Here is a 53167-nt window from a genome sequence, read left to right on the forward strand (position 1 = left end):
AAACACATTCTTCGCCAAATCGAGTCCGACCGTGATAATCTCCGACATGACCGCTCTCCTTTGTGGATCATTGCAGACCCACCTTGGCACACAGATGCCGTCGGGGGGCGGTCACAGCATCAGAGAAAAACAGGCTTGCCGAGAGACGAGGCGGCGCTTTCTCTGTTGCCTAAATACCCTCGGGGGTCGCCGGCTGGTGCGCCACCGGTTCAAGAGCCAGCCGGCGGCCCGGCCACCGCCCTCAGGCCCGATGATAGGGAGAGCCCGCCAGGATCGTCGCCGCCCGGTAAAGCTGCTCGGCCAACATCACGCGGACCAGCATATGCGGCCAGACCATGCGCCCGAAGCTGATCTGCCAGTCCGCCCGCGCCCGCAGCGCCGGGTCCAGCCCGTCCGCGCCGCCGATCACGAAGCAGACGTCGCGCGCGCCGTCGCGCCAGGCGCCCAGCCGCGCGGCCAGGTCCGGCGATCCCGGCTGCTCGCCGCGCTCGTCCAGCATCACCAGGACGGCGCCCGGCGGGATCGCGCGCGACAGAAGCTCGGCCTCGGCCGCCATGCCGCCGCCGCGCCGGTCCTCGACCTCGGTCACGCCCACGGCCGGAAAACCCAGGCCCCGGCCGGTCCGGGCAAAGCGGTCCAGGTAATCGGAAACCAGCGCCGCCTCGGGGCCCTTCCTCAGCCGCCCCACCGCGGCAATGTCGATCCGCATCGCCTCAGTTCGTGCCGTGCGGTGCCTCGCGGATGCGGCCAAGCGTGTCGGAGGGCATCCACATCTTTTCCAGCTGATAGAATTCGCGCACTTCGGGGCGGAAGACATGGACGATCACGTCGTCGGTGTCGATCAGCACCCAGTCGCCGGCATCCTTGCCCTCGATCCGGGGGCTGTGGCCGGTCAGCTGCTTGTAGCGCTCGGCCAGTTTCTCGGCGATCGAGGCCACCTGGCGCGAGCTTCGACCCGAGGCGATCACCATGTGATCCGCCATGGCCGACCGGCCGCGCAGGTCGATCGTCACGACATCCTCGGCCTTGTCGTCATCCAGCGATGACAGGATGCGGCTGAGAAGCTGGTCGCTGGTCAGTTCTTGCGCCGCGGCGGTCGCGGCCGGCCGGGCAGCCGGCGAGACGTCTTTTGACAGGGTTGTATCCTCCGGTCAGCGCGCCGATCACCCCCGGCGCAGGGGCAATACCAATGTAGCATCGCACGCCGTTTTCTCAATGCCCAGATCGTTCACCGCTGCGCAATCGCCCGGCAGGCAGGCGGTCGCCCGGCTTGTGCTGGCCAGCGATCCGGCAATCCGCGCGCAACCGGCGCCGTTCAGCCCGCGACCGACAGCATCACCCCGACCAACCACCACGAATGACATATCGACCGGCCCATGCGATCCTCTTGCGATTCCCGATGGGTTCAGCTTGCCGGACAAAAGCTACCATCCGGTAAATCCGGCCACAATTCGCGCCAATATCCTTGTTTCGCGCCGCAAGCCGTCGTAAATGGGTTCCATGCATGGATTTGTCTATTTCGACATTCACGACCGCGCGCGCCTGCCGCAGCGCTTCTATGGCGAGACGCTCTGCGTAACGGCGCGGGGCTGAGGCTGCGCGGGTGATTGCCCGCGCCCCCACCCGCACGCATATCCATTCGCATCACAGCCGAAAGTTCCAGCCATGACGAATACCACCGCCGGTGCCCCGCGCACGCTCTATGACAAGATATGGGATGCCCATGTCGTCGAACGGCAAGAGGACGGCACCTGCCTGCTGTATATCGACCGCCACCTGGTCCACGAGGTGACCAGCCCGCAGGCCTTCGAGGGGCTGCGCATGACCGGCCGCAAGGTCCGCGCGCCGGAACGCACCATCGCCGTGCCCGACCACAACGTGCCCACCACCTGGGACCGCGAAAAGGGCATCGACAACGAGGAATCGCGCATCCAGGTCGAAGCGCTGGACCGCAATGCCCGCGAATTCGGCGTGAACTACTATCCGGTCAACGACATCCGCCAGGGCATCGTGCATATCGTCGGCCCCGAACAGGGCTGGACCCTGCCCGGCATGACCGTGGTCTGCGGCGACAGCCACACCGCCACGCATGGCGCCTTCGGCGCGCTGGCCCATGGCATCGGCACCAGCGAGGTCGAGCATGTGCTGGCCACCCAGACGCTGATCCAGAAGAAGTCGAAGAACATGAAGGTCGAGGTGACCGGCCGCCTCGCCCCCGGCGTCACCGCCAAGGACGTGGTGCTGGCGATCATCGGCGAGACCGGCACCGCCGGCGGCACCGGCCATGTCATCGAATATTGCGGCGAAGCGATCCGCAACCTGTCGATGGAAGGCCGCATGACCATCTGCAACATGGCCATCGAAGGGGGCGCCCGCGCCGGGCTGATCGCCCCGGACGAGACCACCTTCGCCTATGTCAACGGCCGCCCCCATGCCCCGAAGGGCGCGCAATGGGAGGCCGCGGTCAGCTGGTGGAGGACGCTCTACAGCGACCCGGACGCGCATTGGGACAAGGTCGTGACCCTGCGCGGCGAGGACATCGCCCCCACCGTCACCTGGGGCACCAGCCCCGAGGACGCGCTGCCGATCACCGCGACCGTCCCCGCCCCCGAGGATTTCACCGGCGGCAAGGTCGAGGCCGCGCGGCGCAGCCTTGAATACATGGGCCTGGCGGCGGGCACGAAGCTGACCGACATCGCCATCGACGCGGTCTTCATCGGCTCTTGCACCAACGGCCGGATCGAGGACCTGCGCGCCGCGGCCGAGGTGCTGCGCGGCCGCAGGCTGGCCGAGGGCGTGCGCGGCATGGTCGTGCCCGGATCCGGCCTGGTGCGCGCGCAGGCCGAAGAAGAGGGGCTGGACACCATCTTCAAGGAGGCCGGCTTCGAATGGCGGCTGGCCGGTTGCTCGATGTGCCTGGGCATGAACCCCGACCAGCTGGCGCCGGGCGAGCGCTGCGCGGCGACCTCGAACCGCAATTTCGAGGGGCGGCAGGGCTACAAGGGCCGCACCCACCTGATGTCGCCCGCCATGGCGGCGGCGGCGGGCGTGGCCGGCCACCTGGTCGATATCCGCGAATTCGCGGCCGTGACGGCGTAAGGAGACAGGATCATGGACAAATTCACCACCCTGACCGGCATCGCCGCGCCCATGCCGCTGGTCAATATCGACACCGACATGATCATCCCCAAGCAGTTCCTGAAGACGATCAAGCGCTCGGGCCTGGGCGTGAACCTGTTCGACGAGCTGCGCTATGACCGCGAGGGCAACGAGATCCCCGATTTCGTCCTGAACCAGCCCGCCTGGCGCGACGCGCAGATCCTCGTCGCGGGCGACAATTTCGGCTGCGGATCGTCGCGCGAACATGCCCCCTGGGCGCTCTTGGATTTCGGCATCCGCTGCGTGATCTCGACCAGCTTCGCCGACATCTTCTTCAACAACTGCTTCAAGAACGGGATCCTGCCGATCACCCTGCCGCAAGAGGCCGTGGACGCGCTGATGGAGGATGCCCGCAAGGGCGCCAATGCCCGCATGACCGTCGACCTGGAAAACCAGACGGTCAGCAGCTCGGACGGCCAGGAGTTCCATTTCGACATCGACCCGTTCCGCAAGCATTGCCTGCTGAACGGGCTGGACGATATCGGCCTGACCATGGAAAAGGCGCCCGCCATCGACAGGTTCGAGACGCAAATGGCGCAGGCCCGGCCCTGGATCTGAGGGTCCTCGGCTGCGCCCTGGCGCTGGCCCTGCCGGCATCCGGCGCGGCAGGCGATTCGGCAGGCGATTCGGGGGGCGATCCGCTGCGCATCGCGACATGGGACCCCGGCCTGACGCGCGACGGGCCGGGGCTTCTGCTGCGCGACATCCGGGCGGGCGACGAGCAGGTGCTGGCCGCCGCGCAGGTGATCGCCACGGCCGCACCGGACGTGATCCTGCTGACCGGGATCGACTGGGACCATGACGCGCTGGCCCTGGCCGCCTTCTCCGGGCTGCTGGGCGATGCCGGCCATCCGATGCCGCACCACTTCACCGCGCGGCCCAACAGCGGCATGGCCACCGGGCTCGACCTGGACGGGGACGGGCGCCGTGGCGGGGCCGGCGACGCGCAGGGTTTCGGCCGGTTCAGCGGCCAGAACGGCATGGCGATCCTGTCGCGCCTGCCGCTGGGTCCGGCGGTCGATCACTCGGACGTCCTGTGGCGCGACCTGCCCGGCAACCTGATGCCCGACGGGACGTCCCCGGAAGTCGCCGCGATCCAGCGCCTGTCCTCGACCGCGCATTGGGACGTGGCGGTCCAGACCCCGGACGGGCCGCTGCATCTGCTGGCCTGGGCCGCGACGCCGCCGGTCTTCGACGGCCCCGAGGATCGCAACGGCCGCCGCAACCATGACGAGGCCGCCTTCTGGCTGCACCACCTGCCCGAGGCGCCCTTCGTGCTGATCGGCAACATCAACCTGGACCTGGTCGATGGCGAGGGCCGCCCCGAGGCTTTGCACGCGCTGCTGGACCATGCCGCCGATCCGGCCCCCCGCGGCGCGTGGCAGCCGCCGCAGGACGGCGCGAATGCCGGCCATCGGGGCGATCCGGCACTGGATACGGCCGAATTCGCCAGCGACGGGCCGGGCAATCTGCGCGTCGACTATATCCTTCCCGCCAGGACGCTGGCGGTTGCCGGCAGCGGCGTGCTGTGGCCCGCACCAGAAGATCCGCTGGCCGAAGCCGTGGCGATGGCCTCGAACCACCGGCTGGTCTGGGTCGACCTGGCGCCCGGCGCGCAGATGGCTGTCCGCACCGACGACTGACGCCTCGCCCGATGCCGGCTGACGCGAATGTCCCGCTGCGGCCAACCATGCAGGCATCACCTGCCTCACATCCGATGCGGCTTTTTGCCCGCCGATCGCGCCAGCTCCAGCAGCACCTCGGCGCGTCCGAACTCCTTCGCGGCCTCGGCGCGGGCCTTTTCGAAACGCGGGGTCATCCGCTCCAGATCGCCGACCGCCCGGCTCAGTTCGCGCGCCGAACGCGCGGCCTGGGCGCTGGCGATGCGCGCCTCGGCCACCGACAGCGGCGCGCCGCTCTCATAGCATTGCCGCAACGCCGCCTGCAGCGAATCGACCTTCTGCCGGGCCAGGGTCATGTGGCCGCTGAAGGCCGCGAATTTCTTCAGCTCCCGCTCGGCCTTGATCCGGGCGATCCGTTCCAGCAGCGCAAGCTTCCCCGCCTCGGTCACCATCCGGCCCGCGCCCTTTCGCGCATCTTCTCGGCAAAGCGGATCGCGGCGGCGACGGCGGCGAAATGCTCGCGCCGGATCTCCTTGCCGATATCGACCGTGGCGTGCAGGGCGCGGGCGCAGGGCGGGTCGGACCAGATCGGGACCTTGTGGTCCTTCGCCCGTTCCCGGATGCGCGCGGCGACCTCGTCGGTGCCCTTGGCCAGGCAGACCGGCGCCCGCCCGCTGCCGCGCTTCCATTCCAGCGCCACCGCGTAATGCGTCGGGTTTACGATGACCACATCCGCCCGCGCCACATCCGCCAGCATCTGCTTCGAGGCCATATCGACGGCCCGCTGCCGCCGCGCGGCCTTCATGTGCGGATCGCCCTCGACCTCCTTGTATTCGTCCTCCATCTCCTTGCGGGTCATGCGGTTCTTCTGCAGATGTTCGTGCCGCTTCCACAGGAAATCCAGCACCGCGAACCCGGCCGAGATCGCCAGCGCCATCATCAGGACCTGCCCCAGCAGGCTGCCGAGCCCCAGCGCCCAGGTGGTCCCAGACCCCAGCGCGCTGCCCGCCAGCCGCTGCCACAGCAGGCCGAACAGGTACCAGCCGCCCAGGCAGACGAAACCGGCCTTCCCGACCGAGATCGCGAAAGTGACCAGGCCGGACTTGCCGAACTTCTGGCCGGCATTCTTCACCGGGTTGATCCGCTTGAAGTCGAAGGCCAGCTTCTTGGGCGAAAAGATCAGCGCGCGCGGCGTGATCAGCCCCAGGAAGATCGCGACCAGCGGCACCATGGCCAGCGCGACCAGCGCCAGGCCCGCAAATCGCCACAGCGACCCGGCCAGGCCGAAGACCGAATCCAGCGGCCAGCCGTCCGATCCCATCGAGCGCGCGGCCATGGACAGCCAGTGCTTCACCGCATAGCCGGCGCCGATGGCGAAGCCCAGCCAGGCGCCCAGATACATCATCGCCACGTTGATCTCGGTCGAGCGCGGGATGTCGCCCTGCTCGCGCGCCTTGCGCAGCTTCTGCTCGGTCGCCTCATATTGCTTGTCGCTGCTGTCCTCGCTCATCGCGGCCCCGGCATGGTGAAATCGAGGATTGCCTCGGCCCAGATCGAGACGATCATCGGCGCAAGGATCGCCAGCGCGGCCAGCGCCAGCATGATCGCCGCCGGAGAGCCGATGAAGACCACCGGCAGCGCCGGCATGACGCGGTTGATGACCCCGGAGAGCGCCTGGAACAGGAACCCGCCGAGGCTGAACGGCGCCGCCAGCAGCATCGCCAGCCCGAAGCTGTAGGCGAGGATCCTGATCGCCTCGGGCGCGAAGACCGCGACATCGGGCCATCCGCCCGGCGGCCACAGCACGAGGCTGTCGGCGATCAGCTGCACCAGCATCACCGGCAGGCCAAGCGCCATCAGGATCGCCATGCCGCCCAGATGCAGCAGGTTGCCGATCGGATGGGGCGCATATTCGTTCGGCGCGCCGACGATCTGCGACAGCGAGGCGGTGGCCGCGATGGCCGAGGTGGCCATGTCGATCGCCATCGCCATCAGCCGCAGCAGCCCGCCCCCCGCCAGGCCGATCAGGGTTTCCCCCGCAACCTGCGCCAGGATGCCGGTCACCGTGCCGGGCGCGGCCAGCGGCGCCGCATGTCCGGCCAGAAGCGGCGAGACCGCCATCGCCAGCGAGATCTTGACACGCGCCGGAACGGTCCGCTCGCCCAGGCCCGGCAGCGCAAGGAAGAAGGCCTGGACCCGCACATAGGTCAGCACCAGCGACCATTCCAGCCCCGGAACCAGTCGGGCCAGGTCCTCCCACATCAGGCGGCCTCGATCGTCGAGACGAAGTTCAGTTCCACGGAAGGGTCGACCTCCTCGAAGCCCAGGACCGGCACCGAGATCCCGTTCGAGCCCAAGACCGCGCGGACCACGCGCCGGCGGTGGTCGGGGGCCACGATGACGGGCCGCAGCGCGGGGTCCGAGAGGGTCAGCGCCTTGCGGGCCGAATCCAGCAGCCGCCGCGACAGGGTGGGCGTGACTGCCCCGCCGCCACTGCGGCCGGTTTCGCTGTCGGCGCGGACGAATTCGGCCTCCCAGGCCGGGTGCAGCTGGACCGCGCTGATCACTCCCGCCTCGCTTGCATATTGCTGCGAGATCTGCCCGCGCAGGCGCTTGCGCACCAGTTCGTAAAGCGTCTCGGCGGAATCGATGGCGCGGAACTCGGCGATGGCATCGACGATCAGCGGCAGGTTGCGGATCGACACGCGCTCCTCCAGCAGCGCGCGCAGCACCGCAAGCAGGGTTTCGGGGCTGACCTTGTCGGGGATCATGCTTTCGAAATAGCGGCGGTAACGCTCGGCCCGCGCGGGGTCCGAGATCGCCTTCAGCTCCTCGATCTGGCGCTGCATCGCCGACAGGGTCAGAAGGGCGGGCAGGTTGGTCTTCACGACCTCCATCAGATGGGTGGACAGCACCTCCATCGGCGTGACGACCGTGGCGCCAAGCGTCGCCGCATCGTCCTGGTCGTCGCGCAAAATCCAGCGCGCCGGGCTGGAATAGACCGGCTCGCGCACCTCGGCGCCGCGCAGCTGCCGCAGGATCGGGTCCGGGCCGAGGGCCAGCACCTCCTGCGGCCGCAGGCTGCCGCGTCCCCGCACGACTCCCTGCACCCGGATCACATAGTCGCCCGGCGCCAGTTCCTCGGTATCGGTGATACGCACATCCGGCAGGATCAGCCCATAGTTCCGCACGATATGGATGCGCAGGTTGTTGATGCGCGTGCCCAGCCCGCGCGCCTGGTCCAGCGCGATGGCGATCAGGTCGGTGCCGATCTCGACGCTGATCTCGTCGGTGTCCAGCACGTCGCCGATGCGGCTGGCGGGGCGGATCGCGGGTTCCTCCTCGATGGCGGGATCTTCGGGCTCAGCCGTGGAACGCCGCGCCAGATGCCAGGCAAGCGCGCCCGAGATCGCGGCGATCGTCAGGAACAGCGCCCGCGGCATCCCGGGAATGAACGAGACGACGATCATCGCCCCCGCCACGATGGCGGCGGGTTTCCAGCTGCGCACGAATTGCGAGGACAGCAGCTGCGCGGTCGGATCGGTCGCGCCGCCGCGCGACAGAAGCAACGCCGCGGCCATCGAGGTGATCAGCGCGGGGATCTGCGTCACCAGCCCGTCGCCGATCGTCAGATGCGAATAGGTCGCGACCGCTTCCCCCAGTGCCATGCCATGCAGGCCGATGCCGACGGCCAGCCCGACGATCAGGTTGATCAGCGTGATGACGATCCCCGCGATCGCGTCGCCCTTGACGAATTTCGACGCGCCGTCCAGCGAGCCGAAGAAGCTGATCTCGCTTTGCTCCTGCGCCCGGCGGCGGCGCGCCTCGGCATGGTCGATCGCGCCCGAATTCAGGTCGCCGTCGATCGCCAGCTGCTTGCCCGGCAGCGAATCCAGCGCGAAACGCGCCGCGACCTCGGCCATGCGGGTCGAGCCCTTGGTGATGACCATGAAATTGACGACCGAGATCACCGCGAAGACGGTCAGCCCGACCAGCAGCGAGCCGCCGGCGACGAAGCCCGCAAAGCCGTTGATGACATGGCCCGCGGCCTCGGGCCCGCTATGGCCCTGCGTCAGGATCAGGCGCGTCGAGGACACGTTGAGCGACAGCCGGATCACCAGGCTGATCAGCAGAAGCACCGGAAAGGCCTGGAAATCCGTGGGCTTGTCGACCAGGGACGCCATGACCAGCACCAGCGTGGCGCTGGCGATCGACAGCGCGATGCCCAGGTCCAGCATGCCGGGCGACATCGGGATCACCATGGAGACCACGATCAGCACCAGCGCGCCGGTCACGATGATCGGCGCATCGAGGAACCTGCCGGAGGTCACGGCGGCAATAGCCTTCATTCGCGGGCCTCGTCATTCGCGGGGGCGAACACGGGAGCAGACACGGGGGCGGGGCGCAGGACATCCTCCAGCGGCCAGGGATCGCCGCGCAGCAGGCCCGTGCGCCGCAGATAGATGATCGCCAGCAGGCGCTCGGCCGGGGGCAGGGCCAGCAGCCGCAGCCGATAGTCCGGGGGCAGCGATTCGCCGGCCAGCAGGCGCTCGGAAGCCTCGGCCGCGATGGCCGCGACGGCGGGCGGCAGCTCGGGTTCGCCCGGCGCGGCCGCGAGGGCCGTATCGGCGGCAAGCGCCAGAATGATCGGCAGGATCATCACGCGGCCTTCTTCAGTTCCCGCAGTGCGGATTCGAGCCCGTCGAAGCTGGGCCGGACATGTTCGGGCACCGCCTGGCGCCCGACCTCGACACACAGATTGGTGGCGTGCTGGTGCAGCCCCGCGACCAGCACCGACTTGATGACATCGTAGAAGGTCAGGTCCTGCTTGATCACCGCGCCCAGCCGGCCGGCCAGCGGCGCCACGAAACCATAGGCCAGAAACACGCCCAGAAAGGTGCCGACCAGCGCGCCGCCGATCATCTTGCCCAGCACCTCGGGCGGCTGGTCGATCGAACTCATGGTCTTGATCACCCCCAGCACCGCCGCCACGATCCCCAGCGCCGGCAGCGCGTCGGCCATGGTCTGCAGCGCGTGAGGAACGTGCATCTCGTCCTCGCGCAGGCTGGCGATGCGGCGCGACAGCATTTCCTCGACCTGGTAGGGATCGTCGTAGTTGAGGCTGGCCGAGCGCAGGGTATCCGCGATCAGCGAGACCACCTGTTCGTCGCCCATCAGCCGCGGATAGGCGGCGAAGATCGGCGATTCGGCCGGCTGCTCGATATGCTGCTCCAGCGCGACGGGATTCTCGCGCGCGACCCGAAGCAGCTGGAACATCAGGCACAGGACATCCTGGTGGTCCTGCGTCGTCCATCTGGCGCCCTTGAAGGCGCGCACCAATCCGCCGACTGTCGCCTTCAGGACGTGGCTGTCATTGGACAAAAGATAGGATCCGACCGCCGCCCCGCCGATCATCATCATCTCGAAGGGCAGCGAATGCAGGATGACCCCCATCTTGCCGCCGGCCAGGAGATAGCCGCCGAAGACCATCGCCATGGTCACGAAGATGCCGACGAAACCGAACATGCGCGGTCCTCTCTATTGGTTGCGGACGCTGCGCGCGCCCATTTGCGCCGTCAGCAGGGCGGCCTGGCGGGGCTCGACCGAGGCGATGATGCGGGCGCCGGTCTCGGGCTGGACGCGGATCAGGATCTCGGCGGCAAAATCGGTGGGCAGGTTGGTCAGGATCGCCGCCGCCTCGTTCGGCTTCATGCGGTCATAGACGGCAACCAGCCGCTCGATATCGGTGCGGACCGCATCGGAATGCGCGGTCCGACGCGACTGGATGCCGCCCTTCTGGGACCTGAGTTCCGCCAGCCGGACGCGCAGCGTTTCCTCGGCCACCGCAAGCTCGGCCTTCCGTTCGTCGATGGTTTCCATGTAGCGCTCGATCCGCAAGGCGCGGTCGCGCAGGGTTTCGGCCAGCGCCACCGCCTCGGGGACGTCCGTGCAGCCCTGCATCAGCCCCGGCGGCTCGGCGAAGGCCGCGAACAGGCGCGAGGGCTGCTGCCCCTGCAGGCCCATGGCGATGGCGGGAAGGCCAAGCATCAGCGCCAAGCCGGGAAGAAGCAGCTTACGCATCCGCCTGCTCCATCCGCTTGCGCAGGCGGGGCGCGCGCCTGGCCGGGGCCTCGATGCCCGCCGCCTGGCCGATGCGCTGGCGCAGCTCCCAGGCGGCGCGTTCGGTGCGCGCGCGGGTGATCTCGGCGGCAAGCGCCTCGCCCGCGGCCGTCGCCTCGTCGCGCGCCGCGCAGATCGCCTTCTCCAGCCGGTCCACCTCGGCCGCCATGACCGCGATCGCCCCGCCCAGGCCGGTCTCCAGGTCATTCAGACGCCGCAGGCGCCGCGCAAGGATCATGCAGAAGGCCGCAAGTCCGACCGAGGCGATGGCCAGGGCGACTTGCATGAATTCGGAAATGGTCATTTGATGCGAAACTCCGTGATCAGCAGGTCCTTCACGGGCGTGTCGCCCAGCACGTTGCGGATGCGCGTCGTCAGCTCGGCGCGGATGATCTCCAGCACGCCGCGCTTGTCATAGGCCGCCGGGTCCACCTCGGAGAGAAAGCCGTTCATCGCATCCAGGATGCGTGGCATCAGGCTTTCGACGGCGGCGCGATCGGCCGCCGCCACCTCCAGCGAGGCCGCCAGGATCACGCTGCGGGCCCGCGTCCCCGGCATCGTCATCTCGATCGCCGGGATGTCGACGAACGCGACCGAATCATCCGGCCCGGTTTTTTGCGGCGCGGGCTGGAAAAGCCCGGCCGGAGACCAGAAACCCAGGAAGGTGGACGCAAATCCCCCGCCGCCCAGGATCACCGCGGCGATCAGCGGGACGAGGATGCCCTTTTTCCTTTCCGGTGGTTCCGCTGCCGTTTCTACAGCATCAGTCATGGCGATTCTCCGTCGTGATGAAACGGATCTAGCACCATGCGACTAACCAATTCTTAACATGGCCCATGCAAAAAGGACCTGTCGATAAATCAATCGCTGATTCGAAAGGGCCGGTTTTGCAAAAACTGCAGGACTATTGGAAAGAGCGAAGCTCTCAACAGAAAACGATCCTCGCGGCGGCCTTCGTGGCGACCTTCCTGGCAGTGATCGCCTTCGGCTGGCTGGCGAACCGGCCGAACATGGCGCTGCTCTATGGCGGGCTGGATCCCGCCCAGGCCGGCGAGGTGATCGCGGGGATAGAACGGGCGGGCGTCGCCTATCGGGTCCAGGGCGATTCCATCTGGGTCGATGCCAGCCAGCGCGACCGCCTGCGGATGGATCTTGCCGGCCAGGGCCTGCCCGCGCGCGGCGGCGCCGGATACGAGTTGCTGGACGGGATGTCGGGTTTCGGCACCACCTCGCAGATGTTCGACGCCGCCTATTGGCGCGCGAAGGAGGGCGAGCTGGCGCGCACGATCCTTGCGCTGCCGAACGTGAAGGCCGCGCGCGTCCACCTGGCCGTCGAAAACGGCCGCGGCTATCGCCGCGAGCTGACCGGCAACGCCTCGGTGACGCTGACCACCAACGGCGCGACCGTCACGCGCGAACAGGCGGCGGCGCTGAAATACCTGGTCTCGTCCGGCGTTCCGGGCATGTCGCCCGACAGCGTGACGGTGATCGATTCGGTCGCGGGCATCGTCTCGACCGGCGAGGACGCGAGCGGGCTGGATCGTGCCGCGGCGCTGAAGCGCAATGTCGAGCGTATCCTGGAATCCCATGTCGGGCCGGGCAATGCGATCGTCGAGCTGAACCTGGACCTGGTCACCGAAACCGAGCAATTGCTGGAGCAGCGCTTCGATCCCGACCAGCGGGCGCTGATCTCTCAGGTCAGCGAGGAAAGCACCGACCAGAGCAATTCGACCGGATCGGGCGCGGTCACCGCGGCCTCGAACCTGCCCGATGGCGACCAGGCATCGGGCGATCGCAGCGAATCGACGCGGTCCGAGGCGCGCCAGCAGCAGAATTACGAGGTCAGCACCCTGACCCGCGAGGTCTCGCGACAGCCGGGGGCGACCCGGCGGATGACCGTCGCGGTGCTGGTGAACGGCGTGCCGCAGACCGGCACCGGCGGCGAGGTCCAGGTCGTGGCGCGCCCGGATGCCGAGCTTGAGACATTGCGCGAACTGGTCGCCTCCGCCATCGGCTATGACGAGGCGCGCGGCGACCTGCTGACGGTGAAGTCCCTGCCCTTCGCGGCCCTGGGCGAGAACGGCACCCTGGCCAGCCCCGGCCTGCTGGACCGGCTGGAGCTGAACGGGCTGGCCCGGATCGCGCTGATCGGCCTGTTCGCGCTGGCGGTGATCCTGCTGGTGCTGCGCCCGGTCCTGCGCGCCCGCGGCCAGGCCGGCGCCGCCACACGCCTTGCGCTGGACGCCGGCACCCCGCCGCAACTGCCGGCCGCCGGCGATCCCGAACCCGCCGAGGCCTCGATCCTGCCCCCCTCGCGGACCGAGATGCCCGAGCCGGCGCGCCGCGAACAGCTGTCGCTGCCCCCTGCCGATCCCGTGGCCCGCCTGCGCGGCATGATGCGAGAGCGGCACGAGGAAAGCGTGAAGATCCTCTCGGGCTGGATCGACGACAAGGAGAACGCCTGATGTCACCCGCCGTCATCAAACTTGAATCCTTCACCGCCTCCTTGCCCGGCAAACGGGGCGGCGCCGGCTTCACCCGCGACGACCTGGACCTTGCCTATGCCGACGGGCTGGCCGATGGCCGCAGCCAGCGCCTGGACGAGGACGTCCAGAGCCTGCGCAGCGGGCTGGAACGCCTGGCAGAGGCGCTTGCCGCCGACGAGGCGCGCCGCGCGGCGCTGCGCGAGGAGGCGGTGCAGGCGCTGGCGCCGGTCCTGTCGGCGATCCTGGACATGCTGGTCCCCTCGGCGCAATCGCGGCGGATGGAGGAGGCGCTGCTGGCCGAGCTGCACCGCCTTGCCGGCCTGACCGCGCCGCTGCGCTGCCGCATCACCTGCAATCCCGGCCTGCGCGGCATGGTCGAGCGCTGCCTGCAAGAGGCCGGCCTGGACCAGGTCGAACTGGAGGGCTGCGACAGCGACCGCATCAGCCTGTCGCTGGAGGGCGGGCGGATCGAATTCTCTGCCGACCGGGTCGCGCAGGACATCCGCGCGCTTGTCGCCGAAATCACCGAAAGCGAGGAAACATGGACGCATTGAGCCATCTGATCGACACCGACACCATCCAGGTCGAAATCACCATCCGGCTGGGCCGGACCCGGCAGACGGTCGCCCAGCTGGCGGCCCTGCGGCCCGACGACATCCTGACGCTGGACCAGGCGATCGGCGACGGGGTCGAGATCTGCGTCGGCGACAAGGTCATCGCGCGGGGCGAGCTGACCGGGGACGGCACGCCCGAGGACCGGCTCTGCGTGCGCGTCATCGGCGCCTCGGAGGCCCCGTGATCCGCCTCGCCCTTCTGCTGGTGCTGCTGGTCCCCGGCACGGGACATGCGCAGGACATGGCCGGCCTGGAACAGGCGGCGCAAGGGCTGGGAGAGGGGCTGGGGCGGAACTCGGTCATGCTGCTGCTGGCCCTGACGGCGCTGTCGCTGGCGCCCGGCATGGCGATCATGGTGACCTGCTTTCCGTTCATCGTGACCGTGCTGTCGATCCTGCGCCAGTCGATCGGGCTGCAGCAGTCGCCCCCCAACATGCTGATCGTCAGCCTGGCGATGTTCCTGACCTGGTTCATCATGGACCCGGTCCTGCGCGAGGCATGGACGGTGGCGGGCGCGCCGCTCAGGGACGGCTCGATCGGCTTCGCCGAGGCCTTCGAGCGCGGCATCGTCCCCTTCCGCGCCTTCATGGAGGCCCGCACCAATCCCGACACCCTGCAGGGCCTGGCCGAGATCGCCCCGGCCTCGATGGCCGATCCCGACCGGCTGTCGGTCCTGGTGCCCTCCTTCATGCTGTCCGAGATCCAGCGCGCCTTCGAGATCGGCTTCCTGCTGGCCCTGCCCTTCCTGATCATCGACCTCGTCGTCGCCGCCGTGCTGATGGCGATGGGGATGATGATGGTGCCGCCGGTGGTGGTCTCGCTGCCCTTCAAGCTGGCCTTCTTCGTCGTCGTCGATGGCTGGTCGATGATCGCCGGGGCGCTGATCCGCGGCTATCAATAGCGGGGCCGGGGCACATGCACGCCAGGGAAGCGCCGCCGCCCGCGACCGGCGCAAGGGCCCCGATCCGGCGCGGCCGGGCGGTTCGGGACCTATCGCCCCCCGGCCCTTGCGCGGCGCTCCAGCGCCGCCGCGATCGCCTGCGGGATGGGCTGCCCGGTCCGGTCCGAGCAGAACAGGTATTCGCCCGCCGGGTTGATCTCGAAGAAGACATGCTCGCCCTCCGGGGTCAGGCGGAAATCGGCGGCGGCGAAATACAGGTTCATCTGCGCCATCAGCGCCAGAAGCTTCGCCGCGACATCATCGGGCAGCGCATAGGGCGCCACCTCGGCGCTGCCGATGCCGGGGCGATAGTCGACCTCGTATTCCGGGCGAGAGCGGAACGAGGTCGCGTGGATCTCGCCGTCCACCACCGTCACCCGCAGATCCAGCGCCAGCGGGACGTATTCCTGGAAGATCACCGGCGCGTAGGCCACGCTGTCCAGCCGCGCCAGGTCCGCAGGCCCCAGCAGCAGCGTGTTGCGCGGCGCCTGCGGGATGTTGCGGAACGCCTTGCGGATCACCCCGGCGGCGGCATGGGCGTCGATGAAGGCGCGCGCCTCGTCGGGGTCGTTGGTGACCAGGGTTTCCGGCACCCGCAGCCCCAGCCGATGCGCCAGCCGGTGCTGCATCACCTTCTTCAGCGCCCGGTCGTCGGCATCGGGCGGGTTCATCCAGAAACAGGGCATCGCGTGCCACATCCCCGCCAGGGCCTCGGTGCATTCCGACCAGGCGAACAGCCGCGCCGTCTGGTCGGTCAGCGCCGGATCCAGCGTGAAGGGCCGCACCCGCCGGTGCCAGACCGCCCGCACCGCGTCCAGGTCCAGCCGCTGCCCGTCCGGCAATGTCAGCTGAAAGCTGTCCGCCCGCCGCCCGGTCCGGGCGTGCATCCGCATCCGCGAGGGGAACCAGCCGATATCCACGACCTGACAGGGCATGGTCAGATGCTGCACCACGCGCCGGACATGGTCGTTGTCGATGAACGAGAGGATCAGGATCATCGGGCCGCCCTTTCGCAGCAGATACGGACCCGCCGCCGCGGCGGGCCGCGTCTTCGCCTCCGCCCGCTATCGGCCGCCCAGCTGCTGATAGGCCGCATAGGCCTGCTGCCAGGCCGCCAGCCCCTGCGCGTCGAGCAGGCCGCGCTGGTGAAGGCTGGCATAGCTTTGCAGGATCTGCGCGTAATGCGCCAGCAGCGGCGCGGGTTGCTGGGCCGAGGCGGCAGGCGCGCCGGTGCCCAGCACGAAGGGCGTCGCCGGCTGCATGGGCGGCTGTATCGGCGGCGTCACGACCGGCGGCCCCAGCGGCGGGCCGAAGGGCGGCTCCAGCGCCGATTTCGGCGGATCGGTCAGGCCCTTGGGCGGGTCCGCGATCCCCTTGGGCGGGTCGATCACCTGCTTCGGCGGCTCGAAAATCCCCTTCGGCGGGTCATAGATCGGCGGTTTCGGCGGATCCTGCACCGGGTTCTTCGGGCCGTCCTGGATGATGCTTTTCGGCGGATCGTTGGCCAGCGACTTAGGAACCGGATCCGAGAGCGGATCCTTGGCGGCATCCTTGAAGGGCGGCTTGCCGCCGCAGGGCACCGTCTCGCCGATGGCGCTGCGCGGCCCGTCCAGACAGGCATGCATCCGCACCACCTGGCCCTCGGAAAACATCACCATCGCCGCGTCGTCGACATAATCCATGAAATTCATGAACATGTCGCCATTCGGCCCGTTGCTGCAGGAAATCGTCGGAAAGCTCGGCTCCCCGGTATTCGGCCCGCCCTGGTTGGGGGTGTCGTCGACGAAATCGCTGCCCGAGCAGCCCCCGCCGTCGTCGCCCCAGATATGGCGCAGGTTCAGCCAGTGGCCGATCTCGTGCGTGGTGGTGCGGCCGCGGTTGAAGGGCGGGCTGGCGGTGCCGGTGGTGCCGAAGCCGGTATGGGTGACGACGACGCCATCGGTCGCGGCCGCGCCGCCCGGAAATTGCGCATAGCCCAGAAGCCCGCCCGTCAGCTGGCAGACCCAGATGTTGAGGTATTCGTCGCGCGGCCACGCGTCCGAGCCGCCCGAGGACGAGAATTTCACCGCATCGTCGGATCCGAAGCCGTCGCGATCGGTCTGCACCCGGACCACCCCGTCATGCGGGTTGCCCGCCGGGTCGCGATCGGCCAGCGCGAAGACCAGCCGCGCATCGCCGGTCAGCGGCGCGAAGGGCGCGGGCACGGTCGAGATGTCGCCGTTGGTGGCCCGGAAATCCTGGTTCAGCACCGCGATCTGGCTGTCGATCTGCGCCTGAGAGATGTTCTGCGCGGGGGTCTTCCAGACCACATGCACCACCACCGGGATCCGCGTGCAGCCCGGACGCAGCGGCATCATGCCGCGCCGGGCACGGAAGGCCTGCTCCTCGATCCGCGCCAGCCTGCGCGCATAGTCGGGGTCGCTGTCCAACAGCCGCCGATGCACCTGCATGGTGCCACAGCTGCGGCAGACCTTGGTATTGTTCTCCGCCATGATGACCTCCACTGAAACAATGGTTTTCCCGCCCCGCCGTCACGCGCGGCGGGCAATTCCCGTCTGCCGGCGGCGGGTCAGCGCTTCTTCAGGACAAGGATATTGTCCTTCAGCTCCTCGATCTCGTAATCGCCCGCCCATCCCGGCAGCTCGATATGAAGCATGTCGCCCTCGAGGCTCCACCGCCCGGTTCCCTGGCTCTGCATCGCATCGGTCGGACCGGGGGCCTTCGCCTCGGCAAGCCCGGATTCCGACAGCTCCAGCCCCCGGCGCCCGCCCCGCGTCGGCGGGATCTGCACGGTGCTGGAACGGAAGACGAAATGATCCGCCGTGGTTTCCTCGCGGATCTCGATCCATTCGCGGCAAAGCTTCGCTTCGTCGGCCATCGCTTTCCCTTCCCTTGTGGCGGGCGCCGCCCTGGCGCCCGCGAACGCCCCGGCCCCCGGCCTCAACCGCAGTCGGAGCGCAGATGATCGCACAGCGCCCAGAGCGATTGTCGCTCGACCAGGTCGCCCGGCGCAAGCAGCCCGTCCCGATCCAGCCGCGCATATTGCGCCAGCAGCGCCTGGTAATGCCCGGCCAGCTGGTTCTGCGCCGCCAGCACCGCCTGGTCGAACGCCGCCGGCCCCGCATTGCCGCAGCCCGCCGCCGGGGCGTCGGGCCGCGGCAGCGCGGGCTCGGCCAGCCCGGCCTCCTGCGCCAGCCAGCCGGCATTCATCCGCAGGATCTGCAGCGCATAGCCCATGTCGATCCGGTCCAGCAGGTCATTCGCGGTATGGATGGCGTCATTGGCGCCGTCGGTCCCCTCGATCGTCAGCACGGCCGGGATGCCCGCGTCCAGGAACGGCATGTGATCGCTGCCGAAGGGCTGCAACGAGACCTGCACATCCAGGTCGGTGAAGGCGCCTGCCGCCTCGGCCAGCCGGTCGATCAGCGGCTGGCTGAGGGCCGCGCCCTCCAGCAGCACCGCGGGCGGCTGGGCATTGACCGAGCCGATCATGTCCATGTTCAGCACCGCGCGGATCCGCGCCCGCGCCTCACCCTCCAGCCCGGCGACATATTGGGTGGAGCCGTGCAGCCCCTGCTCCTCTCCGCCGAACAGGATGAAGGTGAGGTCATGGGCGAAATCATGCGCGGCGGCGGCGGCAGCCAGGGTCAGCACCCCGGCCGAGCCGCTGGCATTGTCGTCGGCGCCGGGCGCGGGGGCATCCGGGCCGCCCGGATGATTGACCGAATCCAGGTGCCCGACCACCAGAACCTGGCCCGCATCCGGGCCGAGGCCGGGCTTCGTCGCGATCACATTGGCGCTTGTCCCGCCGCCGACCGTGATCGGGACGGTTCTTGCCGCCAGCCCCAGCGCCTGGAACTGCGCCTGCGCCCATGCCGCGGCCTGCGCATAGTCCGCGCTGGTCGAATGGCGCGTGCGATAAGAGACAAGATGCGTGATCGCCTGGCGGAAAACCTCGTCCTGGACCCCGGCGACCAGGGCCGGGGCGGCGGGCGGCATCGCCCTGGCCCGCCGCGGCGCATGGGTCTGGAAGACCGCCGCGTTCCGGGGCAGCGCCATGACCTGGAAGCAGCCCTCGCCCCGCGCCGCCATGCGTTCCGCCTGCGCCTTCGTCAGCTCGGCGACCAGATAGCGCCCCTTGTCCAGCAGCACGCGCGCCCTGGGATGTTCGCGCTGGAAGGCGCGACCCTTCTGCACGACCAGCCAAAGTGCGCCCTGCCGGACGCTGCCCTGCACGCCCAGGACATGGCCCGCATCCTGCAGCGCCCTGGCCAGGCCGGGCCAGCCGTCATTGGCCACGCAGAGGAACAGATCGGTGCCAAGCCGGCTCCACCAGCCGCGGCGCTCCTCGATCACGGCAATCAGGCCGGGAATGGCGGCGTCATCGGCATGAATCGTGGCATATTTCATCATCGCCCCCAATCTGATCCGATGATATTTCAAATTAAATGAAAATCAAATTAATTATCATATGCGCATTGCGGATCATTAATAATCGGATCCGCATCCGGTAATTCAAATGCGGTTCATCGCGCCGGGCGCGTCCTTACCCGGCCCGCCGGCAGCCCGACGAGTTGCGCGGCGTCTCTTGGCCTTTGCGCGTCATTTCGCTAATCCATCCCCAAGCAAGGGGATCAGCCGACATGACGATGGACAAGAGCTTTGACGCCAAGGCCGCCGAGGCCCGGATCAGCGCCGAATGGGAGGCGCAGGGCGCCTTCGCCGCCGGGGCCAATGCCTCGCGCAGGGAAACCTTCACGGTGATGATCCCGCCGCCCAACGTGACCGGCAGCCTGCATATCGGCCATGCCTTCAACAACACGCTGCAGGACATCCTGGTCCGCTGGCACCGGATGCGCGGCTTCGACACGCTGTGGCAGCCCGGCCAGGACCATGCCGGCATCGCCACCCAGATGGTGGTCGAACGGCGCATGGCCGAACGGCAGGAACCCAACCGGCGCGAGATCGGGCGCGAGGCCTTCCTGGAAAAGGTCTGGGCGTGGAAGCAGGAATCGGGCGACACGATCATCAACCAGCTGAAGCGGCTGGGCGCCTCCTGCGACTGGTCGCGGAACGCCTTCACCATGTCCGGCGCGCCGGGCGCCCCGGCGGGCGAGGAGGGCAATTTCCACGACGCCGTGATCCGCGTCTTCGTCGAGCTTTACGACAAGGGCATCATCTATCGCGGCAAGCGGCTGGTGAACTGGGACCCGCATTTCGAGACCGCGATCAGCGACCTGGAGGTCGAGAACCGCGAGGTTCCCGGCCATATGTGGCATTTCAAATATCCGCTGGCGGGCGGCGAGACCTATGAATATGTCGAACGCGACGCCGACGGCAACGTCACCCTGCGCGAGACGCGCGACTATATCAGCATCGCCACGACCCGGCCCGAGACCATGCTGGGCGACGGCGCGGTGGCGGTCCATCCCGGCGACGCGCGCTATGCCCCGATCGTCGGCAAGCTGTGCGAGATCCCGGTGGGCCCGAAGGAACACCGCCGGCTGATCCCGATCATCACCGACGACTATCCCGACCCGGATTTCGGCTCGGGCGCGGTCAAGATCACCGGCGCGCATGACTTCAACGACTACGGCGTGGCGATGCGCAACGGCATCCCGCTCTATGCGCTGATGGACGGCAAGGCGCGGATGCGCGAGGACGGCCTGCCCTATGCCGAATCCGCCGAGATCGCCACCCGCGCCGCGCGGGGCGAGGATGTGGGCGACGTGTCGAACGTGAACCTGGTGCCGGACGAGCTGCGCGGGCTGGACCGCCTCGAGGCCCGCAAGCGGGTGATCGAGGCGATCACCGCCGAGGGGCTGGCGGTGACCCGGCTGCACAAGGAGATCGACCCCGAGACCGGGGCCGAGCATCTGGAGCGCCGCCCGCTGGTCGATCAGAAGCCGATCATGCAGCCCTTCGGCGACCGCTCGGGCGTGGTGATCGAGCCGATGCTGACCGACCAGTGGTTCGTGGACACGGCGCGGATCGTCCAGCCCGCGCTGGACGCAGTGCGCGAGGGCCGCACCGAGATCCTGCCCGAGCAGCACAGGAAGGTCTATTTCAACTGGCTGGAGAATATCGAACCCTGGACGATCAGCCGCCAGCTGTGGTGGGGCCACCAGATCCCGGTCTGGTACGGGCTGGACCTGGGGATCGAAAATTTCACCGATGACGAGGGCGACGGCGCGCTGGACGAGGTAGAACTGTTCCGCCTGCTGGCCGACGGCATCGTCCATACCGGCGAGCGCCAGCATTGCGCCGCGCATTTCGACGATGTGCGCAAGCGGTTCCGCGACGACATCGCCGGCCTGCCCCAGCCGCTGGAGGTCAGCCGCATCGTCGAGGTGGCCGATCGCGAGGCGGCGATCGACATGCTGGCGCAAAGCTGGGCCGACTACAACCTGTCGCAGGACCCGACCCACCTGCTCTATCCGGTCTGGCGCGACCCGGACGTGCTGGACACCTGGTTCAGCTCGGGGCTGTGGCCCATCGGCACGCTCGGCTGGCCCGAGAACACCGAGGAACTGCGCAAGTATTTCCCGACCGACGTGCTGGTGACCGGCTTCGACATCATCTTCTTCTGGGTCGCCCGGATGATGATGATGCAGCTGGCGGTGGTCGGCGACGTGCCCTTCCGCACCGTCTATGTCCACGGCCTGGTGCGGGACGAAAAGGGCGCGAAGATGTCCAAGTCCAAGGGCAACGTCATCGACCCGCTGGTGCTGATCGACGATTTCGGCGCCGACGCGCTGCGGATGACGCTGGCCTCGATGGCGGCGATGGGCCGCGACCCGAAGCTGGGCCCGCGCCATGTCGAGGGTTTCCGCAATTTCGTCACCAAGATCTGGAACGCTACCCGCTTCGCCGAGATGAACGGCGTTCGCGGCGGCGGCCCCCGGCCCGAACCCGCGCATACCGTCAACCGCTGGATCATCGGCGAGGTCGCCCGCATCCGCATCGCCACCGACGAGGCCCTGGCCGCCTATCGCTTCAACGACGCGGCGGCCGGGCTCTATGCCTTCGTCTGGGGCAAGGTCTGCGACTGGTATGTCGAATTCGCCAAGCCGCTGTTCGACGGCAGCCATGCCGGGGAAACCCGCGCCACGATGGGCTGGGTGCTGGACCAGTGCTACCTGATGCTGCACCCGATCATGCCCTTCGTCACCGAGGAATTGTGGCGCCTGACCGGCGACCGGACGAAGATGCTGGTCCATGGCGACTGGCCGGCCTATGGCGCGGAACTGATCGACGCCGCCGCCGACCGGGAAATCAACTGGGTGATCGCGCTGATCGAAGGGGTCCGCTCGGCCCGCGCGCAGATGGGCGTCCCGGCGGGCGCCAAGCTGGACCTGGTGGTGACCGAGGCCGACGTTGCCGCCCGTTCGGCCCTGGCCGCCAATGCCCCGCTGATCGAACGGCTGGCCCGCGTGAACGCCCCCGTCGACGGCAGGGCGGGCAAGGGCATGATCGCGGTGGCCGCCCAGGGCGCCAGTTTCGCCCTGCCCATCGGCGAGGTGATCGACGTGGCGGCGGAAACCGCGCGGCTTCAAAAGGCGCTGGCGCGGTCGGAAAAGGACGCCGAGGGCCTGCGCAAGCGCCTGGGCAATCCGAAATTCACCGAGAATGCGGAAGCCGAGGTGATCGAGGAAACCCGCGACAAGCTGGCCGCTCTGGAGGACGACATCGCCCGGCTGAACGCCGCGCTGGCCCAGCTGGCGGCGATGTAAGCCCTCGCGCCGGCGCACCCGCCAAGAGCGCCGGCGCCTCCGGCGGGGGTATTTGGAACAACGAAGAAGCCGGCTTCTCTGTTGATAAAATACCCATCCGCCGGCGCGTCACGGGTGCGACGGATGCCGCAGACGGGCCAGCGCGCGCGGCAGGGTTTCGGCCAGCACGTCCAGCTCTGGCGCGGGGGCGCAGCTGATGCGGATGCAGCGGTCCAGCGGCGCGACGCCGGGCATGCGGACGAAGACGCCTTCCGTCTCCAGCGCGGCGACCAGCTGCCGGGCGAAGGCGCCGTCGCGGGCGGTGTCCAGCGCCACGAAATTGGTGGCCGAGGGCAGCGCGCGAAGCCCGTTCTCCGCCCCGATCCGGCCGATCCGGTCGCGGGCGGCGGCGGTGCTGGTGCGGATATGGGCCAGCCAGTCCTCGTCGCCAAGCGCCGCCAGCGCGCCGGCCTGAGAGATGCGGCACATGCCGAAATGGTTTCGGATCCGGTCGAAGCCCGCGATCAGCTCGGGATGGCCGATGGCATAGCCGACCCGCGCGCCGGCCATGCCATAGGCCTTGGAAAAGGTCCGCATCCGGATCACGCGGGGATCGTCGGCCGAAATTTGCGGCACCGCCTCGGCCGGGGCGAATTCGGCATAGGCCTCGTCGAGGATCAGCAGGCAGTCTTCGGGCAGCATCGCCACCATCTCCTCGATCGCGCCGCCGGCCAGCCAGCTGCCCATCGGGTTGTCGGGATTGGCCAGGTAGACCAGCCGCGCGCCGGTCCGCCAGGCAAGGTCCAGCAGGGCCTGCGGGTCCTCGGCATCGTCGCGATAGGGGGCCTTGTGCAGCACGCCTCCGAAACCCGCGACGTGATAGTTGAAGGTCGGATAGGCCCCGTCCGAGGTCACCACCGCATCACCCGGCGCGATCATCAGCCGCACCAGCAGGCCCAGAAGCCCGTCGATCCCCTCGCCCACCTGGATATGGCCGGGCGTCACCCCCAGCCGTCCGGCCAGCGCCTGCACCAGATCGAAGCTGACCGAATCGCCATATTGCCAGACCAACCCGGCCTCGGCCCGCATCGCCTCGACGGCGCGGGGGCTGGGGCCGAAGCCGTTCTCGTTCGCGCCCAGGCGGGCGGCGAAGGGGCGGCCCAGCCGGCGTTGCAGGGTCTCGGGGCCGGTGAAGGGCACGGTGGCGGGAAGAGCCGCCGGGATCGGGGCGAAGCGCGGTGTTTTCATGGCTGCAAGCGATGGCCGATTCGGCCCCCTTCCACAAGTCCCGTCCCGCAAGTCCCGGCTGCGCGCACGGCCGGAACGGCGTTCAGCCTTCGACCAGCGCCGCAAGCTGGTCCAGGCACTGGCCCCAGCCCTCGGCGAAGCCCATTTCCTCGTGCTTGCGGCGGTCCGCCTCGTCCTTGTGCAGCACGCGCGCGGAATAGCGCGTGCCGCCGCCTTCCTCGGGGTCCATCAGCACGATCACGGTGATGAAGCCGGTGCCGGTCGGGCGGAATTCCGGCCCCAGCGCATCGGTCCAGATCAGCTTGTGGTTCGGCTCGGCCAGCAGGACGCAGCCCGGCCCCTGGTCGATCTCGGTGCCGTCGGGCATCCGCATGGCGATGTCGCAGATGCCGCCGGGGCGCGGCTCCAGCGCGGCGCGCAGGACCTCGACCGGCTTCGGGGCGAACCATTGCCGCAGCTGGTCGGGCTCGACCCAGGCGCGCCAGATGCGGTCGGGCGGGGCATCCAGATGGCGCGAGATCACCAGATCATTGCCATCCACGGTCACGACATTCTTCGGCATCCTTCGGCCCTCTCGTTCTGCATCGCCCGCACAGCCTGCCGCGCAAGCCGGCCATGCGTCAACCGGCAGGGGGCGCGGGCCTAAAAGGCGCGGAAGGTCATCGTGGTCAGGGTGCGGCTGATATGGGGAATGTCGAACAGGCGATCGGACAGGAAGCGGCCGACATCCTCGTCCTCGGGGATGTAGATCTTGGCCAGCAGGTCGTAATCGCCCGAGGTCGAGTAAAGCTCGCTGACGACCTCGCGGTCATAGATGGCCTCGGCGACCTCGTAGGTCTTGCCGGGGGCGCAGCGGAACTGGACGAAAACGGGGCGCATCGCGGCTCTCCTGTCAGCGGGGGCGGCGGCAGGTTAGCGCGCGGGCGGTCGCGGGGTCCAGTCCCCGCGCGCATGGCCGCGCCAGAAACGCGCCATCAGCAGGATCGCGGCCAGCGTCAGGCCGACGCAGAGCCCCAGCCACAGGCCGGCGGGGCCGACGCCCAGGGGAAAGGCCAGCCCATAGGCGACCGGCATCCCCACCGCCCAATAGCTGAAGCCGGCGATCACCATCGGCACGCGGGTGTCATGCACCCCGCGCAAGAAACCAAGCGCGATCACCTGGAAGGCGTCGGTCAGCTGGAACAGCGCCGCGTAAAGCAGAAGCCCCGCGCCGATGGCGACGATGGCGGGCGCCTGCGGATCGCCGGGGTCCAGGAACAGCATCACCAGCGGCCGGGCGAACAGCAGGTAGATGGCGATGGCGATACAGGCGAAGACCAGCGACAGCCCGATCACCGTCACGGCGGCGTCGCGCATCCAGATCGCGTCGCCGCGCCCCTTGGCCTGCCCGACCCGCACCGTCGCGGCATTCGACAGGCCCAGATGCGCCATGAAGGTGATCGAGGTGATTTGCAGCGCGATCCCGTGCGCCGCCAGCTGCTGCGTCCCGATCCAGCCCATCATCACGTTCGAGCCGACGAACAGCCCGCCCTCGGCCACCATGGTCAGCCCGATCGGCCAGCCGATCCGCGCCACCTCGCGCAGCGCCTGCCAGTCCGGCCGCCAGAAGCGGTGGAACAGCTGGTATTGCCGCGCCCGCGGCAGCCAGCGCGCATAGAGCACCAGCGCCGCCAGCTGCAGCACCTGCACCGACAGGCTGGTGATCGCCGCGCCCTTCACGCCCAGCTCGGGCATGCCCAGGTTGCCGAAGATGAAGATCCAGTTCAGCAGGATGTTCACGCCCAGCCCGACCAGCGTGACCCACATCACCACCGCCGTGCGCTCCAGCGCCGCCAGGTAGGAATTCAGCGTCAGCTGCCCCAGCACCGCCGGCAATCCCCAGCCCGCGATGCGCAGATATTGCTGGGCCAGCGCGGCCACCTCGGGGGTCTGGCCCAGGGCCAGCAGGATCGGCCCGGAAAACCACATCAGCGGCATGACCGCCAGCGCATAGCCCGCCGACAGCCACAAAGCCATGCGCGCGCCGCGCCGCACCTCGGTCTCGTTGCCGCTGGCGATATGGGTGGCGATCAGCCCCATCACCCCGGTGCCGAAGCCCATGCCCAGGAAGAACAGCACATGGAAGAACGAGGTCGCGATGACCAGCGCCGCCAGCGGCACCACCCCGTACCAGCCGATCATCACCGTGTCGCTGACCCCGATGGCCATGCGCGCCAGGTGGCTGCCGATCAGCGGCAGACCCAGCGACAGGGTCGCGGCGACATGGGGGGCGTAACGGCTGCTCATTTCAGCGGCATATCCTTGCCCGCCGGTTCCGGCAATCACCCGATTTGCACGTCCTGCAAAAACCTGCCTCTCGCACTGCTTGAAAATACCTTCGGGGTCGCCGGCTGATGCGCCACGGGTTCAAGCACCAGCCGGCGACGGGGGCAGACGGCCCCCCACCCCGCTTGCCGGGCGGTCAAGCATCTGCGATAGAAGGCCCGTTTCCAGCCGACATGGAGGAGGCCCATGAGTTTCCGCGCCCGTCACCTTCTGGGCATCGACCACCTCGCGCCCTCCGAAATCGTCACGCTTCTGGACCTGGCCGAGGATTACGTCGCGCTCAACCGCCGCACGGTCAAGCATTCCGACGCGCTGGCCGGGCTGACCCAGATCAACATGTTCTTCGAGAACTCGACCCGCACCCAGTCCAGCTTCGAGCTGGCCGGCAAGCGGCTGGGGGCCGACGTGATGAACATGGCCGTCGCCCATTCCAGCGTGAAGAAGGGCGAGACGCTGATCGACACCGCGCTGACGCTGAACGCGATGCAGCCCGACCTGCTGGTCGTGCGCCACCCGCATTCCGGCGCCGTCAACCTGCTGGCCGAAAAGGTCAATTGCGCCGTCATCAATGCCGGGGACGGGCGCCACGAACATCCCACCCAGGCGCTTCTGGACGCGCTGACCATCCGCCGGGCCAAGGGCCGGCTGCAGCGCCTGACCGTCGCCATCTGCGGCGACATCGCCCACAGCCGGGTCGCGCGCTCGAACCTGATCCTGCTGGGCAAGATGGAGAACCGCATCCGCCTGATCGGCCCGGCGACGCTGATGCCCGCGGGCGCAAGCGAGATGGGCGTGGAGCTGTTCGAGGACATGCGCGAGGGGCTGAAGGGCGCCGATGTGGTGATGATGCTGCGGCTGCAGCGCGAACGCATGGACGGCGGCTTCATCCCGTCCGAGCGCGAATATTACCACCGCTGGGGGCTGGACGCGGAAAAGCTGGCTTTGGCCGCGCCGGATGCCATCGTCATGCATCCCGGCCCGATGAACCGGGGCGTCGAGATCGACGGCACCATCGCCGACGACATCAACCGTTCGGTGATCCAGGACCAGGTCGAGATGGGCGTGGCCGTGCGCATGGCCGCGCTGGACCTGCTGGCCCGCAACCTGCGCGCCGAACGCGGCCGCGCCGCCGCCGGAGTGATGGTATGACCACGACGCTTTTCGCCAATGCCCGCCTGATCGACCCCGAGGCGCAGACCGACACCCCCGGCAGCCTGCTGGTCCGCGAGGGCGTGATCGCGGGGACGGGCGCGCCGGACGAGGCCGCGCCGGAAGGGGCGGCGGTGATCGACTGCCAGGGCCGCGCGCTGGCCCCCGGCCTGGTCGACTGGGGCGTCAAGATCGGCGAGCCGGGCGAGCGTCACAAGGAAAGCTTCCGCAGCGCCGGGCTGGCGGCGGCGGCGGGCGGCGTGACCACGGTGATCGCGCGCCCCGACACCGCCCCGCCCATCGACACGCCGGAATCGCTGGAATTCGTCACCCGCCGCGCCAGTGACGCGCCGGTCAACATCCGCCACATGGCGGCGCTGACCAAGGCCCGCGAGGGGCGCGAGATGGTCGAGATCGGCTTTCTGACCGACCTGGGCGCGGTGGCCTTCTCGGACGGGGTGCGCGTGATCCGCGACGCGAAGCTGCTGGCGCGCTGCATGACCTATGCGCGCGGGCTGGACGCGCTGATCGTCGGCCATCCGCAGGAACCCGACCTGTCCAAGGGCGCGGCGGCGACCAGCGGCAAGTTCGCCTCGCTCTACGGCATCCCCGCCGCCTCGCCCGTGGCGGAATCGATGGGGCTGGACCGCGACCTGGCGCTGGTCGCGATGACCCGCTGCCGCTGGCACGCCGACCAGGTCACCACGGCGGGCGCCCTGCCCGCGCTGCGGCGCGCGCGCGAGGGCGGGCTGGACGTGACGGCGGGGATCTCGATCCACCACCTGACGCTCAATGAATTCGACGTCGGCGATTACCGCACCTTCTTCCGCTTCACCCCGCCCTTGCGCCCCGAGGACGACCGGCAGGCGATGGTGCAGGCGGTGGCCGAGGGGCTGATCGACGTGATCGCCAGCTTCCACACCCCGCAGGACGAGGAATCCAAGCGCCTGCCCTTCGAGGCCGCCGCCCCCGGCGCGGTCGGGCTGCAGACGCTGCTGCCGGCCGCCATGCGGCTTTATCATCAGGGCGGGCTGTCGCTGCCGCAGCTGTGGCGGGCGATGTCGCTGAACCCGGCGAAGCGGCTGGGCCTGCCCGCCGGGCGGCTGTCGGCCGGCGCGCCCGCCGACCTGGTCCTGTTCGATCCCGACGCGCCCTTCGTGCTGGACCGCTTCACGCTTCTGTCGAAATCGAAGAACACCCCCTTCGACGGCGCGCGGCTGGAGGGCCGGGTGCTGGGCACCTGGGTCGCGGGCAAGCGCGTTTTCGGAGAACGGCCATGATCGCGGCGCTCTGGGCGGTTTTCGGCTATCTGCTGGGCTCGGTCCCCTTCGGGCTGGTGATCGCGCGGGCGCTGGGGCTGGGCGACCTGCGCAAGATCGGCTCGGGCAATATCGGCGCGACCAATGTGCTGCGCACCGGCAACAAGCCCGCCGCGCTGGCCACGCTGCTGCTGGATTCCGGCAAGGGCGCCATCGCCGTGCTGCTGGCGCGCCATTTCGGCGGAGAGACGGCGGCGCTGCTGGCCGGGGGCGCGGCCTTCCTGGGCCATTGCTTCCCGGTCTGGCTGGGCTTCAAGGGCGGCAAGGGCGTCGCGACCTTCCTGGGCACGCTGATCGCGCTCTACTGGCCGCTGGGGCTGGGCGCCTGCGCGATCTGGGCGGTGACGGCGGGGATCAGCCGCATCAGCAGCCTGTCGGCGCTGATGGCGGCGGCGCTGTCGCCGGTCTTCGCCTGGGCCGCGGGCCGCACCGACGTGGCGCTGGTCTGCGCCTTCATGGCGGTGCTGATCTTCCTTCGCCACCGCACCAATATCGCGCGGCTGCTGGACGGGACCGAGCCCCGGATCGGCCGCAAGGGCTGAGCCTCAGCGTTCGGCCACCAAGGTCCGCCCGGCGGGACGCGCCGGCAGCGTGGCGGCACGGGCCGGGGCCTGGGACGCCGGTTCTGACGGCGCCACCTCGCGCAGCGGCTGGCCCGAGAAGGGCCGCGCCAGCCCGACCGAGGGACCGGCCGCCGCCGCCTGGCTGGCCAGGCGCTTCAGCGATTCCGCCCCGCGCCGCGCCGAAATCGCGATCGAGATCAGCGCCATGCAGGCGCCGGCCAGCAGGACCAGCGCGACCAGGCCCAGCACGCCCAGGAAGATCGGCAGGGGCGGCACCGTCTCGGCCCGCGTGGCCAAAGTCACGACCGCCGCGATCAGCGCCACGACGCCCGTCGCGAAGACGGCGCCCACGACGCGCTGCACCCAAACCATCACATCCGCCCGCATGTCCTGCCCCCGATTTTTTCGGTGTTTCACGGCATCCGGGGTGCCACCGGCGGCGGCGCGTTGCAAGCCCGGCGCGGGCCGGCGCCGGTCATAATCTCGTGCGCGGGGGACGGGCGGATCAGGGCTGCGCCAGCTTCTCGACCGCCTCGGCGGTGCGGCGGGTGTTGTTGTAGATGCCGAGGCCCAGATAGATCATCCCGGCCATCAGGATCAGGTACAGCGACCCGGCCAGCAGCACGGCCAGCCCCTGCAGGAAGCCCCCTTGCGCGCTGAACATGGTGATCAGCGCGCCGATCACGATCATCGCAGCCCCCAGAACGACCACCACATTGATGATCCGCTCCATCCACAGAATGAAAAAGTCGCGCATTGCCGTCTCCTGGTTTGGAAAGTCCCGAGGATGCTGGCGCAGGCTGGCGGCCGGGGCAAGGTCAGTAGGAATATTCTCGATAGACCGGCGACAGGTCGCCCTGCCATTCGCCGTGATATTTCGCCAGAAGCTCGTCGGCGGGCACCTTGCCCGAATCGACGCTTTCCTTCAGGGCGTTGAGGAAATGCGTCTCGTCCGGGACCAGCCCGCCCGCCCCGGCGCGGGCGCGGTTCTTCAGGCCCTGCTCGGCGATCTTCAGCACCTCGCGCGCCAGATCGTGCAGCCCGATGCCGCCCGCCTGGCCGGCCAGCGCATCGCGCGCGGCCGCGCGGCGCAGCCCCTCGCGGGTCTCGTGGTCCCAGCCCTTGACCAGGTCCCAGGCAGCATCCAGCGCGGTCTGGTCATAGGTCAGCCCGACCCACAGGGCGGGCAGCGCGCAAAGCCTGCGCCACGGACCGCCATCGGCGCCGCGCATCTCGATGAATTTCTTGACCCGCGCCTCGGGGAAGACCGTGGTCAGGTGGTCGGCCCAGTCCGACAGCGTCGGCACCTCGCCCGGCAGGGCCGGCAGGCGGCCGTTCAGGAAGTCGCGGAAGCTCTGCCCCAGCGCGTCGATATACTTGCCGTCGCGATAGACGAAATACATCGGCACATCGAGGACGTAATCCACCCAGGCCTCGTAGCCGAAGCCGTCCTGGAAGACGAAGGGCAGCATCCCGGTGCGGGCGTCGTCCAGGTTCTGCCAGATATGGCTGCGCCAGCTTTTCATGCCGTTGGGCCTGCCGTTCAGGAAGGGCGAATTCGCGAACAGCGCGGTGGCCACCGGCTGCAGCGCCAGCGCCACGCGCAGCTTCTGCACCATGTCGGATTCAGAGCCGAAATCCAGGTTCACCTGAACGGTGCAGGTCCGGTACATCATGTCGGTGCCCATGGTCCCGACCCGGCCCATATAGTCGGTCATCAGCCGATAGCGCCCCTTGGGCATCATCGGCATCTGGTCCTGCGTCCAGATCGGCGCCGCGCCAAGGCCCATGAAGCCCGCGCCGATGCGGTCGGCGACCTCCTTCACCTCGGCCAGGTGCTGGTTCACCTCGTCGCAGGTCTGGTGGATGGTTTCCAGCGGCGCGCCGGACAGCTCCAGCTGGCCGCCGGGTTCGAGGCTGATATTGGCGCCGTCGCGTTCCAGGCCGATGATGTTGTCCTGCTCCAGCACCGGCGTCCAGCCGAAGCGTTCCTGCAAGCCGGTCAGCATCGCCTTGATCGAACAGTCGCCCTCGTAGGGCAGCGGCAGGTTCCGGGCGTGGTCATAGCCGAACTTCTCGTGCTCGGTGCCGATGCGCCAGCGGTCGGGCGTCTTCTCGCCCGCGGCCAGATAGGCGGCAAGCTGATCGCGGCTTTCAATCGGGCCACCGCCCTGCTGAGGAACTGACATGCGTGAACGTGGCCTTTCTGGATTGCCGGTCGGTCACAGGTGGCAAGCCGCAAGGGTCAAGTCAAGCCGCCTCAATGCGGCCTCGTCCAAACGGTGCGCATTGTCGCGGAACCACTTGACAGATGCTGCAGCGCCAGCGCGACGGCGCCCATGTCCAGCCCGTCCAGCGCCGTGAAGGCATGGGCCAGCGCCTCGGCCCCGGCCGCATCGACCGGCACCAGCAGCGCCTCGCCCCGCTGGTTGCGCAGCTGCCAGTGCGGATGCTCGGCCACCATCAGCAGCCGGATCTGGACCAGGTCGCGCAGGGCGATCTCTCCGCCCAGGGTGCGGGCGCCGTAATAGCGGATCGCGCCCTCGTCGATCTCGACCATGCCGGGCGAGGCGACGGCGCGCCGGAAGGGCAGCCGGCGGATCGCCCCGACCAGAAGCGCGGCGCCCACCAGCAGGGCAAGCCCGCCAAGCACGCCGAAGAACCAGCCGCCGCGCAGCGCCAGCCACAGCCCGGCAAGGGCGATCGCCCCGGCGATCAGCAGTTCGGCATGACGCGCCGCCCAGTCGCGCAATTCGGGGCGAATCACGGCACGGCCCGCCGCAGGGCGCCGGCCGCCGCGATCACCAGCGCCCCAGCGCGTCTTCGTCGCTGTCCTTCGCCGCCACCCAGTCGCCGCCGCCATCGGCGCCGATCTCGCGCTTCCAGAAGGGGGCGCGGGATTTCAGCCAGTCCATCAGGTAATCGGCCGCGTCGAAGGCCGCGCGGCGGTGGCGGGCGGCGGTGGCGACCATCATGATCGGCTCTCCGACCGCAAGGCGGCCGTGGCGGTGGACGATCAGCCAGTCGCTGAGCCCGAAGCGGCGCGCGGCCTCGGCACCGTAATCCTGCAGCGCGCGTTCGGTCATGCCGGGATAATGCTCGATCTCCAGCGCCTGCATCGCGCCGGTATCGTCGCGCACCAGGCCGGTGAAACTGACCACCGCGCCCGCCCCGCGGCCGAAGCCGGCCAGTTCCTGCGCGAGATCGAAAGCTTCGGTCTGGACGCGCGCCGCCATCGCCTAGCCCCCGGTCATCGGCGGGAAGAAGGCGACCTCGCGCACGCCGTCCAGGGGCGCGTCCAGGTCGGCCAGCTGCTGATCGACCGCGCAGCGGACGGCGGAAAGATCGGCGAAGGCGGCCGCGTGCCAGTCGTCGCGCGCGGCCAGTTCGGTCACCAGCTCGCGCACCGTCGCAGCGCCGGTCTCGACCCGTTCGCGGGGCTGGCCGATCCGCTCGCGCAGCCAGGCGAAATAGAGGACGTCAATTGCCACGGCGATCATCGCGCAGATAGGGGCGCGCCTTCACGAAATATTCCCAGCCGGTCCAGGCCGTCAGGCCGGCGGCGATCCAGATCAGCAACAAGCCGGCCTGCGTCGCCAGGTCGGCCCAGCTGGCCGAGAACCAGGGCAGATGCGCCTCGCCCACCAGGGGCGGCTCGCCATGTTCGACATAGGCGAGGCCGGTGCCCAGGAACAGGACCGCGATGGCGACCATCTGGGTGGTGGTCTTCCACTTGGCCAGATAGGTGACCTTCAGCAGCTTCGCATTCGCGCCCAGGAATTCGCGCAGGCCGGACACGAAGACCTCGCGGAACAGAATCACCGTGGCGGGCAGGATCAGCCAGGGGTTCATGCCGGAATAGCCGGTGATGACGACGATCGCGATGACCACCATCGCCTTGTCGGCGATCGGGTCCATCGCCGCGCCGAAGCGGCTTTCCTGCTGCCAGGCCCGCGCCAGATAGCCGTCGAACCAGTCGGTCACGGCCGCCAGCAGGAACAGCGCCAGCGCCGCCCAGTCGGCCCAGGGCCGGTGGAAATACAGAAACATCAGCGGCACGCCGGGTGCCGCGATCAACCGCAGAAGGGTCAGGATATTGGGAACGGTCCAGCGCATGGCGGCAAGCTAGTCACTGGCGCGGGACTTGGAAAGGGGCGGCGAAGACGAAACCGTCCGCGCCGCCCCGGTTCGGCCGGGCATTGCCGGTCCGGGCTCAGGCGTTTTCCAGCAATTCCGGATAAAGCGTATAGCTTTGGTCGCCGATGGTCAGCTGCACCGCCTTGATCCGGCTTTCGCCGAAATGATGGGTGCGCATTCCGACGACGGTGATCCTGTCGCCGGTGCTGGCCGAGCCGTTGTTCAGCCCCGCCTGTTCGTTGCGGGCGCGGTCGGCCAGTTCGATGGTCCAGTTATAGCCGTCCGCGGCACGAACCTGCAGGGTGCGGTCCGAGCCGGTGATGTTGTTGTCGATCACGGTCGCTTCGAGGCTGGTCATTTCGGCCTCGAACTCGGCCCAGCTGTCCTGCGCAAGGATGTCGTCGCGGGCGTAGACAGGGAATCGCAGGGCAATCTGACCTGAAAGGGGGAAATGCGGCATGGCAGCCTCCTTCAGTTTTCGGGGTGAGCAGATATCAACCATAACGTGATCCGAGCCGATGTTGGCGGTAGCAACCTACCTGACCGAAAGATAGGTGGATTTTTGGCGAGATCGCGTTCCGGCCGGCGAATCACCCTGCGCCATGAGAGCGCGCGAAAATCGAGTGATCGGCAGGGGATATGGCGCGCGGCGCATCGGGGGCGCCGCGCGTGGGGTCTAGCAGAGCGCCTCGGGATAAAGCTCGAAGGCGCGGTCGCCGATGGTCAGATGCACGGCCTTGATCCGGTATTCGCCGAAATGCCGGGTGCGGCGGCCGATGACATGGACCTCGTCGCCCGGCAGGGCGGCGGCGCCGGTCAGGCCGACCGCGACATTGCGCGCGCGGTTGGCCAGTTCGATGGTCCAGTTGCGGCCGTCACGGCAACGGACATGCAGCACCGGATCGCTGCCATCGATATAGTTGTCGGTGACGATGGCGTGCAGTTCGGTCAGGCTCGGCTTGAACTCGGACCACAGGTCGTCGCCGAAATCCTCGGTCAACGGGAAGACAGGGGTCCGGGCAGCAGCGATGCCTTGATGGGGCAAACGGGGCATGAGGGGCCTCCTTCGTCGATTGGTTGAGCAGATCACAACCTTAGCGTGACGAATGGCCGGCAAAGCGGTAGGAAATTACCGGAAACCGTGCCGCAGCGCAGAACCATGCCTTTGTCATCACGAGGAGATTCCGGCAAACACGCCTGTGTGAAGGATAAATCGCGACTGTGCCGGTCGGGGATTATTTTCGGGCCGGATGCAAAAAAGAAGATAATTCTACACTAAGTCAATCGTGATTTAAGTCTATCGGCGCGCCGCCGCGGGGACCGGCCGCCGAATCACCCCCCTGCGGCAGGCTCATCCGCGCGCGTTGAAATGGTCATGAACCTTCTGCGCCATCGCGGCCGAGATCCCCTCGACCGCCTGCAGATCGGCCAGGCCCGCGCGGCTGACCGCCTTGGCGCTGCCGAAATGGGCCAGCAGGGCGCGCTTGCGGGCCGCGCCGATGCCGGCGATCTCGTCCAGCGGGTTGGCCATGACCGATTTCGCGCGGCGGGCGCGGTGGGTGCCGATGGCCCAACGATGCGCCTCATCCCGCAGGCGCTGGATGAAATACAGCACCGGATCGTTCATCCGCAGCGCAAAGGGGGGCCGGCCGGGGCGGTGGAATTCCTCTTTGCCGTGATCGCGGTCCACGCCCTTCGCCACGCCGATGACCGGGATGTCCTCGACCCCCAGATCGGCCAGGATGCCCTCGACCGCCGAGACCTGCCCCGCGCCGCCGTCGATCAGCAAGAGGTCCGGCCAGGCCTCGCTCTCGCGGTCGGGATCCTCTTTCAGCAGCCGGGTCAGGCGGCGGGTCAGCACCTCGCGCATCATGCCGAAGTCGTCGCCGGGGGTGATCTCGGTGCCCTTGATGTTGAACTTGCGATACTGGCTCTTGATGAAGCCCTCGGGGCCCGCGACGATCATGCCGCCGACGGCGTTCGTGCCCTGGATATGGCTGTTGTCATAGACCTCGATCCGGCGCGGCGGGCCGGGCAGGTCGAAGGCCTGCGCCACGCCTTCCAGCAGCCGGATCTGCGCGGCGCTTTCCGACATGCGGCGGGCCAGGCTTTCGCGGGCATTGCGCAGCGCGTTCGTCACCAGCTCGAACTTCTCGCCGCGCCGGGGCACGCCGATGACGATGCGGCGCCCGGCGCGTTCCGACAGGACCTGGGCGGTCAGTTCGGGATCCTCGGGCGCGTCCGACAGCAGGATCATGCGCGGCGGCGGCTTGTCGTCATAGAATTGCAGCAGGAAGGCCTGCATCACCTCGTCGGGCGATTCCGCCCCGCCCAGCCGCGGATAGAAGTCGCGGTTGCCCCAGCTCTGGTTGCCGCGGATGAAGAAGACCTGGACGCAGGCCTGCCCGCCTTCCATGTGCAGCGCGACGATATCGGCCTCGGCCACGCCGCGCGGATTGACCGCCTGCACCGACTGCACGGCGGTCAGCGCCTTGATCCGGTCGCGCAGCGCGGCGGCGCGCTCGTATTCCATCGCCTCGGCCGCCTCGGCCATCTCGGCCGCCAGGGCGGACTGGATCGCGGTGGTCTTGCCGCGCAGGAACCGTTCCGCGTCAGAGACCAGCGTGGCGTAATCCTCTTGCGAGATGCGGCCCACGCAGGGCGCGCTGCAGCGCTTGATCTGATACAGCAGGCAGGGCCGGGTGCGCGATTCGAAGACCGAATCCGTACAGTTGCGCAGCAGGAACACCCGCTGCAACTGGTTCAGCGTCCGGTTCACCGCCCCGGCGCTGGCGAAGGGGCCGTAATAGTCGCCCTTCTCGGACTTCGCGCCGCGATGCTTCTTGATCTGCGGGAAGGCATGGCTTTTCGCCACCAGGATGTTCGGGAAGGACTTGTCGTCGCGCAGAAGCACGTTGTAGCGCGGCTTCAGCTGCTTGATCAGGTTCTGCTCCAGCAGCAGCGCCTCGGTCTCGGTGCGCGTGGTCAGGAACATCATGCTGGCGGTCTCGCGGATCATCCGCGCGATCCGCGCCGAATGCCCCGAGGGGCGCGCATAGTTCGACACCCGCGCCTTCAGGTCCCGCGCCTTGCCGACATAGAGAACCGCGCCCTGCCCATCCAGCATCCGATAGACGCCGGGGCTGCCGTCGAGCGTGCGAAGATAATCCTGGATCAGCGCGTGGCCGGTCTTCTGGGTCATGGTGTCAAGAAAGTGATTCTTTGCACTGGCTGCAAGTTCCGGCGTGCGATTGCAAGGGTTAAGGTTTCCACCGAACATGTGGATAACTCTGTGGGCGAGTTGTGAGCCGCAGGCGCTTCGTCCAATGATCGTTACATTCCTGTAGCATTGCCCAGAAAATAGGCAGCAAAATACCGCGTTGTTTCGCAACGATTTTTTATGTGATCGCCGCAAGGGACTGAAATTGCGCCCAGATTCCGCGGGCCGGGGAATCTGTCCCGCCAACGGTGGACAAAGATGCGCGCCATCCGCATTTCCGGCCTATTCGCGCCCCAGGATGTCGGGGGTGCGCCAGCCCAGATGCTGGCCGCCATCGACGCAGATCAGCTGCCCCGTGACCGCCCTGGCGTCCAGCAGATATCCCAGCGCGGCGGTCACGTCCTGGGGATCGGCGCCGCGCTGAAGGATGGTCGCGGCGCGTTGCGCGGCGAAATGCGCCGGGGTCTGGCGGGCGCCGATCATGGTCGGGCCGGGACCGATCGCATTGACGCGGATCGCCGGGGCCAGGGCCTGCGCGGCGGTGCGGGTCAGCGACCACAGCCCGGCCTTGGCCAGCGAATAGGTCATGAATTCCGGCGTCGGCTTCAGCACCCGCTGATCGACCATGTTGACGACCAGCCCGGTCGCCACCGGCTCGCCCGCCTCGGCGCCCACCGGAGCGGCCTGCGCGGCGAAGGACTGGATCAGCTGGAACGGCGCCCGCAGGTTCGAGCCGAGATGCCGGTCCCAGCTCTCCATCGTGGCGCTGCGGATACTGTCATAGTCGAAGATCGAGGCGTTGTTGACCAGCACCGACAGCCGCCCCAGCGCCCCCGCGACCCGCGGCACCAGCGCGGCGGCGGCGTCAGTGTCCAGCAGGTCGGCCCGGAATACCTCTGCGCGCACGCCCATCGCCCGCGCCTCGGCCGCCGTCTCCTCGGCCTCGGCCTCCGAACGGTCGTAATGGATCGCCACGTCATGCCCGCGCCCGGCCAGGTACAGCGCCATGGCCCGGCCCAGCCGCCGCGCGGCACCTGTGACCAGCGCCACCCCGCGCGGCTCAGCGGCGGCCATTGCGCGAGATTCCCAGAAGCCAGGCCACGGCCCGGCGGAAGCGCGGCCCGGCGACGATGGCCATGACGATCATCACCACCAGGAAGACGAGAACGGCGCGAATGCTCATCCGCCCGCTCCGAAGCGCGCGAAGGCGGCGCGTTCCTCGGCCGCATCCAGCACCGCCCCGGCCGACAGCCCGATCCGGCGCAGCCACGGCTGGCGGGCGCCATAGACCAGGAAGCGGGTCTTGTCGCCATGCAGCGCCTTCATCTTCGGCACCAGATGGGCGATCCCGTCGGCCAGGCCCAGCTCGACCGCCTGCCGCCCGGCCCAGAACTCGCCGGTGAACAGGTCGCGCCCCTCGGCCAGCCGCTGGCCGCGCCGGGCAGTGACGTGATCCTTGAAGGCCTGGTGGATCGGCTCCAGGATGCCGCGCAGCCGCTCCACATCCTCGGGCTTCTCGGGGCGGAACGGGTCCAGCGTCGATTTCGAGCGCCCGGCCGTATGCACCCGCCGCTCGATCCCCCAGCGGGCGATCAGGTCCTGGAACCCGAACCCCGCCGAGATCACCCCGATCGAGCCCAGGATCGAGCTGTCATCGGCCCAGATCCGGTCGGCCGCACAGGCCAGCCAGTAACCGCCCGAGGCGGCGACATCCTCGACGAAGGCATGGACGGGGATCTCGCGCTCCTCCGCCAGCCGCCGGATCCGCGCGGCGATCAGCGAGGACTGGACCGGAGAGCCGCCGGGCGAATTGATCACCAGCGCCACGGCCACCGGCTTGCCGCGGCGGAAGGCGCGCTCGATCACCGGGGCCAGCGCGACATCGGACAGCCCGCCACGGGCCGCCCCGCCGATCGCGCCCTGCAACCGGATGACCGCCACGCGGGGCCCTGAATTCAGAAAGGGAATACGCATGGCACAGACATAGCCGCAGCCCCGCGCGCCCACAAGCATTCCCGCAAGCCCCGCCCCATCGCGCGGCCGCTTTCATCTTGGCCCAAATATCCCCGCCGGAGGCATCCCGCCCTGGCCGCCCGCCCGGGGGCCCGACGACCGGGCGCGACCGCCGCCTGCCAGGGATCACTCCCGCGCGGCGCGAATCGTGTCGCCGGGAATGACCGTGGGGGTCAGCGCGACGATCCGGTCGGGCGGCGCGACATCCTTGCCCGCCACGATCCGGGCCGCGCGCCGGCCGATCTCGACCCGCCGCGCATCGGTCGTGGTCAGCCGCACCGGCAGCCCGTCCAGCAGGTCGACGCCGTTGAAGCCCGCAAGGCCGATCCGCTCGGGGATGTCATAGCCCTTGTCCAGGCAGTAGAGCAGCCCGCCCGCCCCGATCATGTCGTTGGAATAATAGATGAAATCCAGGTCGGGCGCGCGGGTCAGGATCCGCTCGGTCAGTTCGCGCCCCTTCAGCAGCGACGAGCCGCCCTGGTAATATTCGCGCGCCTCCAGGTGGAGCCCGGCCTCGGCCAGGCGCTCCTCGAAGCCCACCAGCCGCTTGCGGGCGCGATGGTCCTCGGGCATGTGGGTGCCGACGAAGCCGATGCGGCGATAGCCGGCGGCCAGGATGCGCTCGGCCATCTCGCGGCCGGCGCGGATATGCGAGATGCCGACCAGCGTGTCGATCCCCTCGCCGTCGACATCCATGATCTCGACCACCGGAATGCCCGCGCTTTCAAGCATCGCGCGCGCCGCCTTGCTGTGTTCCAGCCCGGCAAGGATCACCCCCGAGGGCCGCCAGGACAGCATGTCATAGAGCACCATCTCCTCGCGCGCGGGCGAATAGTTCGTCACCCCGACCACCGGCTGCAGCCCGGTATCGTCCAGCTCGGCCGAGATCCCGCCCAGCACGTCGGGAAAGACCAGGTTCGACAGCGACGGAATCACCACCGCGACCAGGTTGACCCGCTGACTGGCCAGCCCGCCGGCGATCTTGTTGGGCACGTAACCCAGCGTCTTGGCGGCGGTCAGCACCTTCTCGCGCGTGGCGGCAGAGACGTCGCCGCGATTGCGCAACACGCGGCTGACGGTCATTTCCGAAACCCCCGACGCCTCGGAGACATCACGCAGGGTCAGGGGGCGGCGAGGGCGGGAAGGGGTCATGATCGAACGCTGCTGATAAAGAACATCATGAATGTTAGCGGAGCGCAGGGGGCGCGACAACCTTGCCAAAGCGTCGAACTGCGGTCAAAAGGGCAACGGCGGCCCCGTGGCTCAACTGGATAGAGCAGCCCCCTCCTAAGGGGCAGGTTGCAGGTTCGAATCCTGCCGGGGTCACCATAAAATCAACCACTTACATTGCTTGAGGGGGTTTGTACTTTGGTTCGCTGAACCGAAGACCTGATTCCAAACTCCAGAGCGCCCGCCGCCTTGCGCAGATGATCGGGCGAAAACTTGGCATATGTGCTGCGCGTCACCGCAGGATTCGTATGCCCGAGATACTGCGCGATCTCTTCCATCGGCACCCCCGCCTCGGCCATGAACCGCCCGGCCGTCCGGCGCAAATCATGCGGCGTGCAGTGATCGATGCCACTGCGGGCGACGGCGGCATTGAACCCGGTTTTGATCGACCCGACGCGCCGCCCGCCCCATTCGATAACATATCGCGAAAGCGCGGCCTCCCTCGCCGGCATCAGCGCCGCCATCAGCGTGTCGTTGATCGGGACGGTCGCCCTGCCCTTTCTCGGGCCGATATCATTCGTGGCTAGCTTGATGAGCCGCCGATCGATATCCACCCTGTCCCACGTCAGCTCCAGCAGCGCACCGATCCGGCCGGCGGTGGTCAGCATCAGCAGCATCGCCAGCCGGATATGCGGCTCACCTGCCGCCGCCAGCAGCTCTCCAACCTCATCCTGCGATAGGTATCGCTCGCGCGGCGGCGGCGTCTGGGGCATCTCGATCCGCGGCGCCAAGGGGATCAGGCGTGACTTTGCAGCCCACAACAGGCTGGTGCGCAGACAGCCCAGCTCGGTCCTGATCGTCGCGTCCTTCCGCCCTTCTGCCCGACGCGCGGCGATGAAGGCGCGGCAGTCCTCAACAGTGACCTGATCTGGCGTGAAATGACCAAAGTAAGGCAAGACGTTCTTGCCTGTCTGGGCGAGTTTTGCCGCCTGCCTGCGTCCCTCGACCTCGGTCTGATAGGCTGACCAGATCTGTTCCACCGTGATCCCTGCCGAGGGCGCGGTCTGGCAAATAATTACCTCTCGTGCTTCGCGCTCGGCGTCCTTTTGCGTGTGTGCCGCAAGGCGATAACGTCGCCGCGTTCCATCGTCGTTGTTCCACATGACGACGAAGCGGCCATTGAGTCGGCCGATTCGATAATCCCGCATTCGTAATCCTCCACGGTTTTATGGGTGACGCGGAGCATGCGTCCGACTCTGAACGCGGGCAACTGCCCTGTGCGAATCATGCTACGGACAGTCTCGCCGCTACAGCCCCAGCGGGCAGCCAATTCATCGGGGGTCCATGGCCTCGCCATCAGAACATCACCTCCTGTCGTGCATCGATCCGGTCCATCCACCGGAAATCCGGATATTGCCTCGCCTCGCCCGACCCGCGCGGATCGCGCTTGTCCCAGACGAACCATGCGTTGCGTTGCGGCGGGCTCCCCTCGCCGGTGAAATCCAGCTTCCACCGCATCAGGTAGCACCAGCTGAATGGATGCCGGTCCAGCAGATCGCCTAGCCCGTTGGCGCGCGCCGCAGGCCAATCCCAGGACAGCAGCAATGCCAGGTAATCCCACCCTGGCAGATCGAGCGTGTGGCGCAGCCAGCGGCCCTTGCCGTCGCGCGCGTTGATCTCGCAGAAAGGTGGATTCGTGATGATCGCCCGCGCCGGGCTGCGTTTCGCCTCATAGAAATCCGCCACGGTGCTGTCGGGACAGCCCCGGTCGATTAGGTCCGAGGCAATGCATCGCACGCCCATGGCGCGGATCTCGCGGACCAGCGCGCCGTCACCGCAGGCCGGTTCCCACACACCCCAGCAGTCGCGAATGCGCTGGCCGTCATAGGCGAACAGCGCCCGGATCGCCTCGGGCTGGCCGGTAGTATAGAAATCCTCGGCGCGGCGCGCGGCGACTGCCTTCGGTTTTTCCTGTTCCGGCAGGTCGGGGAACATGCCCGGCGCCGCCTGCACGCGCCTGGCCTTGCCGCTGATGGCCCGGAACAGGGGCTTGGCGGATGGGGCGCGGGTCATTTCACCATCCCCTCGCCCGGCGTCTCTGTCGAATAGATCTCCCGCCGCAGCTCCACTGGCATCGAAAACACGAACTGTCGGATGGCATCGACCGACCATTTCGTGCGCTCGGCGATATCCTCGACCCCGAAGCCCTCGGACAGGGCGTCGAGGATGCGTTCCTGCTGCCAGTCTTTGAGGGTGGGGGCGGTCATGCCTGCGCCTCCCGCCGCTCGGCGACGACCAGATGCTGGCAGTTCGCGGCCACGATGGCCTCGGCCAGCGGCGGGCAGACGCTGTTCCCGCAACACGACACCTGCACGTCCTTCGCGAAGGCGCGCCAGCGCGGTTCGTCGCTGTCCAGACCCTCCCAGACACCCTCGATCACGTAGTCATCCGGGAACCCCTGCGCGCGGTACAATTCGCGCGGCGTCAGCATCCGCATGCCGATGTCCACGACGACGAAGGTCGCGCCGGCGATCTCCAGCGTCACAAATTCGCCGCCGTCCCATGCATCATGGGCGCGCAGGAACTCGGCCACCTCGCGGGCGCGGGCCTCATGCTCGGGGGCGAAGGGCGGCACGGCCAGGTGCGCAATCTCGACATCGAACCTGGGTTTCGTCGTGACCGTGTGGATCGGCTCGTCTATGCGCGGGTCTTGCGGGGTGCTGAACCATTTGGCCAGCCATGCCGCGACCGGCGTCTGATGGCTGCCTGTCGCCGCGATGGTCGATATCGGAGATCCGATATCGTGCCCGGCGTGGGCCTCCATGCGCGGCCCTCCGTTCTGCTGGGCGAGGAAGGCCGCGACCGGATATTGCTTCACGCCGCTGGCGACTACCGTGTTCAGCGGGGCACCGATGTCCAGCGCCCGAGGCTGCTGGCCAGCGCGCTCGCCGTTCCCGACATGCACCATCGTCGCCGCGATCAGGCTGTTCTGGTCTTTTTTGCTGGCGCAGATCGTATGGTGCGGATCGCGGGCGTCCCGGTTGCCGCCGCCCTGCTGGGCATAGGTCAGCACCGGCGCGACGATGGCATGAGACTTGCCGCCGGCCGTGATCGTCCCAAGCTGATCGGTCAAGGGCTTGCTGCCGAAGCCCCAGCGTTTCGCGCCGGTCTTCGACGTTTCCCCATGGCCGAGTTCGGCCAAAAATGGCGCGAGCATCCCCAGCGGCGCGGCACCACCCGGCTTCTTGATCCAGCTGTTCGCCGTGACGGTCGGCGCGGGGTCGCGCAGATCCGATCCGGTCGCACCACCGTTGAAGCGCTGGAGGCTGGCCGCCACCAGGCAGGCATCGGCCTTGGCCGTCACCGTAGCGAAAGGCTCATCCCCGCCGCGCGGGCGGCTCTGCCCGGCCCGGCCGCCGCAGCCGACGATACTGGGGACGACCAGCGCACTGTGCCCGCCGCCGGCAAGCACGGTCGGGTGCGGCGCAGTGATGGCGCTGTCACGGCGCGCGGTGCCCTTCAGGCTCATCATGTGCGGCGCGAGCGTGGCCCGCGGCGCATATTCGAAGCCGCCCGCGCTGGCGACGCTGATATCCACCACGGCCTTCTCGCCGCGGTGCGCCCCGGTGATCGTCTTGAACGGCTCGGCCGCGTCCTCGACCCGGCCACCATGCGTCAGGTTGACCAGGAACGGCCGCTCGGCCTCGATGACATAGCGCTTCATGCCGCGCGCGACGCGGGCCAGTGTGTTCGACGCCAGCGGCCGGACGGCGCGCAGGCCGTGCTTGGCCATGATCTCGGCGCCGGTGTCGAAGATGCTGGGGCACGGCAGGGACCAGTCGATGCATTCGGCGGCGGTGCGCCAAGGCAGCAGCTTGCCCTTGCGGACCTCGGCCGATTTCGGATCGCCATGCGTGGGCTTCGGCCAGACGATGGGCCGGCCGTCGCGGCGCGCGACCAGGAACCAGCGCTTGCGGATCGTCGGCGCGCCATAGTCGCAGGCGCGCAACTCGCGCCATTTGACGCGGTATCCGGCTTTTTTCAGCCGGGAGATCCATAGCTCGAAGGTCTGACCCGCCAGCCATTTGATCGGCTGGCCGTCATTGTCGGTCGGCCCCCAGGTCACGAATTCCTCGACGTTCTCCATGCAGATCACGTCGGGCTTTGCTTCCTCGGCCCACCGCACCACGACCCATGCCAGGTCGCGGATGTTTCGGTCGCGGGGCGCGCCGCCCTTCGCCTTGCTGAAATGCTTGCAGTCCGGGCTGGCCCACAGCAGGCCAACATGGCGGCCGCCGGTCACGGTCAGCGGGTCCACGTCCCAGATGTTGCTGTCCAGGTGCAGCGTCTCGGGATGGTTCGCGGCGTGCAGCGCGAGCGCCTTTTCGCTGTGGTTGATGGCGACATCGGGCGACCGGCCAAGGGCCATCTCGATCCCGGTGCTGGCCCCGCCGCCGCCGGCGAAGGAGTCGATGATCAGGGGCAGGTGCGGCTGATAGGTCATTCCCCACCGCCTTTCGCGAGGGCGGCGCGGGCGATTGCCACGCAACGCTCATGCTGCTGCTCGGGAGACAGATGGATCAGTTCCGGGCTGATGCTGATGATGCGAAGAGCTTCCTGCATCTGGACCGTGTCCACGCCGGCGTCGAAGCGCTCCAGGCGATGACGCATCCGCTCTCGGGTGACGCCGCGCTCACGGGCCAAGACCTCGATCCGCTCGCCAAGTTTCCACCGCCGCCAGTCAGCGTCCTCCGCTGTGCAACTGCACAGTTGACACGCCTCCGCCCCCACCGCACGCTTGTTCCACTCACGGACCTCGCGCGCGGCAATCTCGCGGCCGGACAGGATGCAGTCGGCTGGCGGATGCTGCGCGCGGGACGGGCCGAGGAGCATCAGGTGAGAGCCGCAAAAGGGGCATGGGGAGAGGCTGGGGACGACGGTCATGCGATCAACCCCAGCCATTTGAGGAACGACGCGGCGCCGATCAGCCAGAGGCCAACGGTCATGAAACAGCCAAATGCGTAGAGGCAGATGACGCCTAGCAATGTCAGCAGGTCGTTCACGCCGCTTCCTCCTCTTCCGGGCTGCACCAGGGGCAGCGCTCGATTGACAGATGCGCCCAGTCCAGCGCGGCATGGCCGCAGCACTCCGGGCAGGGTTCAGCCCCGCCACGCGGGCCGAGGTATCGGCCGATCTGGCGGCGGGCTTCGTCCAGGGTCGCGGCGGTGCCGCCCATGTCGCTTTCGTCATCGATCCACGAGAACGGGCCAGACGGCAGGTCGGCGGCGACGATCTGGATGCCGCGATAGGTCGTGCTGCCGGTCATGACGCCCACCGTGCGACCATCGGCACGAACAGCATTGTCCAGGCCAGCAGCGCCAGCACGCGAAAGACCGACTGTTCGACGCGGTCCTGCTGGGCCTTCATGTTGGCGAGGGCTGCATCGAGATCGGCCTGCCGGTCGATGATCCGCATGACCTCGGCTTGGCGCTCCAGAACTTTGATCAGCGAATGCGCCGCCGACTTGTCCAGGCGCAGAACGATCTGATCCTGCAGGGCGGCAGCGACCCGCATCCGTTGTGCAAGGGTCAGGCCGTCGCTCATGCCAGCACCCACACGGCCAGGGCCGCCCCGGCAACCGCGCCGAGGACGGCCGCCGCCGCGGCAAGCAGCGCTACCCTGCCTTCGCAGGCGGACTGGTCGGGGTCGGGCGCGCAGGGATCGGTCCAGCCGGCATAGGGCAAGGACGGATCGACCAGGTGGCGCTGCGCCTCGGCCATCGTGTCGTGGGGCCAGCCGAGTTGCGGGCTGGACCGAACGATCTTCGCCTCGCGGGCGGTCAGGGGGCGCTCCATCAGCGCGGCTCCCCGCACGTATTGGCCGGGCGGTGGCGCTGGCGGACGGTCACCCCGCGGCGGCTGGCCGCGATCATCCACGCGAGGCGGCGGATCGGCTCGGGTGCGCGGGCGGCGATGTCAGGACAGGACAGCAGCGCCATGGCGTCGGCAACTGCGGCGGGTGCATCGGGCAGCGAAACAGTCAGGCTGGGGCGCATGGCGCGGATCTCCATCGGGTTGCGATGGAGAAAAAATGACTGTCAGGAATATTCCTGTCAATCCTAAAAATTCCTGATAGGAATTACACTCGATCCGCAACCGCAACGTGTGCCGTTGGGGTTGCGGACTTTGCGAGCCATCGGCAAGATGTTGCCAGTTTGTTCCTGCGGGGGTCACGATGAAAAATGAAGAGCGATTCGCTGCGGCCCTCAGCAACATGAGCGACGAGTGCTTTATTCGCTTTCTTTTGGTCCTTGCGAGTCTGGGAGAGTTAGAGTCTCGGCCAGGTCCAGCCAGCCCTGCTGTCGCGCGGGCGAAAGATTGCGGAAAGCAGCTATCAGGGACTGCTCTGCAGCCGTGCGATCGTCATCGAAAAGATCCCGCACCTCGACCTCCAGTGCTATCGCGATCCTCTTGAGCACCCGCAGCGTGACGCCATCGAAGCCATTCTCGATCTTCGATATTGTCGACTGCTTTACGTCAGCCATTTCAGCCAGATCATCCTGATTGAGGCCGCGTGCGATGCGAAGGCGTTCGATGTTCATGGGCGTATAGTCTGCGCCATCTCCGGCGGTGGCAAACTCTCGACGGGAATATGATGCTTGACAGGAATATTCCTGTGGATCATATATGCCGCTATGGCTACGCTCAGACATCATCTCGAAACCTCTGGTGAGACGCAGGCGGCTTTCGCGCAGCGGATCAACATCCAGCAGGGGACGGTTTCCAAACTGGCTAGGGGAGTCATGCTTCCCAGCCTCAAGTTGGCTCAGAAAATTGAGCGTGCCACTGACGGTCAGGTGCCCGTTTCATCCTGGAACGCCATCGATACCAACCCCAACCAAGAGACCTCTCATGACCATACCTCGCAAAAGCCCGCGTCAGACGCGGCATAGCGGCCTGTCCGCTCCAATGTCCCCGCCCAATGTGTTCGAAGGTCGGGGGCGCGGCAGATCCGCCGCGCGCCGGGCGCATATCCATGCCCGCCCCGACCGCGATCTGTTCCTGCGCCGCTGGTCGCTGCTGATGATCGCCAGTTTCGCGCGGCGGGAAGCCTGTGCCGAGCATTTCGGCGTGTCCTTCCAGACGGCGTGCAACTGGTTCGACGCCTTCAATTCGCCCTACGGCCACCACGTCGATTTCGCGCAGGAAACGCTGCCGCGCTACGCCGAGATCATGAGGGGGCGGGCATGACGGAAACATCGAAATCGATGCACTTCGCAGGTGCCCCCGCGGACTTTCTGGAGATCGACCTGCCAAGGCATAAGGCCCCTCGACTCCATAATGTCGGTCGTCACCCGATCAGCCAGGATGAGGCCAGGCTGCTGTGCAACCCGCATGTAGGCCTGCCCAGCAGCCGGTTTTTCTTGCGCTGGCGAAATGAGTGGTGGGATCTGCTGCGCTCGGCAGAAGATCCCGAAGTGAAGCTGTCCTGTGAACGCATGATCAATGCCATCAACATCGCTTTCGGCATGGATCAGCATGAGAGAGGCGCCGATCTGGCGAGAGCCAACCGGGAAGCCGCTGACCGCGCAAGCGCCGATGCCGCGGAAGCTGCCGCCATCGATCGGTGGAGGTGACGTCAGGTGCTGTGCTTGAAGCTTTCCCTGATGATTTCGATGGACCGGGCCTCGATGGGCGCTTCCCGTTCGGCGGCATCCTCGGCTGCCGCGCTCAGGCGCTGCACGATTTCCGCGCGCAACTCGGGGACCTCGCGCGCCGCAAGGGCGAGAACGTCGACGATTATGGTTTCGAGCGCGGCAACGCGCCCTGCGAGACGGTCGGATGTGTCGGTCATGTGGGGATCTTCTCCGGCTGGATTCGCGCGGCGCCAGTTTGGGGCGTCGTGCCGGACAGGTCAAAGGGTGCAATGATGACCATCGGGGTTTCAGGTTGCCCGAGGCGGGGAGAACGGTCGGGGCGCAGCACCTGGCCTCAACCCGCTGCGATTGCGTTCCGCCTCGGGTCCTATCGGGCGTCATGCGCAATCGCAGAACCTGCGGCTGGCCCGGCCGAGAGCCGCCTTATGGCGGCGGGGCGGAAATTCACGTTTTCGGTGCCGCAAGTTCCTGCTTCGGACCGATAACTGGCGCGGCGACCTGCTCGCCGCCGCGCCCCTTTTATTCGGAACCCGCCCCTCATGACCTCCCGGGGGCGGATCGCCGGGCCGCCTCCCTCCTTTCCTCGGGCGGCCCGGCACCAGGGACAGGATCGATGGCCAGAACCGACCGACACCGAATGGCTGCGCAGAGGCTTTGCCTCGATGTCGCCATGCAGGCCTGCCTGGGCCATGTCGATGAGCGCCGCCTGACATGGGCGCAGCGCGCGGTCCTGGCCGGCCTGCCCGAGGGTGATCCGTTGCGGTCCGACCTGGATCGCTTCGCCAGGAGCTTTCCCGACATTCGCCGGGATCCAGAACTTTTGATGAGCGCGGGCGATGAGCTTTGGGACGCCGTCAAGCGCTCGACCTGGCCGCGCCCCAGCGCGCGGGCCGATCTGGAAGGGTGAGCCATGAAGTTTTCCGTCTACGACCGGGTGCTGATCCATGGGCTTGGGCTGATGTCCCGCCCGCCGCTGCTGGCGGACCCGGCCAATCACAAGATGCAGGTCAGGATCCTGGCCGCCGCCGCCGAGCGGGCCACGGCCGAGGCCGAAATCATGCGGCCGCTGATCGCCGAGGCGGATCGCATCGCCAGCAATCTGGGCCCGCACGGGGCCATCGCGCATCACGTCGCGGCCGCCATGAACCGTTTCGATGAATCGATGATGGCGGCCTTCTGGGACAAGGCAAGGGCGTCGTTGAATGGTTGACGACCCCCGCATCGATGCCGCCAAGGCCACGCCCTGGCCCGAGCTGATCGACCGCCTGCAGATTGGCGGTCTGGTCAGGACGGCCGGCGAGCTGGTTGGGCCATGCCCCGGATGCGGCGGCAAGGACCGCTTTTCGATCAACCCGCAGAAAGGGGTGATCTTCTGTCGGGGCTGCGATGCCAAGGGCGACCAGATCGCGCTGGTGCAGCTGGTGCTGGGAATGGATTTCCCGGCCGCGCTGGAATGGTTGGCCGGCCCGCGCCAGGAATTGACGCCGGCACAGCGAGAAGCGCTGCGCCAGCGGACAGAGGCGGCAGAGCGCAAGCGCGCGGCCGAGGCCGCACGCCACCGCGAGAAGGCCATGGAACTGGCGCGCAAAATGTGGTCGGCGGCCCGGCCGGCCGATGACACGCTGGTCGTGGACTATCTCGCCCGCCGCGGCCTGGCGCCTCGCCCAGGTGCGCGCCTGCCCAGGTGCTTCCGCTTCGAGCCGGCCGCGCGTCTCGTTGTGCCGGTGTCGGGACGCCCGAGCGAATTTCAGACGGTGCATGAAGGGCCGGCGATGCTGTCGGCGATCCTCGGTCCCGACGACAGCCTGACGGGCGTGCACCGGACATGGATCGATCTTCGCCAGCGCAAGGGCCGGCCGGTGATCGCGCATCCCTTCAAGGATGGGGAGACGGTGCCCGCCAAGAAGGTCTACGGCTCGAAGAAGGGAGGTGCGATCCGCCTGTTCACGCCGCGGGACGCGACCACGCTTGTCATGGGCGAGGGTATCGAGACCACCCTGACGCCGCTGGCCGCGAAGGTGCGCCATGATGGTGTTGCTGCGTATTGGGCCGGGGTCGATCTGGGCAACATGTCTGGCCACCGCATCACGGGGCGCGGCCTGCGTTATGCCGGCATCCCGGACATGGCTGATCGCGAGGCCTTCGTGCCGCCGGCATGGGTCCGCCGCCTGATTTTCATCCAGGACGGCGACAGCGATCCCAGGCTGACCCGCGCCAAGCTGGAGGCCGGCTTGCGCCGGGCGCGGCTCAAGCGCCCCGGCCTGATCGGCACCATCGTCCATCCCGGCGAGGGGCTGGACATGAACGATTTGCTGATGGGCCGCGATGATGAGTGACGATTCCGACAAGGTCCGCGCCGCTTTCGAGGCGCAGGAAGAGGTGGATCTGCCCGAGGGCATGGATCTGCCGCCCGCCGATGATGGTATTGACGGGCAGGACCCTGGCCGTGGGCCGGATGACGGCTCCCCCGCACCCCCTGATGACCAAGACGACGATGCTCCCCGTGACTGTGCGAACCTGCCGCTCAACGACTTTGGCAACGGCCAGCGCTTCGTGCGGCATTTCGGGCGGGATGTGATCTGGGTCCCTCGCGTCGGCTGGTTCGTCTGGTCGGGGAAACGCTGGGAACAGGATCCCGACGAAATCGAGGTTCGGCGCCATGCCCAGAAGCTGGGCGGCCTGATCGAGCATGAGCTCCCGCATCTGGTCCTGGAAGAGTGGCAGATGGCGATCCTGGCCGACGCGCGACAGTTACGCGCCCGTGCGAAGGAGCTGGACGATTCGATCTCGATCGGCGGCGATGAGGCTGAGGAGGCCCGGGCGGAGCGCGCCACGCTAGATGCCAAGCTGGCCCGGATCGAGGGGCTGGAGAAGCTCCTGACCAGCAAGCGGAAGGATCATCGCGGGTTTGCTCGGACATCGGGAAACACGACCCGGATACAAGCGGCCATGACGGAAGCATCGGTCGGGTTGGCACGCAAGCTGGATCTGCTGGACGCTGCCGACCTGGACGTGAACTGCGAATCCGGCGTGCTGCGGTTCACGGTCGATGGCGGCCCCGGGACGGGTTTCAGTCGGACCGCCAATGTCGTGTTGCTGGATCACGCCCGAGATCACCTGATCACCAAGATGATGCCGGTGCCATACGACCCCGACGCGCAGGCCCCGCTGTTCCACAAGACGATCAACCGGATTCTGCCGGACAAAGGGGTCCGCGAATTCGTCCAGCGCTGGTTCGGGCTGAACATGACCGCCCTGACCGGCGAACAGAAGCTGTGCTTCTTCCACGGCGGCGGCGGCAACGGGAAATCGCTGCTGGTGGACCTGATCGCCCGGATCATGGGCGACTATGCCAGCACGGCCAAGATCGAGTCTCTGACGGGGCGAAACAGGCGCGGTGGGGGCGATGCCACGCCGGACCTGATACCACTGGTCGGGGCTCGGATGGTTCGCGCGTCCGAGCCCGAGGAAGGCGAGAAGCTGCAGGAAGGGCTGATCAAGGAACTGACCGGCGGCGAGCCGATCCTTGTTCGGGCCCTGCAGAAGGACTTCTTCGAGATCAAGCCGTTCTTCAAGCTGACCATCAGCGGCAACCACAAGCCCGATATTCGCGGGTTGGATGACGGGATCTGGCGGCGTGTGCTGCTGGTCCCATTCGATGTTCAGATTCCGAAAGCCGAGCGCGACCAGAACCTGGGCGCCAAGCTGTGGGAAGAACGCTCCGGGATCCTGAACTGGATGATCGAGGGCCTGATCGCCTATCTGGAAGGCGGCTTGCAGGAGCCTGCGGCCGTGCTAGACGCCACGCGCGAGTATCGCGAGCAGTCCGACCCGATCGGCATGTTCCTCGAAACCGCCTGCGTCGTGACGGGAGATCCGGCCGACAGCCTGTTCACCAAGGACCTGGTGCAGGCCTTCAACTTCTGGCTGGACCAGCGCGGCGAAGGCCAGTGGAAGGACCGGACCATCAGCCTGAGGCTGAAGGAAAAGTCCCGCAACTGGCGCAGCGCCGCGACCGGCAAGGGCTTCCAGGACCGCAAGTCCAGCGGGATCATGCGCTATGACGGCATCCGGTTCAGCGACACGTTCAGACGCGACCTGCCGATGGATGTTGAGGGCCGGGTCAGCTGGAAGGGGTCGCGGAATGGCTAACCCCACACCCTACCTGCACGGCAACCACGACCCATGCCCGGCCTGCGCATTGCGACGCGAGGCGCAGGATACGGCGCCTATTCACCGCCCTGACGTGCCTTGCAACCTGTGCGGTGATGTCGGATATCTGCCGCTCTCGGGCCCCGAGATCATCACCCGCATGTGCGATGACGCCGCCCGCTGGCATTGGCCAGCGTTCGACCGCGCATGCAAATCTCCCCGCACCCCCCTTTCGCTGGCTGCGATCAGGGAGGTTCAAACTCCCCTGGGGGAAGATGGGGACAATGAGGGGTGCGGGGGCGAGCCGTGACAAATCAGGGGGTTAGGGGCCGATTGGGGATCATGGGGATCATGGGGAGGATATTTGCGACCTTCCGCATATGCGCGCGCGCGAGAATAGGGGGTGAAGGGGAAACACCCTCATGTGCGGTAGTTGGCAAATATCCTCCCTATGCTCCCCTTTCCAATCAACCATCTGTTTTTACTCCCTTTATCCCCTCAAACCATCCTCCCTTCATCTTCCCTTCAAAGAAACTGTCCTCCCTGACCTCCCTGATAAAAAGCAACGAAAAACTACAGGTAGTGGAATGAAAGAGCCAAACATCAAGATGTTGAATGAGATCAGGACGCGCCCCGCTCTTTATCTTGATCGGCTTGCGGCAATCGCTGCCGCTGACCCGGAAATCAAGGACCGGATGGCGATCGAGGCGCAGCGCTGCCGGGTGATGATGGCGGCGGCGGCATTGCCGGAAGAATGCGGGGATGAGATCGCACCTTCTCCCGCTCGGGGCGGATTTGTCCTCGAACGGTTTCGCCACCTGGAAGAGGGCCGCGACGATGAGTTCATCCAGACCAGCAAGGGCTATGTCCGCAGGCTGCCGGTTCGCAGGGCCGATGCGTTCGACGCGATGATCGCCGCCGCCCTGCGCGCCAAGCGTGATGAGATGCCGCTGTCCTATGGCCAGATCGCCATCGGTCGCCGGTATCATGATCTGGTTGAGATGCTGTCATCGGACGGCACCAAGCTTTCGCAGCTGCAAGGCTCGACCGGTTCCGGCGACAATGGCGGCTGGATGGACCGGCGGCTGGCGCTGTCGGCTGAACTGGCCGGGATGCGGCGGCGGATCGGAAATGGCGTTGCCATGGCGGTGCGCCGCATCCGTCCGTCTGATCGAGGATCAAAGGCGCGCGGCACGATCACCGACAGGGTGCTGGTCGATATGGTGTGCCTGCAGGGCCGGGGCATAAAGGCGATCCTGCTGGCGCATGGTTGGCAGGACGATGGTCGAAACAAGAAAGCGCTGCGAGAGGCGCTGAGCGCGTCTCTGGACCGCATGATGGGATATCGGGCTGAAAAAAGTTCTTGACCGCTTACGCCCCTCTGTGCGAATCACATGGATAGTATCAGGAAGTGCGCCCGCAGGGATCATCCCCGGCGGGCGCTTCCATTTCTGCCATACGAGGGGAGGCTGCGGCGCCCCGATCATGCACAGGTCCGCCCGATGCGGACCCCGGCAGCCAGGCGGGTGGAAGGCCCGCAGCAATCGAGGATCACCATGCT

Annotated in this window: 66 protein-coding genes and 1 tRNA gene (1 of these 67 cut by a window edge); 21 read left to right on the forward strand and 46 right to left on the reverse strand. The window is 67.8% G+C overall.

The genetic code is table 11. From position 1 onward, the window contains the following. Window positions 1-241: 241 nt before the first annotated feature. Window positions 242-709, reverse strand: a complete 468-nt coding sequence (rlmH, locus tag C9E82_RS12960; RefSeq protein ID WP_119897565.1) for a 23S rRNA (pseudouridine(1915)-N(3))-methyltransferase RlmH — start codon at window positions 707-709, stop codon at window positions 242-244. Window positions 710-713: 4 nt separating this feature from the next. Next, window positions 714-1136: a ribosome silencing factor gene (gene rsfS / locus C9E82_RS12965; RefSeq protein WP_183154079.1), complete on the reverse strand. Its 423-nt coding sequence runs from the start codon at window positions 1134-1136 to the stop codon at window positions 714-716. 529 nt (window positions 1137-1665) lie between these two features. On the opposite strand from rsfS, the gene leuC reads away from it, so the two are divergent. Genes leuC through C9E82_RS12980 form a run of 3 tightly spaced genes read left to right on the forward strand, consistent with a single transcriptional unit; the run spans window position 1666 to window position 4802 of the window. Beyond that, window positions 1666-3099 (forward strand): 3-isopropylmalate dehydratase large subunit, encoded by a 1434-nt coding sequence (gene leuC, locus C9E82_RS12970; RefSeq protein ID WP_119897567.1) that lies wholly within the window; start codon window positions 1666-1668, stop codon window positions 3097-3099. Between the two features lie 12 nt (window positions 3100-3111). Continuing rightward, window positions 3112-3717, forward strand: coding sequence for a 3-isopropylmalate dehydratase small subunit (gene leuD / locus C9E82_RS12975; RefSeq protein ID WP_119897568.1), 606 nt, complete (start codon window positions 3112-3114; stop codon window positions 3715-3717). Then, window positions 3615-4802: an endonuclease/exonuclease/phosphatase family protein gene (locus C9E82_RS12980; protein WP_244936025.1), complete on the forward strand. Its 1188-nt coding sequence runs from the start codon at window positions 3615-3617 to the stop codon at window positions 4800-4802. The genes leuD and C9E82_RS12980 overlap by 103 nt, the downstream gene beginning before the upstream one ends. Before the next feature lie 65 nt (window positions 4803-4867). Here the strand turns inward: C9E82_RS12980 and C9E82_RS12985 are convergent, their stop codons facing one another. From C9E82_RS12985 to C9E82_RS13025, 9 genes are read right to left on the reverse strand one after another with little or no spacing between them, the layout of a single operon-like run. Then, complete coding sequence (locus C9E82_RS12985) at window positions 4868-5230, reverse strand: hypothetical protein (protein WP_183154077.1); 363 nt, start codon at window positions 5228-5230, stop codon at window positions 4868-4870. Further along, the gene (gene flhB, locus C9E82_RS12990; protein WP_119897570.1) at window positions 5227-6291 is read right to left on the reverse strand and encodes a flagellar type III secretion system protein FlhB; all 1065 of its coding nucleotides are present in this window, start codon (window positions 6289-6291) and stop codon (window positions 5227-5229) included. The genes C9E82_RS12985 and flhB overlap by 4 nt, the downstream gene beginning before the upstream one ends. Continuing rightward, complete coding sequence (locus C9E82_RS12995; RefSeq protein ID WP_119897571.1) at window positions 6288-7043, reverse strand: flagellar biosynthetic protein FliR; 756 nt, start codon at window positions 7041-7043, stop codon at window positions 6288-6290. Before C9E82_RS12995 ends, flhB begins: the two co-directional genes overlap by 4 nt. Next, window positions 7043-9130: a flagellar biosynthesis protein FlhA gene (locus C9E82_RS13000; RefSeq protein WP_119897572.1), complete on the reverse strand. Its 2088-nt coding sequence runs from the start codon at window positions 9128-9130 to the stop codon at window positions 7043-7045. Before C9E82_RS13000 ends, C9E82_RS12995 begins: the two co-directional genes overlap by 1 nt. Beyond that, window positions 9127-9441, reverse strand: coding sequence for a hypothetical protein (locus C9E82_RS13005; RefSeq protein ID WP_119897573.1), 315 nt, complete (start codon window positions 9439-9441; stop codon window positions 9127-9129). Before C9E82_RS13005 ends, C9E82_RS13000 begins: the two co-directional genes overlap by 4 nt. After that, a complete protein-coding gene (gene motA, locus C9E82_RS13010) occupies window positions 9441-10307 on the reverse strand; it encodes a flagellar motor stator protein MotA (RefSeq protein WP_119897574.1) in 867 nt (288 codons plus the stop codon). Before motA ends, C9E82_RS13005 begins: the two co-directional genes overlap by 1 nt. Window positions 10308-10319: 12 nt before the next feature. Then, entirely contained in the window at window positions 10320-10862 is a 543-nt protein-coding gene (locus C9E82_RS13015; protein ID WP_119897575.1) for a MotE family protein, read from the reverse strand. Continuing rightward, window positions 10855-11187, reverse strand: a complete 333-nt coding sequence (locus C9E82_RS13020; RefSeq protein ID WP_244936026.1) for a hypothetical protein — start codon at window positions 11185-11187, stop codon at window positions 10855-10857. Before C9E82_RS13020 ends, C9E82_RS13015 begins: the two co-directional genes overlap by 8 nt. A gap of 14 nt (window positions 11188-11201) precedes the next feature. Continuing rightward, window positions 11202-11672: a flagellar basal body-associated FliL family protein gene (locus C9E82_RS13025; protein WP_119897577.1), complete on the reverse strand. Its 471-nt coding sequence runs from the start codon at window positions 11670-11672 to the stop codon at window positions 11202-11204. 116 nt (window positions 11673-11788) lie between these two features. Between C9E82_RS13025 and fliF the strand changes: the two genes are divergently transcribed. The 4 genes from fliF to fliP are packed head-to-tail and all read left to right on the forward strand — an operon-like array spanning window position 11789 to window position 14902. Continuing rightward, the gene (fliF, locus tag C9E82_RS13030) at window positions 11789-13366 is read left to right on the forward strand and encodes a flagellar basal-body MS-ring/collar protein FliF (protein ID WP_240643490.1); all 1578 of its coding nucleotides are present in this window, start codon (window positions 11789-11791) and stop codon (window positions 13364-13366) included. Next, complete coding sequence (locus C9E82_RS13035) at window positions 13366-13941, forward strand: hypothetical protein (protein WP_119897579.1); 576 nt, start codon at window positions 13366-13368, stop codon at window positions 13939-13941. Before fliF ends, C9E82_RS13035 begins: the two co-directional genes overlap by 1 nt. Then, complete coding sequence (locus C9E82_RS13040) at window positions 13929-14186, forward strand: FliM/FliN family flagellar motor switch protein (protein ID WP_119897580.1); 258 nt, start codon at window positions 13929-13931, stop codon at window positions 14184-14186. Before C9E82_RS13035 ends, C9E82_RS13040 begins: the two co-directional genes overlap by 13 nt. Further along, window positions 14186-14902 carry a flagellar type III secretion system pore protein FliP gene (gene fliP / locus C9E82_RS13045; RefSeq protein WP_170162040.1) on the forward strand — a complete coding sequence of 239 codons (717 nt, stop codon included), beginning with the start codon at window positions 14186-14188 and terminating at the stop codon, window positions 14900-14902. The genes C9E82_RS13040 and fliP overlap by 1 nt, the downstream gene beginning before the upstream one ends. An 89-nt stretch (window positions 14903-14991) precedes the next feature. Here fliP and C9E82_RS13050 read toward each other — a convergent pair whose 3' ends face one another. The 4 genes from C9E82_RS13050 to C9E82_RS25275 form a co-directional block, all read right to left on the reverse strand. Continuing rightward, a complete protein-coding gene (locus C9E82_RS13050; protein ID WP_119897581.1) occupies window positions 14992-15939 on the reverse strand; it encodes an MvdC/MvdD family ATP grasp protein in 948 nt (315 codons plus the stop codon). A 66-nt stretch (window positions 15940-16005) separates the two neighbouring features. Further along, window positions 16006-17433 carry a zinc metalloprotease gene (locus C9E82_RS13055; protein WP_205962153.1) on the reverse strand — a complete coding sequence of 476 codons (1428 nt, stop codon included), beginning with the start codon at window positions 17431-17433 and terminating at the stop codon, window positions 16006-16008. Window positions 17434-17510: 77 nt separating this feature from the next. Then, window positions 17511-17819 (reverse strand): lipocalin-like domain-containing protein, encoded by a 309-nt coding sequence (locus tag C9E82_RS13060; RefSeq protein ID WP_119897582.1) that lies wholly within the window; start codon window positions 17817-17819, stop codon window positions 17511-17513. A gap of 62 nt (window positions 17820-17881) precedes the next feature. Then, the gene (locus tag C9E82_RS25275) at window positions 17882-19351 is read right to left on the reverse strand and encodes a M28 family metallopeptidase (RefSeq protein ID WP_170162038.1); all 1470 of its coding nucleotides are present in this window, start codon (window positions 19349-19351) and stop codon (window positions 17882-17884) included. A gap of 233 nt (window positions 19352-19584) precedes the next feature. On the opposite strand from C9E82_RS25275, the gene C9E82_RS13070 reads away from it, so the two are divergent. Then, window positions 19585-22674, forward strand: coding sequence for a valine--tRNA ligase (locus C9E82_RS13070; RefSeq protein WP_119897584.1), 3090 nt, complete (start codon window positions 19585-19587; stop codon window positions 22672-22674). Between the two features lie 108 nt (window positions 22675-22782). On the opposite strand, the gene C9E82_RS13075 is transcribed toward C9E82_RS13070, so the two are convergent. The 4 genes from C9E82_RS13075 to C9E82_RS13090 all read right to left on the reverse strand — a co-directional run bounded on the left by C9E82_RS13075 (window position 22783) and on the right by C9E82_RS13090 (window position 26187). Further along, entirely contained in the window at window positions 22783-23901 is a 1119-nt protein-coding gene (locus C9E82_RS13075; protein ID WP_119897585.1) for a pyridoxal phosphate-dependent aminotransferase, read from the reverse strand. Window positions 23902-23983: 82 nt separating this feature from the next. After that, the gene (locus tag C9E82_RS13080) at window positions 23984-24463 is read right to left on the reverse strand and encodes an SRPBCC family protein (RefSeq protein ID WP_119897586.1); all 480 of its coding nucleotides are present in this window, start codon (window positions 24461-24463) and stop codon (window positions 23984-23986) included. 80 nt (window positions 24464-24543) lie between these two features. Further along, window positions 24544-24780, reverse strand: a complete 237-nt coding sequence (locus C9E82_RS13085; RefSeq protein ID WP_119897587.1) for an Lrp/AsnC ligand binding domain-containing protein — start codon at window positions 24778-24780, stop codon at window positions 24544-24546. A gap of 33 nt (window positions 24781-24813) precedes the next feature. Further along, window positions 24814-26187, reverse strand: coding sequence for an MATE family efflux transporter (locus tag C9E82_RS13090; RefSeq protein ID WP_119897588.1), 1374 nt, complete (start codon window positions 26185-26187; stop codon window positions 24814-24816). A 225-nt stretch (window positions 26188-26412) separates the two neighbouring features. Here C9E82_RS13090 and C9E82_RS13095 point away from each other — a divergent pair, with 225 nt between their 5' ends. From C9E82_RS13095 to plsY, 3 genes are read left to right on the forward strand one after another with little or no spacing between them, the layout of a single operon-like run. Next, window positions 26413-27375: an aspartate carbamoyltransferase catalytic subunit gene (locus C9E82_RS13095; protein WP_119897589.1), complete on the forward strand. Its 963-nt coding sequence runs from the start codon at window positions 26413-26415 to the stop codon at window positions 27373-27375. After that, window positions 27372-28655 carry a dihydroorotase gene (gene pyrC, locus C9E82_RS13100; protein ID WP_119897590.1) on the forward strand — a complete coding sequence of 428 codons (1284 nt, stop codon included), beginning with the start codon at window positions 27372-27374 and terminating at the stop codon, window positions 28653-28655. Before C9E82_RS13095 ends, pyrC begins: the two co-directional genes overlap by 4 nt. Continuing rightward, the gene (gene plsY / locus C9E82_RS13105; protein ID WP_119897591.1) at window positions 28652-29236 is read left to right on the forward strand and encodes a glycerol-3-phosphate 1-O-acyltransferase PlsY; all 585 of its coding nucleotides are present in this window, start codon (window positions 28652-28654) and stop codon (window positions 29234-29236) included. The genes pyrC and plsY overlap by 4 nt, the downstream gene beginning before the upstream one ends. A 3-nt stretch (window positions 29237-29239) precedes the next feature. Here the strand turns inward: plsY and C9E82_RS13110 are convergent, their stop codons facing one another. From C9E82_RS13110 to C9E82_RS13170, 14 genes are all read right to left on the reverse strand, one after another. After that, window positions 29240-29644 (reverse strand): hypothetical protein, encoded by a 405-nt coding sequence (locus C9E82_RS13110; RefSeq protein ID WP_119897592.1) that lies wholly within the window; start codon window positions 29642-29644, stop codon window positions 29240-29242. A 118-nt stretch (window positions 29645-29762) separates the two neighbouring features. Beyond that, window positions 29763-30014: a hypothetical protein gene (locus tag C9E82_RS13115; protein WP_119897593.1), complete on the reverse strand. Its 252-nt coding sequence runs from the start codon at window positions 30012-30014 to the stop codon at window positions 29763-29765. Window positions 30015-30075: 61 nt separating this feature from the next. Then, window positions 30076-31446, reverse strand: coding sequence for a glutamate--cysteine ligase (locus C9E82_RS13120; RefSeq protein WP_119897594.1), 1371 nt, complete (start codon window positions 31444-31446; stop codon window positions 30076-30078). A gap of 71 nt (window positions 31447-31517) precedes the next feature. Next, window positions 31518-32024 (reverse strand): hypothetical protein, encoded by a 507-nt coding sequence (locus C9E82_RS13125; protein ID WP_119897595.1) that lies wholly within the window; start codon window positions 32022-32024, stop codon window positions 31518-31520. Between the two features lie 34 nt (window positions 32025-32058). Continuing rightward, a complete protein-coding gene (locus C9E82_RS13130; RefSeq protein ID WP_119897596.1) occupies window positions 32059-32493 on the reverse strand; it encodes a molybdenum cofactor biosynthesis protein MoaE in 435 nt (144 codons plus the stop codon). A 3-nt stretch (window positions 32494-32496) separates the two neighbouring features. Further along, window positions 32497-32742, reverse strand: a complete 246-nt coding sequence (gene moaD / locus C9E82_RS13135) for a molybdopterin converting factor subunit 1 (protein WP_119897625.1) — start codon at window positions 32740-32742, stop codon at window positions 32497-32499. Beyond that, window positions 32738-33373 carry a CDP-diacylglycerol--glycerol-3-phosphate 3-phosphatidyltransferase gene (pgsA, locus tag C9E82_RS13140; protein ID WP_119897597.1) on the reverse strand — a complete coding sequence of 212 codons (636 nt, stop codon included), beginning with the start codon at window positions 33371-33373 and terminating at the stop codon, window positions 32738-32740. Before pgsA ends, moaD begins: the two co-directional genes overlap by 5 nt. A gap of 97 nt (window positions 33374-33470) precedes the next feature. Further along, window positions 33471-33854, reverse strand: coding sequence for a hypothetical protein (locus C9E82_RS13145; protein ID WP_119897598.1), 384 nt, complete (start codon window positions 33852-33854; stop codon window positions 33471-33473). Window positions 33855-34070: 216 nt separating this feature from the next. Beyond that, window positions 34071-34448 (reverse strand): hypothetical protein, encoded by a 378-nt coding sequence (locus tag C9E82_RS13150; protein ID WP_147393059.1) that lies wholly within the window; start codon window positions 34446-34448, stop codon window positions 34071-34073. A 297-nt stretch (window positions 34449-34745) separates the two neighbouring features. Next, a complete protein-coding gene (gene uvrC, locus C9E82_RS13155; RefSeq protein WP_119897600.1) occupies window positions 34746-36596 on the reverse strand; it encodes an excinuclease ABC subunit UvrC in 1851 nt (616 codons plus the stop codon). A 300-nt stretch (window positions 36597-36896) separates the two neighbouring features. Next, complete coding sequence (locus tag C9E82_RS13160) at window positions 36897-37688, reverse strand: SDR family oxidoreductase (protein WP_119897601.1); 792 nt, start codon at window positions 37686-37688, stop codon at window positions 36897-36899. After that, on the reverse strand, window positions 37675-37797 hold the full coding sequence (locus C9E82_RS25280; RefSeq protein WP_276312086.1) for a hypothetical protein: 123 nt from the start codon (window positions 37795-37797) through the stop codon (window positions 37675-37677). The genes C9E82_RS13160 and C9E82_RS25280 overlap by 14 nt, the downstream gene beginning before the upstream one ends. Beyond that, window positions 37794-38588 carry a S49 family peptidase gene (locus C9E82_RS13165; protein ID WP_119897626.1) on the reverse strand — a complete coding sequence of 265 codons (795 nt, stop codon included), beginning with the start codon at window positions 38586-38588 and terminating at the stop codon, window positions 37794-37796. Before C9E82_RS13165 ends, C9E82_RS25280 begins: the two co-directional genes overlap by 4 nt. Window positions 38589-38753: 165 nt before the next feature. Beyond that, window positions 38754-39779 (reverse strand): LacI family DNA-binding transcriptional regulator, encoded by a 1026-nt coding sequence (locus C9E82_RS13170; protein WP_119897602.1) that lies wholly within the window; start codon window positions 39777-39779, stop codon window positions 38754-38756. 100 nt (window positions 39780-39879) lie between these two features. Between C9E82_RS13170 and C9E82_RS13175 the strand changes: the two genes are divergently transcribed. Next, window positions 39880-39956, forward strand: a tRNA-Arg gene (locus tag C9E82_RS13175). A 5-nt stretch (window positions 39957-39961) separates the two neighbouring features. Here C9E82_RS13175 and C9E82_RS13180 read toward each other — a convergent pair. The 12 genes from C9E82_RS13180 to C9E82_RS13230 form a co-directional block, all read right to left on the reverse strand. Next, window positions 39962-40960: a tyrosine-type recombinase/integrase gene (locus tag C9E82_RS13180; protein ID WP_420849814.1), complete on the reverse strand. Its 999-nt coding sequence runs from the start codon at window positions 40958-40960 to the stop codon at window positions 39962-39964. Further along, window positions 40873-41262 (reverse strand): helix-turn-helix domain-containing protein, encoded by a 390-nt coding sequence (locus C9E82_RS25415; protein ID WP_119897604.1) that lies wholly within the window; start codon window positions 41260-41262, stop codon window positions 40873-40875. The genes C9E82_RS13180 and C9E82_RS25415 overlap by 88 nt, the downstream gene beginning before the upstream one ends. Continuing rightward, on the reverse strand, window positions 41154-41870 hold the full coding sequence (locus C9E82_RS13190; protein ID WP_119897605.1) for a hypothetical protein: 717 nt from the start codon (window positions 41868-41870) through the stop codon (window positions 41154-41156). The genes C9E82_RS25415 and C9E82_RS13190 overlap by 109 nt, the downstream gene beginning before the upstream one ends. Next, window positions 41867-42064, reverse strand: a complete 198-nt coding sequence (locus C9E82_RS13195) for a hypothetical protein (RefSeq protein ID WP_119897606.1) — start codon at window positions 42062-42064, stop codon at window positions 41867-41869. The genes C9E82_RS13190 and C9E82_RS13195 overlap by 4 nt, the downstream gene beginning before the upstream one ends. After that, window positions 42061-44301 carry a DNA cytosine methyltransferase gene (locus C9E82_RS13200; RefSeq protein ID WP_119897607.1) on the reverse strand — a complete coding sequence of 747 codons (2241 nt, stop codon included), beginning with the start codon at window positions 44299-44301 and terminating at the stop codon, window positions 42061-42063. The genes C9E82_RS13195 and C9E82_RS13200 overlap by 4 nt, the downstream gene beginning before the upstream one ends. Then, window positions 44298-44741 (reverse strand): hypothetical protein, encoded by a 444-nt coding sequence (locus tag C9E82_RS13205; protein ID WP_119897608.1) that lies wholly within the window; start codon window positions 44739-44741, stop codon window positions 44298-44300. Before C9E82_RS13205 ends, C9E82_RS13200 begins: the two co-directional genes overlap by 4 nt. Further along, window positions 44738-44860, reverse strand: coding sequence for a hypothetical protein (locus C9E82_RS25285; RefSeq protein ID WP_276312087.1), 123 nt, complete (start codon window positions 44858-44860; stop codon window positions 44738-44740). Before C9E82_RS25285 ends, C9E82_RS13205 begins: the two co-directional genes overlap by 4 nt. Then, a complete protein-coding gene (locus C9E82_RS13210; protein ID WP_119897609.1) occupies window positions 44857-45123 on the reverse strand; it encodes a hypothetical protein in 267 nt (88 codons plus the stop codon). The genes C9E82_RS25285 and C9E82_RS13210 overlap by 4 nt, the downstream gene beginning before the upstream one ends. Beyond that, on the reverse strand, window positions 45120-45401 hold the full coding sequence (locus tag C9E82_RS13215; protein WP_122449300.1) for a hypothetical protein: 282 nt from the start codon (window positions 45399-45401) through the stop codon (window positions 45120-45122). The genes C9E82_RS13210 and C9E82_RS13215 overlap by 4 nt, the downstream gene beginning before the upstream one ends. After that, entirely contained in the window at window positions 45398-45652 is a 255-nt protein-coding gene (locus C9E82_RS13220; RefSeq protein WP_119897611.1) for a hypothetical protein, read from the reverse strand. The genes C9E82_RS13215 and C9E82_RS13220 overlap by 4 nt, the downstream gene beginning before the upstream one ends. Continuing rightward, window positions 45652-45867, reverse strand: coding sequence for a hypothetical protein (locus tag C9E82_RS13225; protein ID WP_119897612.1), 216 nt, complete (start codon window positions 45865-45867; stop codon window positions 45652-45654). Before C9E82_RS13225 ends, C9E82_RS13220 begins: the two co-directional genes overlap by 1 nt. 219 nt (window positions 45868-46086) lie before the next feature. Beyond that, window positions 46087-46398, reverse strand: a complete 312-nt coding sequence (locus C9E82_RS13230; protein WP_119897613.1) for a helix-turn-helix domain-containing protein — start codon at window positions 46396-46398, stop codon at window positions 46087-46089. A gap of 93 nt (window positions 46399-46491) precedes the next feature. On the opposite strand from C9E82_RS13230, the gene C9E82_RS13235 reads away from it, so the two are divergent. The 3 genes from C9E82_RS13235 to C9E82_RS13245 are packed head-to-tail and all read left to right on the forward strand — an operon-like array spanning window position 46492 to window position 47433. Next, on the forward strand, window positions 46492-46749 hold the full coding sequence (locus tag C9E82_RS13235; RefSeq protein ID WP_119897614.1) for a helix-turn-helix domain-containing protein: 258 nt from the start codon (window positions 46492-46494) through the stop codon (window positions 46747-46749). Between the two features lie 16 nt (window positions 46750-46765). Continuing rightward, complete coding sequence (locus C9E82_RS13240; RefSeq protein ID WP_119897615.1) at window positions 46766-47047, forward strand: hypothetical protein; 282 nt, start codon at window positions 46766-46768, stop codon at window positions 47045-47047. Then, the gene (locus tag C9E82_RS13245; protein ID WP_147393061.1) at window positions 47044-47433 is read left to right on the forward strand and encodes a hypothetical protein; all 390 of its coding nucleotides are present in this window, start codon (window positions 47044-47046) and stop codon (window positions 47431-47433) included. The genes C9E82_RS13240 and C9E82_RS13245 overlap by 4 nt, the downstream gene beginning before the upstream one ends. A 2-nt stretch (window positions 47434-47435) precedes the next feature. Here C9E82_RS13245 and C9E82_RS13250 read toward each other — a convergent pair whose 3' ends face one another. Further along, window positions 47436-47651 (reverse strand): hypothetical protein, encoded by a 216-nt coding sequence (locus C9E82_RS13250; protein ID WP_119897617.1) that lies wholly within the window; start codon window positions 47649-47651, stop codon window positions 47436-47438. Between the two features lie 440 nt (window positions 47652-48091). On the opposite strand from C9E82_RS13250, the gene C9E82_RS13255 reads away from it, so the two are divergent. From C9E82_RS13255 to C9E82_RS13280, 6 genes are all read left to right on the forward strand, one after another. Continuing rightward, complete coding sequence (locus tag C9E82_RS13255; protein ID WP_119897618.1) at window positions 48092-48361, forward strand: hypothetical protein; 270 nt, start codon at window positions 48092-48094, stop codon at window positions 48359-48361. A gap of 3 nt (window positions 48362-48364) precedes the next feature. Next, window positions 48365-48664 carry a hypothetical protein gene (locus C9E82_RS13260; protein ID WP_119897619.1) on the forward strand — a complete coding sequence of 100 codons (300 nt, stop codon included), beginning with the start codon at window positions 48365-48367 and terminating at the stop codon, window positions 48662-48664. Next, on the forward strand, window positions 48657-49790 hold the full coding sequence (locus tag C9E82_RS13265) for a DUF7146 domain-containing protein (protein WP_119897620.1): 1134 nt from the start codon (window positions 48657-48659) through the stop codon (window positions 49788-49790). Before C9E82_RS13260 ends, C9E82_RS13265 begins: the two co-directional genes overlap by 8 nt. After that, window positions 49783-51606: a DNA primase family protein gene (locus tag C9E82_RS13270; RefSeq protein ID WP_170162039.1), complete on the forward strand. Its 1824-nt coding sequence runs from the start codon at window positions 49783-49785 to the stop codon at window positions 51604-51606. Before C9E82_RS13265 ends, C9E82_RS13270 begins: the two co-directional genes overlap by 8 nt. 587 nt (window positions 51607-52193) lie before the next feature. Continuing rightward, entirely contained in the window at window positions 52194-52973 is a 780-nt protein-coding gene (locus C9E82_RS13275) for a hypothetical protein (RefSeq protein WP_240643551.1), read from the forward strand. Between the two features lie 135 nt (window positions 52974-53108). Next, on the forward strand, window positions 53109-53167 hold the 5' portion of the coding sequence (locus C9E82_RS13280; protein ID WP_240643550.1) for a hypothetical protein. The gene runs 718 nt beyond the window's last position; 59 of the gene's 777 nt are visible here — the first part of the coding sequence; it begins with the start codon at window positions 53109-53111; the stop codon falls past the right edge of the window.

It is taken from the genome of Paracoccus sigandri (assembly GCF_003709565.1).
GTDB lineage: Bacteria > Pseudomonadota > Alphaproteobacteria > Rhodobacterales > Rhodobacteraceae > Paracoccus > Paracoccus siganidrum.

Coding starts and splice junctions, on each gene's coding strand:
- rlmH (WP_119897565.1), bottom strand. CDS start 709: ATGCGGATCGACATTGCCGCGGTGGGGCGGCTGAGGAAGGGCCCCGAG.
- leuC (WP_119897567.1), top strand. CDS start 1,666: ATGACGAATACCACCGCCGGTGCCCCGCGCACGCTCTATGACAAGATA.
- leuD (WP_119897568.1), top strand. CDS start 3,112: ATGGACAAATTCACCACCCTGACCGGCATCGCCGCGCCCATGCCGCTG.
- flhB (WP_119897570.1), bottom strand. CDS start 6,291: ATGAGCGAGGACAGCAGCGACAAGCAATATGAGGCGACCGAGCAGAAG.
- C9E82_RS12995 (WP_119897571.1), bottom strand. CDS start 7,043: ATGTGGGAGGACCTGGCCCGACTGGTTCCGGGGCTGGAATGGTCGCTG.
- C9E82_RS13000 (WP_119897572.1), bottom strand. CDS start 9,130: ATGAAGGCTATTGCCGCCGTGACCTCCGGCAGGTTCCTCGATGCGCCG.
- C9E82_RS13005 (WP_119897573.1), bottom strand. CDS start 9,441: ATGATCCTGCCGATCATTCTGGCGCTTGCCGCCGATACGGCCCTCGCG.
- motA (WP_119897574.1), bottom strand. CDS start 10,307: ATGTTCGGTTTCGTCGGCATCTTCGTGACCATGGCGATGGTCTTCGGC.
- C9E82_RS13015 (WP_119897575.1), bottom strand. CDS start 10,862: ATGCGTAAGCTGCTTCTTCCCGGCTTGGCGCTGATGCTTGGCCTTCCC.
- C9E82_RS13020 (WP_244936026.1), bottom strand. CDS start 11,187: ATGCAAGTCGCCCTGGCCATCGCCTCGGTCGGACTTGCGGCCTTCTGC.
- C9E82_RS13025 (WP_119897577.1), bottom strand. CDS start 11,672: ATGACTGATGCTGTAGAAACGGCAGCGGAACCACCGGAAAGGAAAAAG.
- C9E82_RS13035 (WP_119897579.1), top strand. CDS start 13,366: ATGTCACCCGCCGTCATCAAACTTGAATCCTTCACCGCCTCCTTGCCC.
- C9E82_RS13040 (WP_119897580.1), top strand. CDS start 13,929: ATGGACGCATTGAGCCATCTGATCGACACCGACACCATCCAGGTCGAA.
- C9E82_RS13050 (WP_119897581.1), bottom strand. CDS start 15,939: ATGATCCTGATCCTCTCGTTCATCGACAACGACCATGTCCGGCGCGTG.
- C9E82_RS13055 (WP_205962153.1), bottom strand. CDS start 17,433: ATGGCGGAGAACAATACCAAGGTCTGCCGCAGCTGTGGCACCATGCAG.
- C9E82_RS13060 (WP_119897582.1), bottom strand. CDS start 17,819: ATGGCCGACGAAGCGAAGCTTTGCCGCGAATGGATCGAGATCCGCGAG.
- C9E82_RS25275 (WP_170162038.1), bottom strand. CDS start 19,351: ATGAAATATGCCACGATTCATGCCGATGACGCCGCCATTCCCGGCCTG.
- C9E82_RS13070 (WP_119897584.1), top strand. CDS start 19,585: ATGACGATGGACAAGAGCTTTGACGCCAAGGCCGCCGAGGCCCGGATC.
- C9E82_RS13075 (WP_119897585.1), bottom strand. CDS start 23,901: ATGAAAACACCGCGCTTCGCCCCGATCCCGGCGGCTCTTCCCGCCACC.
- C9E82_RS13080 (WP_119897586.1), bottom strand. CDS start 24,463: ATGCCGAAGAATGTCGTGACCGTGGATGGCAATGATCTGGTGATCTCG.
- C9E82_RS13085 (WP_119897587.1), bottom strand. CDS start 24,780: ATGCGCCCCGTTTTCGTCCAGTTCCGCTGCGCCCCCGGCAAGACCTAC.
- C9E82_RS13090 (WP_119897588.1), bottom strand. CDS start 26,187: ATGAGCAGCCGTTACGCCCCCCATGTCGCCGCGACCCTGTCGCTGGGT.
- C9E82_RS13095 (WP_119897589.1), top strand. CDS start 26,413: ATGAGTTTCCGCGCCCGTCACCTTCTGGGCATCGACCACCTCGCGCCC.
- pyrC (WP_119897590.1), top strand. CDS start 27,372: ATGACCACGACGCTTTTCGCCAATGCCCGCCTGATCGACCCCGAGGCG.
- plsY (WP_119897591.1), top strand. CDS start 28,652: ATGATCGCGGCGCTCTGGGCGGTTTTCGGCTATCTGCTGGGCTCGGTC.
- C9E82_RS13110 (WP_119897592.1), bottom strand. CDS start 29,644: ATGCGGGCGGATGTGATGGTTTGGGTGCAGCGCGTCGTGGGCGCCGTC.
- C9E82_RS13115 (WP_119897593.1), bottom strand. CDS start 30,014: ATGCGCGACTTTTTCATTCTGTGGATGGAGCGGATCATCAATGTGGTG.
- C9E82_RS13120 (WP_119897594.1), bottom strand. CDS start 31,446: ATGTCAGTTCCTCAGCAGGGCGGTGGCCCGATTGAAAGCCGCGATCAG.
- C9E82_RS13130 (WP_119897596.1), bottom strand. CDS start 32,493: ATGGCGGCGCGCGTCCAGACCGAAGCTTTCGATCTCGCGCAGGAACTG.
- pgsA (WP_119897597.1), bottom strand. CDS start 33,373: ATGCGCTGGACCGTTCCCAATATCCTGACCCTTCTGCGGTTGATCGCG.
- C9E82_RS13145 (WP_119897598.1), bottom strand. CDS start 33,854: ATGCCGCATTTCCCCCTTTCAGGTCAGATTGCCCTGCGATTCCCTGTC.
- C9E82_RS13150 (WP_147393059.1), bottom strand. CDS start 34,448: ATGCCCCGTTTGCCCCATCAAGGCATCGCTGCTGCCCGGACCCCTGTC.
- uvrC (WP_119897600.1), bottom strand. CDS start 36,596: ATGACCCAGAAGACCGGCCACGCGCTGATCCAGGATTATCTTCGCACG.
- C9E82_RS13160 (WP_119897601.1), bottom strand. CDS start 37,688: ATGGCCGCCGCTGAGCCGCGCGGGGTGGCGCTGGTCACAGGTGCCGCG.
- C9E82_RS25280 (WP_276312086.1), bottom strand. CDS start 37,797: ATGAGCATTCGCGCCGTTCTCGTCTTCCTGGTGGTGATGATCGTCATG.
- C9E82_RS13165 (WP_119897626.1), bottom strand. CDS start 38,588: ATGCGTATTCCCTTTCTGAATTCAGGGCCCCGCGTGGCGGTCATCCGG.
- C9E82_RS13170 (WP_119897602.1), bottom strand. CDS start 39,779: ATGACCCCTTCCCGCCCTCGCCGCCCCCTGACCCTGCGTGATGTCTCC.
- C9E82_RS13180 (WP_420849814.1), bottom strand. CDS start 40,960: ATGTGGAACAACGACGATGGAACGCGGCGACGTTATCGCCTTGCGGCA.
- C9E82_RS25415 (WP_119897604.1), bottom strand. CDS start 41,262: ATGGTTCGTCTGGGACAAGCGCGATCCGCGCGGGTCGGGCGAGGCGAG.
- C9E82_RS13190 (WP_119897605.1), bottom strand. CDS start 41,870: ATGACCCGCGCCCCATCCGCCAAGCCCCTGTTCCGGGCCATCAGCGGC.
- C9E82_RS13195 (WP_119897606.1), bottom strand. CDS start 42,064: ATGACCGCCCCCACCCTCAAAGACTGGCAGCAGGAACGCATCCTCGAC.
- C9E82_RS13200 (WP_119897607.1), bottom strand. CDS start 44,301: ATGACCTATCAGCCGCACCTGCCCCTGATCATCGACTCCTTCGCCGGC.
- C9E82_RS13205 (WP_119897608.1), bottom strand. CDS start 44,741: ATGACCGTCGTCCCCAGCCTCTCCCCATGCCCCTTTTGCGGCTCTCAC.
- C9E82_RS13210 (WP_119897609.1), bottom strand. CDS start 45,123: ATGACCGGCAGCACGACCTATCGCGGCATCCAGATCGTCGCCGCCGAC.
- C9E82_RS13215 (WP_122449300.1), bottom strand. CDS start 45,401: ATGAGCGACGGCCTGACCCTTGCACAACGGATGCGGGTCGCTGCCGCC.
- C9E82_RS13220 (WP_119897611.1), bottom strand. CDS start 45,652: ATGGAGCGCCCCCTGACCGCCCGCGAGGCGAAGATCGTTCGGTCCAGC.
- C9E82_RS13225 (WP_119897612.1), bottom strand. CDS start 45,867: ATGGAGATCCGCGCCATGCGCCCCAGCCTGACTGTTTCGCTGCCCGAT.
- C9E82_RS13230 (WP_119897613.1), bottom strand. CDS start 46,398: ATGAACATCGAACGCCTTCGCATCGCACGCGGCCTCAATCAGGATGAT.
- C9E82_RS13235 (WP_119897614.1), top strand. CDS start 46,492: ATGGCTACGCTCAGACATCATCTCGAAACCTCTGGTGAGACGCAGGCG.
- C9E82_RS13240 (WP_119897615.1), top strand. CDS start 46,766: ATGTCCCCGCCCAATGTGTTCGAAGGTCGGGGGCGCGGCAGATCCGCC.
- C9E82_RS13245 (WP_147393061.1), top strand. CDS start 47,044: ATGACGGAAACATCGAAATCGATGCACTTCGCAGGTGCCCCCGCGGAC.
- C9E82_RS13250 (WP_119897617.1), bottom strand. CDS start 47,651: ATGACCGACACATCCGACCGTCTCGCAGGGCGCGTTGCCGCGCTCGAA.
- C9E82_RS13255 (WP_119897618.1), top strand. CDS start 48,092: ATGGCTGCGCAGAGGCTTTGCCTCGATGTCGCCATGCAGGCCTGCCTG.
- C9E82_RS13260 (WP_119897619.1), top strand. CDS start 48,365: ATGAAGTTTTCCGTCTACGACCGGGTGCTGATCCATGGGCTTGGGCTG.
- C9E82_RS13265 (WP_119897620.1), top strand. CDS start 48,657: ATGGTTGACGACCCCCGCATCGATGCCGCCAAGGCCACGCCCTGGCCC.
- C9E82_RS13270 (WP_170162039.1), top strand. CDS start 49,783: ATGAGTGACGATTCCGACAAGGTCCGCGCCGCTTTCGAGGCGCAGGAA.
- C9E82_RS13275 (WP_240643551.1), top strand. CDS start 52,194: ATGAAAGAGCCAAACATCAAGATGTTGAATGAGATCAGGACGCGCCCC.